A 57,671-nucleotide genomic window follows, 5' to 3' on the forward strand; every position below is an offset into this window, starting at 1 on the left:
ATTCATGCCTTTCATGTCAGCAAGCATGGAATGGCCCCTTTCCACAAGTTGTGAAGCGACCGGACATCTTCTTTGATAAACGGTTCATTCGCGGTTGTTATAATGAATTCACCGCTGTCGTTTACCGTACCGATCTGATGGGCATCCATTATAGCCGCTTCAAATTGTTCCCTTTTGTCCGGACTGACCGATATAAGAAAACGTGATGGTGTTTCACTGAACAGCGCAATCGTCGGGTCGCCAGAGATGTCTGCTTTGAGCCCTAACCCTTTGCCATTAAAAACACTCTCAGCAAGTGCAACACCCAGGCCGCCTTCAGCCAAGTCATGGGCTGACCGAACCAGCCCCTGCCGTATTGCTGTCAGCAGCTGATTTTGCCGATCAGCTTCCACCTGCAAATCAAGGAATGGTGCTTTCCCCTGATATGTACCTTCTATAACATTTTGCAATTCACTGCCGCCAAATTCCGCCTTCGTCTCGCCGATGACATAGATAAGATCCCCTGACTCCTGGAAAAAGGTCGGTGTCAAATAATCGAGCGATTCAAGCAGGCCAACCATGCCAACGACCGGTGTTGGGAAAATCGATTTGCCGTTTGATTGGTTGTATAACGATACATTTCCGCTGACAACTGGTGTCCCAAGCTTACGGGCGGCTTCACTCATGCCATCCACACTTTTTTCCATCTGCCAGAAAACTTCCGGATTCGTCGGATTGCCAAAATTCAACCCATCCGTTAAACCGAGCGGCCGGGCACCTGAACAGATAATATTCCGTGCTGCTTCAGCTACCGCAATTCTGCCACCCATTTCCGGATCCAGATAAATGTAGCGCGCATTACAATCGGTAGTAATCGCCAATGCTTTATCGGTCCCTTTTATCCGGATTACTGCCGAATCCGATCCTGGTGCAACAACCGTATTCGTCTGCACCATCGAATCGTACTGCCCATAAACCCATTCCTTGCTGGCGATTGTCGGCTGCTGCAAAAGCTGTTTTAGTAACGTTCCATGATCCGTTACATGGGGCACCGTATTTTCCATTTGCCTGAACGCCTTAACATACGCCGCTTCCTTTGACGGCATATGATAAACCGGTGCTTCTTCAGCCAGGGCATCAACCGGAATATCGGCAACAACCTCACCATGCTGTTTAAGCAAGAATGATTTTTCCTCAGTAACGTCTCCAACAGCCACTGCCTGCAACCCATACTTTTCAAAAACGTCCATGATTTCCTGTTCGCGCCCCTGTTTGACAACGAGCAGCATTCGCTCCTGCGATTCAGACAGCATTAATTCATAGGCACTCATATCTTGCTTGCGCTGGGGCACCAAATCCAGGTTCATCGTTATGCCTGTACCGGCTTTGCTCGCCATCTCACTTGCGGAAGATGTGAGGCCCGCCGCTCCCATATCCTGCATCCCAACAAGCGCATCGGAATCAATGATCTCGAGACAAGCTTCAATCAGCAGTTTTTCCATAAACGGGTCGCCCACCTGAACAGACGGCCGGTCCTGATCTGAATCATCGGCCAGGTCGTCCGATGCGAATGTCGCACCATGAATCCCGTCGCGGCCGGTTGGCGCACCTGCATAGATCACCGTGTTACCGACACCAGCTGCGATACCTTTTTGAATAGCATCATGGTCGATCAAGCCGACACACATCGCATTAACGAGCGGGTTGTCTTCATAACTGTCATCAAATTGCGTGTCACCGCCCACCGTCGGCACACCAACACAGTTTCCATAGCTGGCAATTCCGTGAACCACTTCCTGAAACAGGTATTTCGTCCGAGCAGTTGTCAGGTTTCCAAACCGCAATCCGTTCATTAAGGCAACCGGACGAGCTCCCATCGAAAACACATCACGGATGATGCCACCAACACCTGTTGCAGCCCCTTGATACGGTTCCACAGCTGATGGATGGTTATGGCTTTCCACTTTGAAAACAACCGCCTGACCATCACCAATATCAATAACACCTGCACCTTCACCCGGCCCCTGTAAAACACGCGGGCCATCTACTGGAAACTTTTTCAGAAGCGGTTTTGACGTTTTGTAACTGCAATGTTCTGACCACATGACTGAAAAGATTCCTGTCTCGGTAAAATTTGGACGCCGCTGCAGGATGCCTTTGACCTTTTCATATTCGTCATCACTTAACCCCATCTCAAGGTACAATTTTTCCTGTTCAACTTTTTCTGGACTGATATTAGACGTTAACGGCATAGGCGTCCCTCCAATTTTCGATCAGTGACTGAAAAAGCCTGACACCGTCGTCACTGCCGAGCAATTTTTCCATCGCACGTTCCGGATGCGGCATCATACCGAGTACATTTCCTTGTCGATTGACAATACCAGCAATCTCGGCAGTCGATCCGTTCGGGTTGCGCGCGTAGGTGAAGACAATCTGGTTGTTCGTTTTTAAGGCTGCCAGTGTTGCCTCATCACAGAAATAATTCCCTTCCCCATGGGCGATCGGCAAATGAATCGTTTCGCCTTTTTGATAGTTTGTCGTAAATCGTGTTTCATGGTTGGTAACAGTGAGTGCTTCCTGGTGACACATGAATGATAGATTATTGTTAGGCAGCATGGCACCGGGCAGCAAACCGGCTTCCAGCAAAATTTGAAAGCCATTGCAGACACCCAGTACCGGCTTGCCTTGTTCAGCTTGTGCTTTCACTTGCTCCATCATCTCTGATGTTGATGCAATGGCTCCCGAGCGCAAGTAATCACCATACGAAAACCCGCCCGGTAGCAAAATCGCGTCGTAGTTTTCAAGATTACCATATTCATACCAGACTAACTCAGCTTCCATCCCGAGCACATCTTTTACAGCATGTGACATATCATGATCACCATTCGATCCGGGGAACACAATGACAGCAAACTTCATGGACGGACAGCCTCCTCCACATCAACGTGATAGTCTTCCATGACCGGATTAACCAATAGTTTGTCGCACATTTCGCCGACACGTCTATCAATATCCGCATGCTCTTCCACGAACAGTTCAACCAGCTTACCTGTTTGGACAGCTTCCACTTCGGAAAATCCCAGCGCATTGAGAGATGTCTGAATGGCTTTGCCCTGCGGATCGAGCACGCCCTGCTTCGGCATAATATGGATGGTAACTTTTTTCATGTCCTGGCCTTCAGTCGATTCAATAGTTTTTGATAGACTTCCAGCAAATCGCCCGTTCCCTGGCGAAAGACATCCTTATCCAGGTTTTCGTTTGTCGTTATGTCCCAAAGTCTGCACGTATCAGGTGAAATTTCATCAGACAGCACGACATATCCGTTTGCCAGCCGCCCGAATTCGAGTTTGCAATCGACGACTTTAAGATTGATCGATTCAAATAGCTTGGATAGCTGCCGGTTGACTTCCAGGGCTTTCGTTTTGATTTCCCGCAGTTCTGATCTGGTGATGTCAATCAGAAATAATGCATGCTCATCATTAACCAGCGGATCCCCCAAACCATCATCTTTGTAAAACAACTCGACAAGCGCCGGATTGAACGATGTGTCCGTTTCGATTCCGAGCCTTCGTGTAATACTCCCTGCAGCCACGTTCCGCACGACAACTTCCAGCGGGATGATTTCCGTCTGATGGACAAGCTGCTCAATCCCGGAAAGCTTTTCGATAAAGTGTGTCTGGACACCTTTTTCATTTAAAAACTCGAAAATATGGGCGGCAATATCGTTATTCAACCGGCCTTTTCCGGTCAATATGGCTTTTTTATCACCATTAAATGCGGTGACATCATTTTTGTATTCCAACACGATATGTCCCGGCTTACCCTGTGCCTGGTAAACCCGTTTTGCTTTGCCTTCATATAACAGTTCAGCCTGCATCATTCCACCTCAAGTCCGATCCGACTAAATATCGCATCCACATTTTTCAAATGATACGTATAATCAAAGCAATCATCCATCTCGGCTTGTGTTAGTTTAGTACTAATCGCTTCATCAGCTTCGACCAATGCTCTGAAGTGCGTTCCGGTCTCCCATGCTTGCATCGCCTTTGGCTGGACCAGATCATAGGCTTCTTCACGGGCCATACCTTTATCAACGAGTGTGAGTAATACCCGCTGGGAAAATATAACACCATGCGTTTTATCAATATTGCGTTTCATATTTTCCGGGAACACGGTCAGTTTGCTGATAATATTGGAAAACCGGTTCAACATATAATTAAGGGCAATGGTTGCGTCGGGTAAAATAATCCGTTCCGCCGAAGAGTGGGAAATATCCCGTTCATGCCAAAGGGACACATTTTCATAAGCTGTCACCATGTGCCCTCTCAGTACGCGGGCAAGACCGGTCATGTTTTCTGAGCCGATTGGGTTACGTTTATGCGGCATAGCAGACGACCCTTTCTGCCCTTTCGCAAAATACTCTTCCACTTCTCGCGTTTCCGTTTTTTGCAGCCCGCGTATTTCGGTCGCGAACTTTTCAATTGATGTGGCGATCAGCGACAGCGCCGAAACATATGCAGCATGACGGTCGCGCTGCAATGTTTGGGTTGAAACAGGCGCAGGTGACAGGCCAAGGTGTTCACAAACATATTGTTCAACGAATGGATCAATGTTGGCATAGGTCCCGACCGCGCCCGACAGTTTGCCAAATTCGATGTCTTTTGCCGCCAGTTCAAAGCGCTCCAAATGGCGTTTCATTTCCTCGTACCAGAGCGCCATCTTCAGACCGAACGTTGTCGGCTCTGCATGAACACCATGCGTGCGCCCCATCATGACGGTATGTTTATGTTCGATAGCTTTATTTTTCAGGATAGCGATAAAGTTGTTTAAATCTGTGCGGATGATGTCGTTCGCCTGCTTCAGCAAATAGGATTGCGCTGTATCAACAACGTCTGTTGAGGTGAGCCCGTAATGGACCCACTTTCGCTCATCGCCCAATGATTCGGAAACCGCGCGGGTAAAGGCCACCACATCATGCCGTGTCTCCTGTTCAATTTGCTGAATCCGCTTCACCTGAAAAGAAGCCTTCCGGCGAATGAGTTCCGCATCATCTGCTGGGATAATGCCCAGTTCACGCCAAGCTTCACATGCGAGAATCTCCACCTCCAGCCATGCGTTGTATTTGTTTTCATCACGCCAGATGACACCCATTTCTTCCCGTGTATAGCGTTCAATCATTGCTTTGCCTCCTCATAGACTGCCAGTTGTTGTTTTGCTTCATCCAATGTTTCCGCGATAAACGTGATATGTCCCATTTTCCGTTTCGGTTTGATCATCTCTTTTCCGTACAAATGCAAGAAACCATGTTGTGTTGTCGGCAGCACATTCAAGGCGGTTTCCATGCCGTCACCCAGAATGTTCATCATCACAGCTGGCCTTAGCAGTTCAACCGGCATCAATGGTAAACCGCAAACAGCCCGGATATGTTGTTGAAACTGCGATACATTGCAGCCCTCAATCGTATAATGCCCTGAATTATGTGGTCTTGGTGCCATTTCGTTCAGATAAATAGCGTCTCCTCTGACGAACATTTCTATCGCAAACGTTCCGACTATACCCATTTCCACCGCAAGCTTTCCAGCTGCATCAAGCGCTTTTTGCTGGACTGTATCACTGATGGCAGCGGGGACTGTTGTCTTGTATAAAATGTGATCTCGATGCTCATTCTCAGCAATCGGGAAAAAGGTGACCTCACCTGAACGCCCGCGCGTGAACACGACGGATATTTCTTTATCGAATGGAATCCATTGTTCGATAATGCATGTGTTATCCTGATCGGCAAAATCACAGGCTGCCGGAATATCATCTTTTGTGTTTAATCTGAGCTGGCCTTTGCCATCGTATCCACCGCTGATGGTTTTTATGACCGCGGGGAGCGGCATGTCCTCAAGGGCCCACTCACACGTTTGACTGTCCCGGACAATCTTATAAATGGGTACCGGCAGCCCGGCATCCTGCATGACTGTTTTCTCTTTTTCCCGGTTCTGGGTAATCGCTAATGCATATGTACCCTGCGGAAGTTTCGCTTCATCTTCTATATAAGTCGCAGCATCAAGGTCAACATTTTCAAATTCATATGTCACAACGTCACTGATGGCCGTCAGCTTTTGAATCCCGTCCATATCATCATAAGCCGCTATGATGTGCTGATCGGTAACTTGTGCGGTTGGACAATTTGGTGTCGGGTCGAGAACCGCAACCCGATAGCCCATGTATTTGGCAGCGATGGCCATCATGCGCCCAAGCTGGCCGCCGCCGATAATCCCGATTGTTTCCGGCGGCATGATCATGTTATCGTTCCGCAAGCTCATCCCTCATTTCATTCACCGATTGTTTCATATTTTCACGGTAATCTTTCAATCTCTCGGCAACATCATCATCAAACATCCCAATCATCTGTGCAGCCAATAATCCGGCATTCCTGGCACCTGACTCTCCGATGGCCACCGTCGCAGTTGGCACACCGCCAGGCATTTGCACGATTGAAAGCAAGGAATCCAGGCCATTCAGCGCTTTTGACTGCACCGGCACCCCGATGACCGGCAGTGTTGTCTGCGCTGCAACCATCCCGGGCAAATGCGCCGCACCGCCTGCCCCGGCGACGATCGCCTTTAACCCGCGCTCACGTGCCGTTTTGGCATATGTAAACATATCATCGGGTGTCCGATGCGCGGACATCACATCTTTTTCGTACGGAATCTGCAGTTCATCCAATACGCCGCACGTATGCTGCATTGTTTCCCAGTCAGATATACTTCCCATAATGACGCCAACTTGTGCCATCATATCCCTCTTTTCGACCATTATCGTCAAAGCTTGAACATATCATGTCTTCATATGAAAATAAAATAAGTCTATTCGTCTCCCCCATATCTATGAGAGAAGATGAATAGACTTAGCACGACCAAACAGACCTATGCCCGGCTCAAACCGTGACAACAGCTACACGTGCAGCCACAACTAACGAAACATGTTGCCACAGTGTCCCATCCTCCCTCATAGTCCAGCATTTACGGTGCCGGGTAGAGACTTTCAGGCCATATCCCCGAAAATATATGAGGTTATCGTATTTAATTGTTAGTTTCAGCATAGCAGATATCGCTTGAACGCGTCAATAGAAATCGAACAATTAAATTAAATTTATACGGAACGTTCGGTTTTAACCAAGATATCGTCCGTCCAGAAACGTGCTCTGCAATGGTTTTAGACAACCGATATACCATTCGAATGTAAATGTGAGGTGCTGTTTCACAGTACTCATGCAACTAAACTACAATTTCTGATGGTTGTTTCCCGGCTTGGAAATCGATCGTTGCGCTGCTGACGGATTGGCTCCCCCATTCTTTTTACTGCTGTTAAACAGCCGGCCTTTCCGTACTTGTTTCACCCAGAAACCGCCATTAATCTGTTTCGGCTCATAGGAAATAATAAATGCTTTCGGGTCAATTGTCTTGATCGTTTCATACAATCGAAGTTCGTATTTTCTCGGCGTTAAAATTTGCATGGCGAGACGGTCGCCTTCCATTCCATAGGCAAACCAGCTTGTCACCCCGTACCCTTTTTCACGGAGCTGCCTCGTAAAATCGATATGAGGATCGGATGAAATGACATTGACGGTGATATACCCCAATGCCAGTTTTTCTTCAATCTTGGTTCCGACAATGACACCGAGTCCGAAACCAATCGCATAGGCGACAAGATTTTGGATTTCGTTTAAATTATCCAGCACAAGTCCGAGCCCCAAGACATAAACGACAATTTCAAACATGCTGACAAAGGCGGCCATGTAGCGTCGTCCCTTCAGCGTCAGGATCATCCGCATTGTGGACAGCGACACATACACAATATTAATAACCAGGATGATGGCCACCATGATGAATGCATTACCGAGCAATTGAATACCTCCCACTGGTCCCGCCAGAACTTTTTTGTGTCATAAAACCATGATATTCACCCAATATGTGGCCGATGCATAAACTAAAAAAGCATTCATTATCGAAAAGAGGTGTCATCATGGACCCATTCAAACAAATGACTGACTGGCGGAAAAACATGGATCATTTTTTTGGCGAGAATTTCTGGAACGAATTTGAAAACATTATAAAGCCAACCATTCCGCAAATCAATATTTATCAATATGACCATGAGCTGATTTGTATGGCCAGTATCCCGGGTTTAACCGATCTGAATAAAGTTGATATCTTTGTTGACCATGCAACCCTTGAACTGAAAGGGGTCATCGATATAGCCTATTCAGGCGGAACAGTTGTTAAAGAGGAAATCCTCCAGGGTGTGTTTGACCGGCGCATTACCTTGCCGTTTCCGGTACGTCAGGATAAAATTAATGCCACCTACCAGAATGGTTTGATCGTGATCCAGCTGCACCGGCTTATTTCTGATGAAAATAGCCGCAGCAAAGCCCATATCCGGCTGATGGCCGAATCTTAATCCTTGTTCGGCCCATAGACACGTTTAGCATCCGAGGACTTCTGCCCGCGCAGCCGTTTGTTCAATGACCGTTTCCAATTAGGTGCCAGCAATTCACGCGATGCCAGTTGCTCAGCAAGCTGAAGATCGCGCTTTTTCACATACATGACCTCATTACAGGCAGCAATCGTCCATTCAGGATATGGCCTGTCAACCAGTTCCATTTCCATGCCGCTCCCGGCGTTTCCTTCCTCCAGCACACGGAAGTACCAGCCTGTCCGGCCGCTGTTTTGGATCCGCAGTGCAAAGTCAATAACCCGAAAACGCCGGGCAGGCTTCCAGCATGGCCGGCGTGGCTGAGAAACTTGAACGATGCTGTCACCGAACCGGTATGTGTCGCCTAAACAAACCGTGGATTCATCAGCATGTTCCAACACCAGATTCTCCCCAAATGCCCCGATCCCAATGTCGTTCCTTTCCAGGTCTTCACGCCAATAGGCATAATGTTTTGCAGGATAGGCGAAAAGAGCTTTTTCCGGGCCGCCGTGACTTTTTTTATCGGCTACTTCATCATCGGCAAACCCTTCCGGCCCAACCCACAGATTGTCGTCTACTATGTTTTTGAAAATACCGCTTTCCCACGGTCTGTCCATCCGGTCTTCGGCGTTCGGATGGCCCATACGTTTCACTTTTCCCGTCAGAATTTTATGTACAAAAGGTTTCGTCACTTGAGCCACTCCCTTCCTTTCCATTGTATCGTTATTGGTCGGAAAACAAAAATCACATGTGTCCAGTCATTTACCATAAATTGATCGATGAGAGAAAATTTTGATTCAATGGTCACACAATTATGATAAAGTCATTATACAGGCAGGGGGATACAAAATGAAAAGACATTTATGTTGGATTTTGCCATCGATTATCACCGTGACAGGTATTATCCTCGCTGAAACTCACATCCTGATGCTCATCTCATTTTTGGCCCGTATTTCATTTAGTGCAGGTTCTTGTTCGAGGTCATCTGTTACCTGATATAACCGATTTTGTGGTATAGTGAATGAACAAACTTAACCATTCGGAGGAAACCAACATGACAAATCAGCTAAAAACAGCGACATTCGCCGGTGGCTGTTTCTGGTGTATGGTGAAACCATTCGATCAGTGGGATGGTATCCACGGTGTCATCTCCGGCTATACCGGCGGCCATACAGAGAACCCGACTTATGACGATGTGAAGAGCGGAAAAACCGGACATTATGAGGCAGTGGCGATTACGTATAACCCTGCTGTCATAACGTATGAGGACATTTTAACGATCTATTGGCAGCAAATCGACCCAACAGACGATGGCGGCCAGTTCCATGATCGCGGTGATTCTTACCGGACAGCCATTTTTTATCATGATGAAGGACAGAAAGAACTCGCAGAAAAATCGAGGCAGGCGATTGCGGAGAGTGGAAAATTCAGCGATCCGATTGTCACAAAGATTTTGCCGGCGCAGGTGTTTTATCCGGCCGAAGACCACCATCAGGACTACTACCAAAAGAACGAAGCCCATTATCAAAAGGACAGGGCAGCGTCCGGACGTGATGAATTCATCGCGAACGTGTGGGGGGAGTAAGTGTAGAAGCTTGCTCCCTTCTCTATTTAGTTTCTGATGCTATGTGCTGATGTTGCGCCTCTTCTTCTGATGGACCGGATGATTTAAGGTTCCATCTCCCCTTGTTATTCCTCACATACTCCCATATACTTATGTTTCAGGCTTTTTTTGTAACGTTTAACACCAATTCACCTTAGACACAGGAGCGGAGAACATGTCAAATGATCAATCACTGACACCATTAAAAATGTTGCTTTTCAGTTTTCATGCAACGAATACCATCATTCTCAGCTTTTTGCCGCTTTATCTGGAATATAAAGGGCTCGATGGCACGGAAATTGGCTGGGTGCTGGCGGTCGGACCACTGGCTGCCATTATTGCCCAGCCTTTTTGGGGCTATATGAGTGATAAGTATAAAACGGTGAAAAACATCCTGCTCATCTGTATCGCCGGTCTGCTCGTCAGCAGCGTGGTATTTTTTCAGATGAATGGTCTTATTGCCATTTTGTTGGCCGGTTTCGTCTTTTATTTTTTCACGTCACCGATCGGCGGTCTTGGGGACAGTCTTGGACAACGACGGGCTGATGAACTGAGGATATCATTCGGGTCCATCCGAACATGGGGATCAATCGGGTTTGCGGTGTCATCTCTGATTGTCGGCCAAGTTTTGACGACCATTGGCATTCAGTATATGATCTGGCCGTATTTGCTTTTTGGAACGATTGCGCTGATCGTAACGTTTCGCCTCACGGATGTCAACGTCGAATCCGACCCGGTCCAACTCAGTGATATCCAAAGACTTATTCGCAATAAACCGTTTATGCTGTTCCTGTTATTTATGATGTTCATCACGATGACCCACCGTGCCAGCGACAGTTTCATCGGATTATATATTGCGCAACTAGGCGGAAACGAAGGCCTTGTTGGTGTCGCATGGTTTGTCGGGGTTGCGAGCGAGGCACTGGTCTTTGCGCTTGCAGGAAGGTGGTACCGGAAATATCATACGCTCATTTTTGTCATTTTTGCCGGTATCGTCTACAGTCTGCGCTGGTTTCTTTATGCCGCAGCGGATGATCCGATGTACATTATTGCGCTGCAATTTCTACACGGTATCACGTTTGGTGTGTTCTATCTGGCAGCACTGGACTATGTCACCAGACTAATACCGTCACTGCTGCAGTCGACTGGTCATCTGATGTTTTATGCGGTATTTTTCGGCATATCTGGTATTATCGGCTCACTCCTCGGTGGGGCGTTAATCGATTCATATGGCGGCGGCGCACTCTATGCAGTGCTGGGATGCTCGGCAGCAGCAGGCGCACTGTTCCTCACCGTCTATCATACACTAACAACCAGACGACAAGTCCGGCAAATGTAAAAAGCGGAACCACTACAAGTGGCCCCGCTTTTTCTGACTAGCTCAGGAACATAAAGTATAACACGAATATAATAAACAGAACGTACATAACCGGATTAATCTCTTTGATACGGCCTTTCAGGATCATCGTGATGGGGTAGAAAATAAATCCGATAGCAATCCCGGTTGCGATGCTGTACGCCAGTGGCATGGAAACAATCGTCAAAAAGGCCGGTACAGCTATTTCAAACTGATCCCAGTCGATATCTTTTAACGATGCTGACATCATGACACCGACAATAATCAGAGCCGGTGCAGTTACTTCAGCTGTCACCACACTCAACAACGGCGAGAAAAACAATGCCAAAAGGAAAAACCCCGCGGTCACGACCGACGTAAACCCGGTCCGGCCGCCTGCTCCAACGCCTGCTGTTGACTCGATATAGGAAGTAGTCGTTGATGTGCCGATAACCGATCCGGCCACAGTTGCTGCAGAATCCGAGAACAGAGCCTTTCCGGCACGCGGCAATTTATTGTCTTTCATCAATCCTGCCTGGTTGGCAACTGCAACAAGGGTACCAGCCGTGTCAAAGAAATCAACGAATAAAAACGTTAAAATAACGACAAGCATTTCAATCGTGAAAATGTCACCAAACTGCATAATCGCCTGACCGAATGTCGGAGCCACACTCGGGACTTCCCCGACGATCCCACCGATCCCGGACGGCATGTCAATCAAACCGGAGAGCATGCCGACAATGGCTGTAGCGATCATCCCATAAAAGATGCCGCCTTTAATGTTCAAACTCAGTAAAATCACCGAAATGACAACGCCAAAAATAGCCAAAAGCACGGTCGGTGATGTCAAATCACCCAATGCCACAAGTGTCGCATCGTCCCCGACAATAATGCCGGCATTCTGAAAACCGATAAAGGCAATGTAAATACCAATTCCGGCCCCGACAGCCATTTTCAGATTGGGCGGAATCGCATTAATGACTTTTTCCCGCAATCCCGTTAATGTCAGCACAATAAAGATCAGCCCAGATGCTAGTACACCTGCGAGTGCGGTTTCCCATGGGATGCCAAAACCTAATACAACGGTATAGGAGAAAAACGCGTTCAGCCCCATCCCCGGTGCCAGCGCAATCGGATACTTAGCAAATACACCCATGATTAGTGTGCCCAAAGCAGCCGCAATTGCGGTGGCTGTGAAGACCGCCCCCTGATCGATCCGCGTCACCCCTTCAGGCAGCTCCTCCACACCGACCAATGCGAGCGTTGACGAATTGACAAATAAAATATAGGCCATGGCCAAAAAGGTTGTCAGCCCCGCTACAAATTCCCGTCTATAATTCGTACCATGTTCTTCAAACTGAAAGTATTTTTTCAATGTTTCTCCTCCCAACTTTTTCTTAAGGGGCATGTTTAAAAAGAAAACCTTTGAACATCCTCTAAAAATAAAAACACTCCTGTTCGTAACAAGAGTGCAATGCAAGAAAAAGCAATCAGAAGAGACATCAGGATGCTCATCATCATGACTTTAATCTTGCGTAGTCAGACCATTTACGGTGGTCCGGTAGAAACTCTTGGGCCGTATTCCCGAAATTATACGCAAATGATTCATTTATATTATCAGCCTACTATAATAATTCGACAACGTCAATATAAAATACGAATATTTAATGTTTAAAGTCTTTTCATTGTTCGTTATTCCCATTCGATTGTGGCCGGCGGCTTGCTGGTGACGTCATAGACGACCCGATTAATATGTTCAACGTCATTCACAATACGGGTCGAGATTTTTTCCAGAACATCCCACGGAATGCGCGCCCAGTCCGATGTCATACCATCAACCGATGTGACCGCCCGGATACCGATCGTGTAATCATAAGTGCGAGCATCCCCCATTACACCGACACTGCGGATATCAGGCAAAACGGTGAAATATTGCCAGATGTCCCGGTCCAGGCCGGCTGCGGCAATCTCTTCACGCAAAATGGCATCGGATTCCCGAACGATCGCCAATTTCTCTTCTGTCACCTCACCAAGCACGCGAATCGCCAGACCCGGTCCCGGGAATGGCTGCCGCCAGACAATATTTTCCGGTAGGCCGAGCTGCAAACCCAGCTCGCGGACTTCATCTTTAAATAATGTGTTCAGCGGCTCGATCAGGTCAAATTGCATGTCTTCCGGAAGCCCGCCGACATTGTGATGCGACTTGATGGTCTGGGCTGTTTCCGTCCCGCTTTCGATAACATCTGTATACAGGGTCCCCTGTGCCAGAAAATCAATATCTTTTAACTTATCTGCCTCATCATCAAAGACATAAATGAATTCATTACCGATAATCTTCCGCTTCTGTTCCGGGTCGTCCACCCCTTTTAATTTGGACAAGAACCGGTCGGCTGCATCGATTTTAATGAAATGCATATCAAAATCGTCGTCAAACGTTCTCGTAACTTCTTCCGCTTCATTTTTCCTTAGTAAGCCGTGATCGACAAAAATGCAGGTCAGCTGTTTACCGATTGCCTTATGGATCAGTGCGGCAACCACCGATGAGTCCACGCCGCCGCTCAGCGCGCACAACACTTTCCGGTCACCGACTTTGGAGCGGATGTTAGCCACTTCCATCTCGATAAAATTTTCAATCGTCCAGTCACCCTGACAGCCGCAGACATCATACACAAAGTGTCTCAACAGATCCTGACCATATTCCGAATGGCGAACTTCCGGGTGAAACTGTACGCCATATAATTGACGGTCCTGATCGCTCATAGCTGCAATTGGCGTCGATCGACTGGTGGCCTCGGTTTGAAAAGAATCCGGCGTTTGCATGACTTTATCACCATGACTCATCCAAACCGTTTGCATTTCGGGTGTACCCTTAAACAGTATCGGATCATGCTGCAGCTCAATGACTGCTTTGCCATATTCCCGGTTGGCATCTCTAGCGACTTCCCCGCCAAAATGCAGCGCCATCAGCTGCATCCCATAACAGATGCCCAGCACTGGAATGCCCAGTTCAAAAATATCCGGATCACAGCGGAAACTGTTGGCATCATAGACACTGTGCGGACCGCCTGAGAGGATAATCCCTTTTGGGTTCAGCTGCCTGACTTCATCAGCGGTGATCTGATGCGGGTGCAGTTCGCTGTAAACGCCATGTTCTCTGATCCGTCTGGTAATTAGCTGGTTATATTGACTACCAAAATCCAATACTAAAATCATTTCATTATGTTCCATTTTATTCGCTCCTATCACGTCGTCATTTTTCTTATGAAATGATTCTGAAATTCTTGCTTATTTGCGCGGTTACGTGCTTCTGTCGCTCGATTCGACACTTTCCTCGCGCGACTTCGGGCTGCGCTCGCCCGATTTTTTGCGTTATTTTCTCATTAAAATAACCTGAACCGCCGCCAATATGCAGCAAATAGCTACACGAAGGCAGAAATTCAGGTTAAATATACGTCAAACCATCGAATTCCGCCTTCATAGTCAGAGCATTTACGGTGCTCCGGTAGAAACTTTCGAACCCTATTATCGAGGATATATGAATGGCGACTCTATTAACGCTTTTAATACGTCACTATTCTACTAATCCATGACCATGGCGTCAAGTCAATAGTTGCTTCATTAAATTTTTCCATACATGGCCTAATGTAACGGTCTTCTGATCGTTTATTTCATCTTTATAAAGGATTTGTTCGTAATGCGCAGTGAGCTGACCCATTTGATTTGTGCTATATTGGGCGTCAACTCGTTTGGCGAACTCCCGCAATGTCTGATCTGGCTTTTTCGCGACACCCTTATGCGCGAGCAGATCCAGAAGACAGTGATACGCCTCCTGGAAAACTTTGGCATCGGGCCGGTTCTGCAATTTCCGGGATAAATAAGCCGTCCGCCAGCGGAACCTCGTTTTGTAGATGATTAAACCAACCAGCGCCATCAGGACTGCACCGGCCAGTACGTACCACCAATTGATCGAACCATTTCCGGACGAATGATCGTCTTGCGCTGCCGCAGGTACTGCTTCATCTTCCTCTGGCAGTTCTTCCGGTTGTGCCTCGGGTGTCTCCATGTCGGTGGTATCCCCGGTGTCGCTTTCCCCGGTGTCATCTATATTCGTATGAAAATCAGTCAAGTTGGAAAAGCCCTGTGTGGGTTCAAACGGTACCCAGCCTGATCCCGGGAAGTAAACCTCGACCCAGGAATGCGCATTCGCATTTGTCACCTCATAAATATCATAGTCAGCTGACGTGTCCCCGTTCTGAATCACTTCCCCACTGGTGAAACCTTTGGCCCAGCGTGCCGGGATATCGAGCGACCGCAGCATCACCACCATCGACGTGGAAAAGTTGTCACAGTAACCTCCCTGTGAATCAAACAGGAATTGATCCACGTAATCCTGATCCGCTTCAGGAACAGGGACATTGCTAATCTGGTACGTAAACCCGTTTTGGCCAAAATAGGATTCGATGGAACGCGCTTTATCATAACGATTATCATCCTCTTCCGTTACCTCTGCCGCCAGTTCGCCAACCCGGTCTGGCAACGAGTCCGGAAGCTGCGTATAACGCTGTTCCAAAGTCCCTGGATCTTCGGACGGTTTTTTTACTTCACGCAGCTTATCAACCGCAAAAGAGGGACTGTCGTACGTCATGGTATATTCGTCCAGATGCACACCATTCCCATGACGTTCTGGCCGTATCTCTTCAAACCCGCGATTTAATTGCAAATCAACATCCTGGTCGGTTTCTACCTGTGAGAGACCATACGGATAGACCAGTTTTTCCATATAGCTGTCGTCATGAAAGTCCAGCATCGCAGTGAATTCTTCTGTTTCCACATTATCTGTGAATGTCTGCAAATTTATACTGTCAGCATCTTGCAAATCATAATGCCAGTCCTCGGATTTTTCCCAGCCTTTCCCAGTGTAAATATCCTTTGTTTCAACACGCCAGTAGTGTTCATCTTTTGCAGCCGCCTGAAAAACCGGTGTATAGTCCTGTACGAACGAGCCACCCAAACTGCTGTCGTTTTCGCCGTAACCAACCTTTTGGATACCTGAGCCACCACCTGGGCCGCCGGCATTTTCCGCAGCACTTTGAATAAAGGGTACTGGGTCAGGCCATTGCGGATCAAACTTTGGGGCGGCATAACCGACTAAGGTCGAAAACAAAACAATTGAAATTAGTGGCACAACCCATACAGGCGCTTTTTTTACCCAGGCAAAACGTATCGATTCCCGATTCAACTCTTTGACGAAATTCAACACACCTAATGCGGCAAATGACACGATAAACGTCCGCACAATGGCAGTATCCGCATCATATGGTGTAAAGGTATCCAATAAACCCAAGTAGACGAATGTCAGCAATACAAACACAAACACACGTTTCATGATAATAAACCAATAATACAATAAATAACTCAGCATCCAAATCAGCAGCAAAAACAACACACTACGGAATAAGGGGGTCAATTCATACCATTGCTGGGAAAACAGGGCGTTTATATTGAAGCCGATTTCCACCAGTAATTGCTCAAGCCATCTTTTGCTCAACATGGACGGCGTCATAAACAGACTATCAATAATAAACACAAGACCAAATGCTTTCAGCGGCATCGAAAGCCACCATGTCACACCAAGCAGCGAAATAAAGAAACAGAACAAGGCATAAAGAATAAACACCGCCATATTGCTGACATCACCGATTTGGCTAACCGGATAAAGCCATTCCAAAAATAAAATAAATGCACAGCCATATAAAAGCAAGGTGTATGAAAATGGCATTTTTCTAGTCATACAATCGTCACCTCAATAATTTTCCGGGCCAGATCGTTTTCCGTCACGACATTGATCACGATCCCTTCAGAACGGAGGTGCCTGATCATGTTTTGCTCCTCTATGGAAATGAAGGCTGCAGCCTGCACGAAAATGACGACCAATTTTCGCGTATGCTGACTGACCTTCCTAACAACATCCTGGAAGTCATTTTCCAAATGGGTTGTTACAAGAATCAGATTGGCACCGGAAGCGATTTGCATCAGATTCTCCCGTAATTTTACCGAAAACGGAGCGGTTCCACCGGGCTGAACGTTGGTCAAATGTTGTCTGATCCGGTTCCTCTTAATTGGATCACGCTGGAGTGGAAAATAAACCGTGTTTGTTCCGATTGACAAAAAAGCTGCCTGTGATGTCTGTGTCTGGATCGACCCTAACAGTGACATTGTCAGCTCAATCCCTGTTTCAAATGCCAGCTCATTGATCCCTTTATAATAACAGGCGTCCAGTACTATCACCGTATCCGTACTTTTTTCCTGTTCGAATTCCTTTGTGATAATCGTGTTCTTTCGTGCCGTTTGTTTCCAGTCAATCCAGGAAAACTTGTCACCTGGCGTATACTCCCGGATACCCGTGGCGACATTTGTATTCTTTAAATTCATAGATTGCGAGGAGACTGAGCCCTGCTCATAGCTATTGATCGTTTCACCAAGCTTTACCGGGCGTTCATTCGGGAAAGCGGAAATCTGATCATTGACGTGAAAAATATGCTCTTTGGTAATAATCCCGAATACATCACCAGTCCGAACCCGCACCGCCTGAAGCGCATGTTCACCGCGCGGGATTTGCTCAATCACATATGGCAAGTCAACCACCCTGCGGAATCCCGGGAAAGTGATCTGTTTGATTCTCCGCGGTATGGGGCGTTTATCCGGCTGATCCAAATAACGGTACCGCTCATTATAGTCATCCATTTTTTGCAATGTATCCGGCAATAGTTCTTCACAAATACAATAGTATAAAGGAAATGGAAAGGATCGTTGCAGACGAAGGGTCACCTGTATACGATCACCGGCGCGGGTGACATGGCTGGAAAGTTGTCGGGTGACGCGCCAATTTTTTATTGGATAAAACAACAGCCCTAAGTGGTACAGGAAAATCGGCAGCACAGCAAAAAACAGAAACCAGCTGACAAAACCGCCCTGAAACATCGCATAGGAAAATAACAGCAATAATAGCACGACAACAAAACTCAATTTGCCGATGAAGCGGATCATACTGGTCATGAATCGAATTCCTTTCTGATAGGAATGTGCGTATCTTTGACGATCGTTTGGATTACCAAATCACTGGTCAGTCCGTCATACATCGCCTCGGCATTTAAAATGATACGGTGAGCCAGGATGAATGGTGCCAGATACTTGACGTCATCCGGCAAAACATAATCGCGCCCATGGATGAAAGCATAAGCCTTAGCCGCTTTCATCAAAGCGATCGAGCCACGCGGGCTGACACCAAGATAAATGGAACGATCATGTCGGGTGCCGTTTACTAGTTTAATAATGTATTGCCGGACATTCTGGTCAATATAAACGTTTTTAACCTCTTCCTGCAAAGCCACTAACGCGTCTTTATCCATCACAGCTGAAAGGCTTTCAATTGGATGGTTTTGCGATGTCCGTTCAAGCATCTGCATTTCCTGCTCAGCTGAAGGATAGCCCATTTTCATCTTTAAAATAAACCGGTCCAACTGTGCTTCAGGTAATGGATATGTTCCTTCATACTCAATCGGGTTCTGGGTCGCCATCACGAAGAATGGCTTCTTTAATTTAATCGTGTTGCCATCAACCGTGACATTACTTTCTTCCATCCCTTCAAGCAAAGCGGATTGTGTCTTTGGTGATGTGCGGTTGATTTCGTCCGCCAGCACGATATTGCCCAGAATCGGCCCCGAACGAAACTCAAATTCCAGTGTTTTCGGGTTGTAAATGGAGACACCTGTTACATCAGACGGCAGTAAATCAGGTGTGAACTGAATCCGTCTGAAATCACAATCCAGGGATTTGGCCAGAGCTCGGACAAGCATCGTTTTCCCGACACCAGGTACGTCTTCTAGAAGTACGTGCCCATTGGCCAAAAGAGCGACAAGGCTCAAAGTGGCCGCCTCCTCTTTGCCGATCATCACTTTATTTATATTGTCAATGACTCTCTCAATCTTCTGATTATAAACGGTAGTGTCCTGTATCATCCAGTGTACGCCTCCCAATGAACTATTACACTTTTAACTATACTAAAAATAGTTTGTGAAGTAAAAGTATCCCTAAAGTTTGTATGACGGTTCTTATTAAGTATACCCGGTTGCAAAACGTTTATACAACAAGAGAAGGAAGGAGAAAAATCCCCTTCCTTCTTGACTTGATATAAACCTTTAGTTATTTTCTAAATATTAGGTGTTTCTACTATTTTTTGATTGACGGGACCTGCTTTCCCCGCCTTTTTAGCTGAATTATTGTTTTCTATAAGTACGTGTTATTCCCGCCGTCCGGGATCGCTTCGGGCGGATGCTTTCCGCGGGCACGGCCTCAGCCTCCTCAGAAGCAAAGAACGCTTCTTCCGGGGTCTTCGGACACGTGCTATTCCCGCAGGAGTCACCGCCCTCCGCTCACCCGACTAGTTAAGTTGAGATGCGATTTACGATTACTGCCGTAAATCCAAAACTAGCGAAGGAAAAAGACGGAGACTCCTGTGGGAAAGCGCAGAGTAGACCTGAGCAGAAAAAAGCGAACTTCTTTTTTCGAGGAGGCTGAGCTCGGGGCCCACGGAAAGCGTCGTGTTTTTCCGTAGCGGTTGCCTCTATCAATTTAAATCCAGTTTGTCAAACATAGACTTTGGTGAAGAGCCAAAATTTAATTAAAACACTCTTGCTTCAGCTCCTATCTTACAATGAAGGGATTCCTCTTAAACCCTCCCATAAATCGGACTGTTCCATTTGGCCGGCAAGCTTCAATAGCATGTCCTCGTTTCCTTTCGCCGCCATCACCTGGACACCCAAAGGCAAACCGACCGTGGTCTTATGCACCGGAACAGACATGGCCGGCTGTCCTGTCAAATTAGCCAGCTGCGTAAATGGTGTATAGGTGAGACTCGGCAGAAACATCTCATAAATCAGTTCTTGCTGCCCCGACTTATCCAGCCCCTTTATTTTGTCACGGAACATTCCCTGCTGTTCTGTACTATATGTTAATTCGCCAACTTCCGGCGCTGGAAAAGCTGTTGCCGGTGTGATGTGAAAATCGTAAGTCCTGTGAAATGCTGCCATCTGAGCGGCCGCTTGATCCCAAGCAGCCAGACTGGCCGAATATTCCGCAGCCGATACCGATTTACCGGCTTCATTTAACAGCCATGTCTCAATCTCCAGATCGTCCGCTGTAACCGGCTTGCCGATTGCCTGCTCCAGCTGATTGACAACTGAGGCGATTTCGCCACTGTTCATGATATAGTAATGACGCATTAAATCAATACCATTGACATCATTCGCTTGTTCTTCAACGATATGACCCTGTGATTCAAGCCACTTCACCGCCTTGACGACCGCTTCCCGCGCATCCTCAGAAACCGGGGTGCCAACAGGGGAAGCTGTGGAAAAGGCAATGTGCATTGGCTTCGCGAAACCTTCTGTCATTGCTTCGGCATAGTTTCCATCAAACAGCGGCGTCTGGAAGGCTGCTTCCGGCTGGACGATTTGAAGAAGATCGAGTAGTGCCGCACTATCGCGGACACTTTTGCTTAAGGCAAAATCAATCGACGCACCCTGCCATTGCCGGCCAACTCCAGGCCCGACTGGTGTCCGGCCGCGTGTCGGCTTTAATCCGAACAGCCCCGTAAAGGAAGCGGGTATCCGAATCGAGCCGCCGCCATCACTAGCACCTGCTACCGGGACAACACCGGCAGCAATCGCCGCAGCCGCTCCGCCACTGGAACCTCCCGGTGAATGATTCGTAATCCACGGGTTCCGTGTCGGGCCATACAGCTCAGGCTCGGTAATATTTTTCAGGCCAAATTCCGGTGTGTTCGTATGCCCCATGAGCATAAAACCGGCCTCACGCAATTTGCCGACAAAATGCGAATCGCGTTGGCTGACTGTCTCTTTCATTATTTTTGCAGATGATGTGAGCATTTCCCCGGCGAGTGACTGGGAAAGGTTTTTCAATAACATCGGGACGCCTGGGAAAGGCCGATTGGTATCAATCGTCTCCGCCTCACTCATAACTCGGCTCTTACGGTCATGAACAACGGCGTTGAGCGCCGGATTAACTTCCTCCAGACGCTGAAAGGCCAGCTCCAAAAATTCAGGTGGTCGCATCTCGTTCATTTTGATCAGTTCAGCTATATCGGTTGCATCCAATTTTATGTATGTCTTTAAATCCATTTGTCTCCCCCCTTTATGTGTTACCATATATTGTATCATGTTATCCGACTATTGCTGACCTTTCTGACACCGTAAACCGTTTTCATGACTGATTATCACGTTTTTTCCAGGGAGGATCTCCTGCTTTATGGAGCTTTTTATTCACTCTATAAATCGTATAAGGTATAACAAATACGAACGCTGCACAAATCAGCACCCACATGTCAGGCAATCGTTCCAACAGGCTGCTCCACATACCACATCACGTCCTCCTCTAATTCTTTGTCTCATCTGCGGCACCCGATGATTGTATATTGACGTTTGCTGATACATTGATGTTTGCGTGGGAAAAATAATTTTTCCCACGGTCCCAATCATCCTCAATCGTTGTCCAAAAACCATAATGATACTGATGTAATACCCGGTTGATTCCCAGTATGTCAGCTTTTAACTCCTTTTGCACCTTTTCGATCGTCTGATTTATTAGCTGTTCCATTTTTGCTTCAGCCCGTTTCTCAAGATCTTTCATCTTTTCTTTTGTTCTGACTGTTTCTGAACCAAATGTTTCGGCAATTTGCATTTCTACGTCAATCGTGACGTCAACCCCGATAATCGCTTTTGTTTTGTCCGTTATTTTCATCGAGCTGTCGATATTCAATAGCTCCATCGTCACCGTCTCGTCATTCTTTTCAACTTCCACCTTACCGCCATCCTTCTCCCCGGTAAATAGAACGTAGCCTCTCGTTTCTTTTTGCGTTAGGGTTCCGACCATACGGTTATTGTCACCGTGAAAAACAGCTGTCCCCTCGTAATTTAATCTTTCGCCATTTTTGACCATCCGTGGCACAACATAGCTGCTCTCATTTAAAAGATGTTCATGAAGTTCGCCAATTCTCAGCGGCTGCATCACGCCTGCATTTTTAAAACTATTTTCCATAATCGATTGAATATGCATCACAGGCAATTGTTCGTTTTCAGCTGCTATATCCAGTATAGGCTTTGCCCTACCGTCAACAATTAGCACATTGACTTCCCTGCGCATCTCATGATCACGGATGAACAGATCCAATACATCGGAAAAAAGCGTTTCCTTTTGTGCCAACTCACTCGACACCACAATCATCTGTAAATGAGATAAAAATGGCGATCGGCTGGAAATGGTGGCCATTTCTCTCTCGATAGCGAACAGACTTTTCCCGGTTACCGTAAAATTGGTATAGGCCTGTTCATTACTGCTCCCCTGTGTAGGCGCTCCCAAACCGGATGGTACGACAAATTGATTCGTAACCGTTATGGCATTGTCATCCAAGCTGCTGTTTTCGGGCATATCAATGGCAATGCCGACAACAAATCCGCGGTCCTCAATTTCCACTCGATCCCAGCAGCCTGACAATACAAATACCATTAACACACAAGCGAATATGAGCGTCATTCGGAGAGTCATAGCTTTGTCACACCTCTCCATTTGGCGGTTATCAACAATAATACGGTAATACCAGCCGTTACAAACGTGCCATAATAGCCGACATACATCCCAAAGGCAGACACTTCAGCCGTATCGTTTGGCGTCATCCCAATGATGTATACCAGTGGCGCGAGAAGGAAAATCAGCTGCATTTTCCGGTCTTTCCGGAAAATGGCGTTAAGTGCAAACACGGAAACATCGAAGGCCATGGCAGTTGTATTGAATATAGCCATGATCCAAATGACAAAAAACAGCGATTCAAACCGTTCAAAAAAGCCACCCGGAATTTGGACATCTTTCGCTAACTCAATGGTCGGGTAAAGCAAATTACCAGCCACCAGATTGCCAAATACAGCAATGCACACCACGTAAACAAACGCATACAACATGATCACGATCAGCATACCGAGACAAGCCTTTTTAGGAACATTATCGGGTTTTTTGACCAGTGCTGTATAAAATAACAGCGTCCCCACTCCTATGTAAGAATAAATGCTTTGTTTAAGGGCATCCCAATGGCCGCTGATATCCGTTTTCAACACAGGAAGCAAGTTACCCCCTTCAAACATCCCGGTGGTAAACAACATGACCAGTACTGAAATGAACAGTATAATTGGCAGGAACATCATATTCAGCCGAAACAGCCCTGCCCGCGTACCTGAAACAGCATATATGACGACTAATAAAAACGACAAACCAATCACGCCATTTGGTGTCTGATCAAACAAATATTGCTTTGCCACATCAGCAATGACACGCGTTTCAAAAGCCGCTAACAATAGTCCCTGGACTGCCAATAATGAGGTGAACACGATAGCAAGCGGCCTTGATGTAAGCAAGGATGCATAATCAATAAAGTTTTGCTGCGGAAATACCGATGCCAGTTTTGCGATCAGCCACGTCAACAGGATGACCAGCACCCCTCCGGTAACAATCGCGATGAGACCGTCAGCTGCCACCGTCGGGCTGGCTATTTGTCTTGGCAATGACAGCATGCCAACACCGATAACCATCGACGGAACTGACACGAGAATTTCCCTCTCACCTATGAAATTATCAGCGTACTCAAACCTTTCCATAATCTATGTGTCCCCTTTATTAACAGATTTACTGTCATCTGATTTCAGAAAAGATGGCCGCCTTGTTTGCATGGTGAGCGGTGCCCGTAATACAAGATCCTTCCAGTCCCTAAAAAAACTTGGAGAAAACGGTGTCGAATAAGGAACACCGATACTCTTTAAATTAACGATATGAATATTGATCATAATATAAACAAGGATGATCCCGTATAGCCCCAGTAAGGCAGCGGCCATCATGAAACCAAATCGCAGCAGCCGAAAGGAGATGGCCACACTGTAGGAAGGTATGGAAAATGAGGCAATAGCCGTAACGGCTACCACAATCACCATAATCGGGCTTACGATCCCAGCCTGTACGGCCGCATCGCCTATGACCAGCCCCCCGACAATCCCGATAGTCTGTCCAATTGTTTTTGGCAGCCTTGCGCCGGCTTCACGAAGCAATTCCATGGTAAAAGCCATAATTGCCGCTTCAATGGCAGCCGGAAATGGCACACCTTCCCGTGTTGCAGCAATTGAGAAAGCAAGTTTGGAAGGCACCATCCCCTGGTGATAGGACAACAGCGCGATATATAATGCAGGTAAAAACATGGCAAGAAACGCCGCGCCATAACGCAATGCTCTTAAAAAACTTCCGATCATCCAGCGCTCATAGTAATCTTCCGGCGATTGCAATGTGTTCCCCAATGTCAACGGGGCAGTCAGAGCAAAAGGCGTCCCGTCCAGGATGATGCCCACCTTCCCCTGCAGGAGGGCAGCAGACACTTTATCAGGTCTTTCGGTATTCATCAGCTGTGGGAAAGGTGATAGAAAGCTGTCTTCAATCCATTGCTCAATAAACCCTGATTCCGGTGCGTCGTCCATGTCGATCGATTCAATTCTTCGGTTCACTTCTTTGATCAGATCCGGATGAATAATCCCTTCGATGTAGGCTACAACCAACTTTTTTTTGGATCGACGCCCGATGTCATATGTCTGAAACCGTAAATTAGGATCGCGAATATGCCGGCGAATCAGCATTGTGTTCGTCCGTAAATTTTCAGTAAACCCTTCACGCGGACCACGGATTAATGATTCACTTACCGGCTCAGCGATGGCACGTGATTCCCATCCATTGGCGTCGATGATCAGTGCTTGATTGATGCCATCCAGATAAACCAGCGCGCTGCCGTATAAAAGACGATTGGTAACGTCGTCCAGATGATGGCCTTTACCGATATCAGCAACTGAAATGAGTGCGTTCTCCATTTCAAGCAAAACATGATCTTCCCTATAAGGCATATTGTCTTTTTCAGAAAACAGCTGAAGGTTTTTCATCACATGATTGTTGATTTGCCGCTTATCTGCTAGACCGTCAATATAGACAATGGCACAGCGATGGCTTGTCTGACCGAGCGAAAACTCCCGGATCACCAGATCATTTGGCTCTTCCAGCATCTGTTTTAATATAGCCATATTTTGATCAAGCGACTTTGTTAGCTCGGTCGGAAATGTATGTTCCTGGTCATCATGCTTTTGTCTATTTTTAAAAAAAGATTTGAATCTCATCTTATGACCTCATCTATTTCTGTCATCTTCCTTTGGTTTCCCCAAAACTTATGATTTATACGGTATAAGACGTTTCATACCAGCCAAACTAATGACAGTCCGGGATTGCTTGTCTGTGACCGTGAAAGGAGAAAGCATTGATGAGAAAACAACAGTCCATGATCCATTATCATCGTAACAGGGCAGCCATTATAAGCAGCAAGGCCCGCGTGACCATACGAAGCGGTCAAAGGTAAAACGAATGGCCAAAAAATATGGAAAAAATCGAGACAAACTTGAAATGCTGCTGTGGAGCGTTGCCCTACCCGGATTTGGACAGCTGTTAAACCGCAAATATTTAAAAGGCTTTTTACTAATTGCATTGGAATTTATTATTAATGTATTTGGGAACTTCAATAAAATCATTATTTTAAGCTTCCATGGTGAGATTCAGGAGGCCATCAATCAGACGAATTATGGATGGCTGATGTTTTATCCGTGTCTTTATTTTTTCGCCATGTGGGATGCTTATAAAGATGCTGAAGGGGAAAGTAAGCCTTACGCATTTGTGCCATTCGTATTTTCAGCCTATTTCGTCACAGTGGGGCTGATTTTTTCCCCCACATTCACTATATTCGGGATATTAATTGGCCCGATGTGGCTGCCGATGCTGGGAGGGCTTCCAACCGGTTTACTTGTTGGCGGTATCATTCGCTGGCTGCTGCTGAAACGACTGGAAAAAAACAAAAGCACTGCAACATAGCACTTCAAGCTTTAACAGCCCTGACTGACAGGAGCATGTTTAGAAAAAGGATCGTACCTTCAGGCTACATAAAGATCCTTTTTTTCTGTTCGGCTGTTCCCGCATCGTTGTGGCTTCTGTTAGCATGTTGATCACGGTGAATAAAAGCGACTTGAAAGACCGTCGGCATCGAAATATTATGTTTTGGCATTTATAATGGACAGGAGACAGTATTATAAGCGTGCACCTATTGTTGGTTGAAAAGGACGTGACAGATTTGACAGTTGAAAAAAACGCCGTAACCTTCGAAAAGGTGGATTATTCCGTTGAAGGCATACATATTTTACAGCAAATCACAGGGGAAGTCGCTGCAGGCAACATTACAACCGTCGTTGGTCCATCAGGTGCCGGAAAAACAACCTTGTTCAAATTATGCAACGGCCTGCAATCACCCAATTCAGGCAGCATTTATATCCAGAACCACCATATCGACAGTTATGACCCCATCGACTTACGCCGCAAAGTCGGTATTGCCCTGCAAAACGCCACGATGATCAACGGGACTATCTGGACAAACCTCGAGCTTCCGCTGAAATTGCAAAGTAAAGAATTGTCAGAGGACCGTGCTAGTGAATTACTGAACCTAGTTGGTCTGGAAGAAGCAGCCTTTCAAAAGAAAACAAAGGATTTATCCGGTGGGCAGCAGCAGAAGTTGTCGATCGCCCGCACGCTGGTGAACCAGCCGGACATTTTACTGCTTGATGAGATTACCTCATCACTGGATAGTGTCTCCCGCCAGGATATCGAAGAACTGATCGCCAATATTAATCAAGAGTATGGTACAACGATTTTATGGATTACCCATAATTTACAGCAGGCACTCGACATCGGGGATGACACGTGGGTCATGATGGACGGCGAAGTGGTGGAAACCGGGCCAAGCCATTTCCTGAAAAACCCGAAAAATGACCGGGTAAAACAGTTTGTGCGAGGTGAAATCGAATGAGCATTCTAACGTTGTCTCTCTCGCTATTATTCGTGATTATACCGCTTGTTTTATCCAAAGTCCTAAACCTTGGCCTGGAAAAGGATACACTTATTGCCTCCGTTCGGTCGATCATTCAGCTGTTGGCCGTCGGGTATGTTCTGCAATTTGTATTCGACTCGGGAAACATGCTTTATATCATGCTGATGGTCGTGCTCATGATTGCGGCCGCCACTCATAACGCTCAGAAAAAAGGGGCTGCCATCAAAGGGATTATTTGGAAACTTATCGTTACATTTATTTTTGTGGAAGTTTTGACTCAGGGTATTTTACTTGGTTTGAACATTACACCACCGACCGCGCAATACATTATCCCGATCAGCGGCATGGTTGTAGGCAACTCCATGGTACTGGCCATTTTGTTCCTTAATCGTTTCACGTCGGAAATTGAGACGCATCAGGACGAAACCGAACTGGTTTTATCACTCGGCGGGACACCGAAGCAGGCGATTCATTCGCAGCTGATCACGTCGATTCAGGCGAGTACGATTCCGACGATTGAAAGCCAGAAAACGATTGGTCTCGTCCAGCTCCCAGGAATGATGAGCGGGCAAATTATTGCCGGGGCTGACCCTGTCCAGGCAGTGCTTTTCCAGCTGCTTGTTCTTTTCCTATTATTGACGACGGCTGTGGTCACCAGCATCATGCTCGGCTATTTATCCTACCCGACGCTGTTCAATCAACGAATGCAGCTGTTAAGAAGTACAGATGACAATACGGAGTGAAATGGAGGGTCGAGGTTTAATAATAGGTATTTAAATGGCAAGAGAGGTTTCCCAATGAAAGGAAACCTCTCTTTACATCGCTACTTTTTCCGCCGGATGCCGATAACACGCCCGGCTTCTTTTGGTTTTTCAGTCGGTGTGTGATTTTTTGCAAGTTCCGTCAGCTGCGCGAAAATGTTATCCGGGAATGGTGCCGCCTTGCCGGCCGACTGGTCAATCCCCATCAGCATCTGTTCACTGGTGGCGGCACGTTTGCCGTTTTCGCCGAACAGTTCATAAAACACATGCGCCCGTTTGGCGTCATAATCAAGGATTTGCATGTGAACTTCAAGTGGTTCACCGAGCTTCATTTCATCCAAATAACAAACGTGCGTCTCCATTGTGTAGATTGTATATTGATACGCCTTGCGAAAGTCATCTGTGATGCCAATCAATGTCATAAAACGATCGACACCCCAGCTGAATGCCCGGACATATTCAGCATCGTTCATATGACCGTTATAGTCTATCCAGGCTTCAGGCACCGTGTCCTGAATAATCACTTTTGCTTCACCCATACCGGGCACGCCCCTTTCTAATTAAAATTTGATCTTACAATCGGCCTGACAAGTTAGCACCAGGCCAATATTTTTCCAGCAGCTGTTGTAGTTCAATCAAAAACTGGTCACGCCGCTCTTCCAGTTTTCCCATCTCCACATCACCGGTCTGTTCTTCCGCACCGGTCACAACTTTCTCGGATAGTTCATCCGTTAATTCAGGCGCTTCCAGTTTTGTCCACGGTAGCTTCAATGCCGGACCGAACTGTTCCAGCAAATGGCGCATGCCTTGCTTGCCGCCGCCCATATGCAGTGTCATGAATGGCCCCATCAATGCCCAGCGAAGTCCCGGGCCGTATATGATGGAAGCATCCACTTCTTCAGTTGTGGCCACACCATCATTCACGATGTGCAGAGATTCACGCCAAATCGCCTCCATCAGACGATCGGCGATATGCCCTTCAATTTCCTGCCGGACAATGAGCGGCTTCATATGCAAATGATCATAGAAATCCTTTGCTTTCTCAACGTAAGATGTTTCGGTTTTATCACCGCCGACAAGCTCAACCAGCGGGACGAGATAGACCGGGTTGAACGGGTGAGCGACAATCACACGCTCCGGATGATGCTCACAGTCTGATTGCAAACTGCTCGGCAGGATCCCCGATGTGCTTGAAGCGATGACGGCTTCTGCCGGCGCATACTGATCAATCGTCGCGATAACGCTTCGTTTCAATTCTTCCCGCTCCGGAACGTTTTCCTGAACAAAGTCTGCCTGTGCCAGGGCTTTTGGCAAATCTTGTTCAAAAAATAAATTGGCCTGTGAGGCGCCTTCTGCTAGGCCCATTTCTTCCATCTTCGGCCATGCCTGCTGAACTGCTTCACGCGTACGCGCTTCGGCTGCCGGATCGGGATCCGCAGCCGTGACATGGTAGCCGTTCGCTAAAAATCGTGTGATCCACCCGTTTCCGATGACGCCTGTCCCGACAACGGTGATGTGTTTGATTGATCCTTCTATTGCTGTCATGCTAGTCTTCCTTTCCATATGGGTTAAGCAAATTTAATTCTTTCCGTGCTTCAGCCGGTGTCATAATATCCGAGCCAAGGCTTTGCACAATGCCGACTGCTTTATCGACGAGCTGCTCATTGGTTGCCAGCTGGCCTTTTTTCAGATAAAGGTTATCTTCCAGGCCTACGCGGACGTTGCCGCCTTGAAGAACGGATTCTGCCACCATCGGCATCTGCATCCGGCCGATTCCGAAAGCTGCCCATCTGCCATTTTCCGGGATGCGACTCTTCATGTAGGACATCGTTTCAGCGTCTGCTGCCGCGCCCCACGGGATACCAAGGCAAAACTGATACAATGGATCACCATCAATCAAGCCCTCCTGAATCAGTTGATTGGCAAAACGGACGTGTCCTGTATCGAAACATTCCAGTTCAGGCTTCACACCGCTTTCCTGTACCATTTTCGCCTGATTCCGCAGCCAGTCAGTCGGGCTGACATACAGCATATTGCCAAAGTTGGTACTGCCGCAGTCCAGCGTGCACATTTCCGGCAGCAGCTTGCCAACCGGTTCATGGCGTTCTTCAGGTGTCTGGATGTCGGTTCCTTCACCGCCCCGTGTCGGGTCATCCTCACTTGGCACCCAGTCACCCCCGCCGCCTGAAGTAATGTTAATAATCACATCTGTTTCTGATTCGCGGATACGCTCCACAGCTTCCTGAAATAAATTGGCATCATGGCTCAACCCACCTGTTTTCGGATCACGGGCATGGATATGAGCAATCGTCGCCCCCGCCCTGGCCGCTGCAATCGCCGAATCGGCAATCTCTTTCGGGGTTACCGGTACGTGCGGGCTTTTGGCTGTTGTGTCACCTGCTCCCGTCAATGCACACGATAGAATCACTTTTTTATTCATTGCTTAACTCCTCCTGTCTATTTTCTATGAGATACCGAAATCGCCTAAATCGCCGATTTCTTCCAATCTGACTTCTAACCTCTGGCATCTGAAAAGACGCGTCAGCGTTTATTCTTAGGAACATGCTTGAAAATTTCACCGCTCTCAAAAAAGTCGGTTACCCGGCGGATCCAGTCATAGTATTCTTTCCAATCATGGAGCTCAGCCAGCAGTTCATCAATGGCCTGTTCATTTTCCTTCGTCAATTCCTGGTTCTGCCGCAATTCATCCATTTTTTTCGTGAGCCGTTGTTCAAAATTGCGGCTGCGGTTGATCGCTCGCTGCCATGTTGATGTAAAAAGTGAGATAAACGTCTGATAATAATCTTCTTCAACCTGATATAAGTCTTTCCGGACGCCTTTTTTAAATACACGTTCAGCAATATTCATATCAATCATTTCCCGGACAATCTGGCTCATCCGGGTTTTGCTCATCCCGGTTTCGGCAGCCAGTTCATCCAGCGTCATGGGTTCTCTGTTCATATAAATGATGCCAAGAACACGGCCGACGCTTGTCGGAGCGCCAAAAGCATTCATGTTGTCGGTTATTTTTTCAACAAATTGCGTTTTGACATCTTCTATTTTTTCGTTTTGATTTGCCATGTCAATCTCCCTTTTTCGGCATGTTTGCATCAACATTATCACATCATCACCATCGACCCCGCAACGTGTGATCAGGATGCCTGGCCGGGCTGCAATCTGCGCTCAATCCATCCCAGAACCAAATCAGCGATAATGGCCATCAGGGCTGTCGGAATGGCGCCTGCCAGAATAATGGCAGTTCCATCTGTGGCGTTAGTTCCCGTCACAATAATCGCACCAAGCCCTCCAGCGCCAATAAACGCGCCGATGGCTACAATCCCAATGCCAATTACAAGTGCTGTCCTGAGGCCAGCCATGATCACACTGACAGCAAGCGGCAGTTCAACCATCCGCAATAGCTGGAATCGGGTCATGCCCGAAGCGTATCCTGCTTCTGTGACCGTCTTGTCAACGTCTTTCATGCCAACGTACGTGTTTTGGGTAATCGGCAAAATGGAATAAAGCACTAGTGTCACAATGGCTGTATTTGTCCCGAGTCCCATGACAATCATGATAACTGCCATCGCCCCAAGTGCCGGGATGGTCTGTATAATGCTCCCAATGGCCAGCACCCAGCTGCTCAATTGACCATACCTGGCAATCAGGATACCGAGCGGGATCGATATGATGGCCGCAAATAATACACCGTACACCGCCATCAGAAAATGCCTGTAAAACTCTGTCCAGATATAGCCGCCATTGGCACTGACATACTGAATGAATTCCTGTATGGTATCCATATCAATTCCCTCCTTCTCCGGTATCTTCAAAGTAGTTATTTGCCTGCAGGAATTGCTTGGCAACTTTCCGCGGGTTGATACGTTCAACATCTGCCTTGTAATTCAATTCCTGCATTTGTTCGGTGGTAATCTGATTTCCAAGACGTTTTGTGATCTCTTTGATTGCCGGATATTTTTCCAGAAGTTCATTATTGATGACCGGTGAGGCGTCATATGGCGGGAAGAATTGCTTGTCATCCTCCAGCACCTTTAAATCAAATTCTTTGATCTGGCCGTCTGTTGAATAGGCCAGGACAACATCCATATTGCCGGTTGCCGCTGCCTGATAGACGAGTCCAAGATTCATTGGGTAAACATCACCAAAGTCGAAATAAGTCTCTTTGAACCCGTCGTAACCATCACCTTCCCGGTTAACCCAGGCATTATCAACGCCAAAACGCAGATCGTCAGCAAACGGCTTGAGATCGGATACCGTTTCAATATTATTCTCGTCGGCAAATTCTTCCGTAACCGCAATGGAATAACTGTTCTCGAAGCCATATGTTTCTGCCCACGTTTGATTGAATCGGTCCTGAAATTCATGTTCCACCGTTCCCAGCGCCTTTTCCGGATCCTTGATCGGCGCCATATCAAGCGCACCAGCTATATCTGTCCCGGTATAGCGTGTGCTGGATATGTCAATATCCCCGCGTTCCATACCTTGATGCTGCACAATCGATGACCCGAGTTTTGTCACAAGATCAGTTTTGGCATCTGTTTCCCGTTCAATCATAATGGCCAGTATTTGCGCCATGATTTCCGATTCCGATTGTGTGAGCGAACCAATTTTAACCGTATTTTGTGATGTACCTGCCAGACCAGGTAATGAACAGCCGGTGAGCATCACCAACAAAACCAATATCATACTCACCCTATATAACGTTTTTATCATCTTGTTCACCTCCACCATTATGCCGTCTCATAAGAATCTTTCACCCCATCAGGTGTGAGTTTACTTTCCATTACAGCAAGCGATCGATCCGCAATGACAGCCAATATCGTGGCTGGAATGGTCCCTGCCAGAATCAATGATGGTTGATAGAGATTCAGTCCATCAAAAATGAAATCACCAAGACCGCCACCACCGATGAATGCCGCCAGCGCAGCCCATCCGATCAAGTAAACCGTTGACAGGCGGATGCCGGCCATAATCACCGGAAGGGACAAAGGCAGTTCCATTTTGATGATGGCCTGCCAACTGTTCATGCCCATGCCTTTGCCTGCTTCAACGACACCTCTATCAACGTCACGAACACCGATATAGGTATTACGTAAGATTGGCAATAATGAATAGAAAAACAACGCCAGAATCGCAGGGATTTTGCCGATCCCGATCAGCGGAATGAAAAAAGCGAGAATCGCCAAACTAGGAATGGTTTGTAAAATGCCAATAAATGATATCAACCGATCCGCAACATTCGGAATTCGTGACAGCAAAATGCCAAGTGGTACAGCTACAATGACACCAAGCAGAATGGCTGCCAGCGAAATATAAAAGTGCTCCCAAGTTTTAATGAGAAGTTCGTTTCCATGTTCTGCAAAAAATTCCATCATAGTCACCCACCTCCTATTCTGCTGCAGCTGCTATTCCATCCAGCTCCATCCCGTCGCCCCAAATCGTATCATAAACGAGATTCGCCAGTGTCGCGCGTGTCACAATGCCTGCCAGTTTATCCCGCTCATCGACAACAGGCACATATGTCGCACCACGGCGCAGGATTTTGTGGACCGTATCCCGCAACAGGCTATCCTGGTACACTGAAAAGATATTGTTCGCCATAATGGCATCAACATAATCGGCTTTTTTATAGTTCAGGTTAATGGCTTCAATATCAATAAATCCTTTTAAGACATTATCGGCATCAACGACAAGCAACGAATCAACATGCCTGTCACGCATCGTGGAAATGGCGGATCTTAATGTTGTGCCGGTTTGGACGGTAACCGGATAACTCGCCATAATCTGACCAACCGTTGTAACGTCCGGGCGCCCTTGAATTAGTCGATCTTTGCCAAGGAACTCTTCTACAAATTCATTTGCCGGGTTCCGGACAATTTCATCCGGTGTGTCCGCTTGAACGACTTCCCCGTCACGCATAATAACAACACGGTCGGCAAGCTTTAATGCTTCATCCATGTCGTGTGTGACGAAAACAATCGTCTTATCCAGTTCTTTTTGCAGCTTTTTGAATTCCTCTTGCAGTGAATCTCGCGTAATCGGGTCAAGGGCCCCGAATGGCTCGTCCATTAAAATCAATGGGGGATTCGCCGCAAGCGCACGTAATACGCCAATACGTTGCTGCTGGCCACCACTTAATTCATGAGGGTACCTGTCAAGATAATCTTCAGGCATATCAACCAGTTTCAGCAGTTCACGCGCCCGTGCGTCTTTCTGCTCTTTTGTCCATTTCAGCAACGTCCCGACCAATACGATATTTTCCTTAATCGTCATATGCGGCATCAGACCTATCTGCTGGATAACATAACCGATCGATCGGCGCAGCTCAACCGCATTCTGCTCCTTGATATCTTTACCGTCAACAAGAATGCTGCCATCTGTAATATCAATCAACCGGTTAACCATCTTCATCGTTGTTGTTTTACCACAGCCACTCGGGCCGATAAAACAGACAAATTCACCTTTTTCGATTTTCAAATTCAAATGACTGACGGCTGGTTTACCGTCACCGTATCGTTTTGTCACATGATTAAACTCTAGCAATGTATTACACCTCCGTTATTACTTTCGCCGAAATCACTTTTTCAAGTATACGGAAAATGACTGCTTGAAGAAAACAAGCAAATAAGTCCATAAACTTTTAAAAATGTATACAATATTAATTGTATAAAGTTCACAAAGTTTATATCGTAAAATTCCTCTAGATTTCGACAGATTCCTCATCTATCTGATTCCTAAAAAATTCAAATTGCCTCTTACGGCAACAATCGAAAGCCAAAATAAAAAAGGGGCATGATGAAAAAAATTTCTCTCATCATGCCCCTTTTTTGGGGTTTTATTCGATTGTAGGGGTGAAGGCGACATCCATCATTGAAAGAAAGTTACATGACGTATCTCGTTTTTCGTCCATGATGCCTGCCTGTTTATGATTCAAGTGCCACACAATTTATGCTAAACGCTGGTTATTAGTCGCGAATGTATCTTGCCCAAAATAAGCTAATCAAATGCTAATGGTTTTGTTCTCATCCAAACACACGCCTTAGACGGTCAGCATTCTCATTGTCAGCAGACGTATTTTCGACAATCCTGTATTTTTTATGACTGATCACCGTGTTCGGATATCCGTAGTTAATCGTTTCATAGTCTTTCATATCGGATATATCAACAATAATACTGTTCTTCGTTTTCGATGGCAAGACCTTTCCTTTGACCATCTTGCCACCTTGTTCAAACGCGATAATGTCACCAGGTTCAGCCTTTTTTCTATCCGGTACAAACATTTCGTATCTCCTTTGGAATGCGTCATGCCAGTCCATTCGCTTTTGTTACCTTTATAAACAATCTGGTTGTCAGATTGTACGTTCATTCTAAATGACGATAATGGCAAGAGTTTGGTGAATTTGTGGCATAAGTTTGTAATTTATCAATCCAAACGGCTATCTAATCATGATGTTCGCACAACATGATTAAAAACATGAAAAAGGTTTCCACTAAGCGCAGGTACTCAATGGAAACCTCCTATACCGCAACATTGTCAGGTTTTGCACCTGCATCCACGCTGAATTTCAATAACCGGTCCTTGACTCATTAAATTTTTCCCTGTCTGTTAACGAATGATTTAAACTACTGCTATACTGTGATAGCAAAACGTTTATCACTCACGCATACTCTATCAAAATTGTTTGCCAAATATTTTCAAATACCCCAGATAATACGATAATACAAACACTGTTATTAACGTTCCGATCATCAGTGCAAAGAACAGCCAGTCACGCTTTCCGACAGTCAGTTTATGATAATGCGTGCGGTCAGGATCACCGGTAAAGCCTTTGGATTCCATCGCGATGGAAACACGCTCGGCCTTCCGAATGCCGTTAGCCAGAAGCGGAATGGCATAACGGCGGAATTGATTAACTCTACCTTTGATTCCGCGCGCTCGGCTGACGCCACGGATGCGGTGTGCCTGCCTGAGTATCTGCAACTCATGCTGGAAGACGGGCAGAAAGCGGTAACCGGCCAGGATACCGTATGTGATCTTCGGAGGCAACTTACATTGCTGCATGAAACTGAGCATCAATTTGGTCGAATCTGTCGTCAGAATGAACATCAGCGACAGCGCGCCGAAACAAAGGGACCTGAGTGCCAGGCTGATCCCGGTCTCGATACTGCCCGTCGTGATCGCCAGATTCCACAGCGTGAAAACCACTTCCCCCGTAGAGAAGGTCTGATTGGCATACAGAACAGTCATCCAGGCAAAACTCAAAGCAAGGATAAGAAACGGGGTGAAAAGTTTCAGCCAACGGAGAATCGGAATGTCTGTCATGGTACATGTGACAGCTAGAATAAACATAAAATACAATAACGGTGTCAACACATCATAGGTAAGACCGAGCAGTACGCCTGGAATCAATACCGCAAATGCTTTGATGGATGGATTAATGGATGAGATCATACAACTCACCTTCCTCCACGCTTTTCCGAAGTCTTGCCGGCAGTCTTAGCCTCGCTGCCTGAAGAAGTTCCCCTTCCTTCCATAGAGAAGCCGGCCTGTCAGAGAATGCCACTTTCCCTTGTTTCAGAACCACGACACGGTCGGCAGCATCAACGATATCCATATCATGGGTGACAAACACAATGGCTATCCCCTTGGCTTTCAACGCCATAACATAATCCATCAGCTCCAACGTTGTGGCAGCATCCTGTCCGAATGTCGGTTCATCGAACAGCAGAATATCCGGCGTCTCCTCCAGAACGGTCGCCACACTGAGCCTTCGTTTCTGCCCGCCGCTTAAAGCAAATGGATTGTTGTTTCGGTACGCTTTTAAATGGAATTGCTCCATCAGATGATCCGCAGCGCTTTCCATCCCCTCGTCGGCATAGCCGTTGAGCTTCATCCCGAAGGTTAACTCCTCATAGACGGTATCCGTGATGAACTGATGCTCTGGATTCTGAAAAACAAAACCCATGCGCTTTCGCAGGTCTTTCTCCTGCCATGTCCCCAGCGGGCGGTCAAACAGGGAGATAGTTCCAGCACACGGGTCTAGGAGGCCCGCCATCAGCTGAAGCAGGGTGGACTTCCCTGCTCCATTTTCCCCAACGATAACCACAAGCTCCCCGCCACAGACATTCATGCTCACATTCTTCAGTACCTCTTGTTTACGGCGGGAAAAGGACAGACCGCGGACAGAAAGAACGTTTTTCTCTGACGGCACAATCCGCGCCCACTTTTCCCGAAATGCGGGGCTATCGGAATACGCATCTGGCAAAAAAATCCCTTCTTGTTCCAAAATCTGTTTTTTCTCTGTGAACAACCGCTCCGGCCTATCATCTGCCAGCAGTTGTCCATCCCGGCCGATTACTAGTACCCGGCTGATAAGATCAAGCCAGTCATCAGCTTGATGTTCGATGATCAGAACAGATAGTTGCCGCTCTTTCTGGATTTTCCCCACCAATTTGATGAATTCCAGACTTGATACCGGATCGAGGTTTGCCGTCGGTTCATCAAGGATCAGCATTTCCGGCTCAAGCAGGAGGACGGCAGCGAGGGCAACCTTTTGCTTCTGTCCGCCCGACAGTTCATGGATTTTATTGTTTTCAAAACCTTCCATTCCGACTGCTTTCAGTACAGCTTTGATTCTCCCGCGGATCGCAGGAGCGGGAATCTTCCTGTTTTCCAGGGTGAATGCCAGCTCATCCTCCACCGTCATCATGCAGAACTGGCTTTCCGGGTCCTGAAAGACAATGCCGATTTCCTGTGTCAGCTCTCCCCTCTCAAATTCCGAAATATTTTTTCCATAGAAAAGGATATCCCCGGAAGCCGTTCCCTCGATGGCTTCCGGATACAACCCATTTAGACAGAGGGCGAGACTGCTTTTCCCGGCACCGCTTGCGCCCATCAAGAGGGTTACGTCATTCCGGTTCAACGTGAAACGGAGCCCATCGAACAATGGCTGTTCATCGATTTCCCCATAGGAAAAGGAAAAGTCACGCACCTCAAGTATCGGCTGCTGCCGTCCCTCAAGCACTTTCATATTGCCGCTTCCTTTGCAATGCTTTCCCTAAAGCATATCCGCGGAGCACCCCGGTTTTGGCAAGCTGATCACTGAGCCATTTACCAAGAACCCCTGTAATCAACGCACTGCTGATGATGCGTACGATCAGTGTCGAGCCGATCAGCCATGGCGCGAGTGCAATCATGCCAGCCGAGTAGAGATGCCAGGCAAAACTGAACACGGCGGCAGATATACCGGCAAGAACAAGAACACGCAGACGATAATCGTTCCACCTGGTAAGCGCGAAGACAAACTCTGCCCCTGCCCCCTGGATGGCGGCAGAAAGAAGCAGACCGGGGCCTGCCGCTGAACCGAGTAGGATCTCGATCACCCCTGCAATCACTTCAGCAGTGAAGGCGACCCCGGGTTTTCGCAGGATGTAAGCCGCCATGATTGAGACAATAAACCAGACACCATAGATGATCTCGTAGCCAAATGGTGCAAGGCCGAATGGTGCAAGGATATTACGAATCCCTTCCCCAACTAGGAAAAATAGGAGATAAATAATCCCGAAGACGACTCCTAAAATGGACATCAGGACAATTTCTTTTAGTTTCCATTGCTTCGTCATAAAATCGCTCCCCCTTATGTCTTATTGGACGGGCTGTTTGCTGAAATGGTAAACGTCATGGTTACATGGGAAACCTTCTCCTGCACACTGTCAAAGGACTGATGTAGCGCCTCAAAGATGGCCTTCACATCTCCATCCAATCTTGTTGCATAATGGGAAGCGCTCACCTCCACATTGCGGTGTTTGGAAAGGTCAATCTGTTCATAGATAGTATCCATATAATCCTCTCTACCCATTGGATATAGAGAAAATTTGCAGCCCGCTTGCTGAGAAATCTGTTTGGATGTCGCTTCATTCAGCGGTGTCTCAGCCCCATCCATATAGGCATCTGCCTCCGTATCCCCCGGGCAGCCGATGGAAAACGTGCCGCTCATCGCCACATGCTCCCCCGTATTTGCCGCATGCAGGAAAAGCGCTTGCGTCACATCGAAAACATGCTCCATCTTTCCACGCACACAGGTGCTCACATCATCCGTTTTTTTCCAGATGTTTGACGTATCCACCTCATCCAGCGCTCCCATAATAATGTCAACGAACTTGTCACTCATTGGGAGCAGCGTAAACTGGCACCCCGCAATTCTACTTGTTCCGCAGCTGTTGTTTTGCATGTTTCTCCTCCTTCTTGATTGTTACTACAAAAAAACTGCACTCCCGAGGGAATGCAGTTTACACGTATATACATAATCACGTTTATTTATTATACAGTGAACTGCACTTCCCCACGCTGGTATTATCCAGTTCGGGTTCAAAGGGTCAGACGAAGAATCCTCTCAGCCACCAATTCCGGCAGCTCCCCTAGTGCTTGTCGGTTATGCAGTTTTCCATGTATCTTCATGATAAATAGTTTTGTGAATTTTGTAAAGGGGTTAGTTATTACGCCTATAAGACCACAGGCTCTGCTACCTGTTTAATGATGCGCGGATATGCAAACCAACTATCAAGTTGTGTCTATGCCTGGCACCCTATTTTTGAATTGAACAGGTGATTCAATTTGTGAAAGAAAGATATCCCGAGCTTAAGATGAAATCCGCACATTTAACGATCAATCACCTGTCAAGCTTCCCGTGAGGATTCTTTTGTGCAGCTCGTTCAAAACACGGTAAAGCTTGAGGTATGTTCCGGGTTTTGCTCATGTATCAAGCAGCTGGTTTGCCTATCCATTATTCGCTTTATATTCCATCTTTTATTTACAAATATCCTCACTCTTTATTGAAGAAAAACTTATAATCTTGACGATGTCCCCATGTACTTGGAAAAAGAAACGCACTTTTATGACACAGCGTTTCTTATTTGAGACGACGCGCCTGTCCCACTGCCTCCTTTTCAGCCAATGAACAATAGCGTCCTCCATAGAAAATAAGAGGATCTTTTTCTTCAACGTTAATGTCGTTCACCTTCCCAAAAAACAATGTATGATCCCCTTCCACATGTTCCGTTACGACTTCACAAGAGATCTGTGCTAATACGCCAGGTAAAACTGGCTTACCATCAAGCCAATCAAACTCAATTTCCGTTTCACATTTCAGGTTCCCGGAAAAAATTCTTGATAATTCCTCTTGATTGGACGCTAGTATATTCACGGTGAACGCACCACTTCTCTTCAATTTACTAAGCATATGGACTTTTTCTCCAATTGAAATCGTCACTAACTTTGGACTAAGCGATACAGACATAAACGCATTGGCCGTCATGCCATGAACGTCGTCCCCATCCACCTCAGTCAAAATAACCGTAACACCTGTTGCAAACTTCCCCATCGCATTTCTGAATTGGTCAATATCCATTTATTTTATCCCTCCATTTTTTCAACAGTAACACCACTTGATTTAAGTCCACATATTTTTCGAATGTATTTAAATCATTTTACAAACTACGATAGATATATAGTAATATATGCTAAAACATATTATTCTGATTTGTCAACTTGGTATAAAAATAAAATGAACTATTGAAATTTTTGATAAACCATGAAATAATAATCCTTATAATTCACATAATTTTTATATGTTTTATTAAAAATGATGATCATCAAGCGGAGGTGTACACATGAATTTATTGGGACAAAGCACTATAGACGAACGAATTAATTTATTCTCTAAAACAGTCGAACCTTTTACAGAACGTGCCATAAAACATGATGAAAATGGAACTTTCCCTTTTGAAAACTTTGAGGATTTAAAAGCCATCGGTTATCCGGCAGTGACCTTACCGAAAGAACACGGAGGATTGGGAGCCTCTCTCCACGAAATGCTGCGCTACCAAGAAATAATTGGGAAGGCAGATGGATCGACCGCGCTTTCTATTGGATGGCATATGGGAATCATGAAACATCTTGGCGAAAATGACATTTGGAAGAAAGATAAATACGCATCTGTCGCACATGACGTAAAAGAAACTGGTGCATTACTCAACAATGCTGCATCAGAACCGGCTACAGGGAGTCCTACCCGCGGGGGCAAACCGGAAACCTTTGTAAAAGAAGATAGTACGGGTTGGGTGATTAATGGCAGAAAAACATTTACCACACTCGCCCCTATTCTTAGTTACTTTGTGGTAAGTGCTTCCATAGATGGCACCGATGATGTAGGGAATTTCCTGGTTAAACGTGATAGCGAAGGCGTCAGGATAGAAGAAACGTGGGATTCCATTGCGATGCGTGGAACTGGCAGCCATGACCTCGTATTAGAAAATGTCCATGTTGAAAAAGATGATCTTGTTGAAATGCCGTCATCAGGTAAACAGAAACCGGCTGGCTGGCTTTTACACATACCTGCTTGCTATTTAGGAATTGCTCAAGCCGCCCAACAGGCTGCAATCGATTTTGCAACAACTTATTCACCGAATAGCATTAAAGGAACGATTTCTGAATTGCCAAATGTGAAACAAAAAATCGGTGAAATCGAACTAGGCATATTAGAAGCAAAACATTTTCTTTATTCCGTTGCTAAGAAATGGGACGAAAGCGATGAAACCATTCGGAGCACAATGGGTCCTGAGCTTGGAGCCGTTAAATTATCCGTCGTAAATAAAGCGGTTGAAGCAGTTGATTTGGCCATGAGAATTGTTGGTGCACGCAGCTTGTCCAAGAAAAACAAACTGCAACTCTACTACCGTGATGTTCGGGCAGGATTGCACAACCCACCAATGGATGACATGACAATTATTAACCTTGCCGGTAAATCGATAAGTGATCATCAGTAGGGACAGAATACTTATCCCTGCAAATTACCATAAGATTTGGGACAGAGGGAACCTGTCCCCTTATTTGACAATTATTCAAACTAAAATTATAGGGATAATATGCTATATGATTCAATTTCAAGGGGGAAGAGACATGAAAAAAGGGAAATTTCTTAAAGGAATCGTAACAGGCGTAGCTTTCGTTACCCTCTTAGCGGGATGTGGGTCAGATACTGCCTCTGGTTCAGAAGGCGAAAGTGACTCAGATGTCAGAACAGTAAAAATTGCATTTGACCAAGGATCAAAGCCGATTACTTACGTAGACGATAATGGAAATCCAACCGGATATGATGTTGAAGTGATGAAATTGGTAGATGAATTACTGCCGGAATATGAATTTGAATACGTTGGAACAACAAATGAAGACTTGCTAATCGGTGTTCAACAAGGGAAGTTTCAGGCAGGCGTTAAAAATGCGTTCTGGACAGAGGAAAGAACGGAGAACTTCCTCTATCCTGAAGAATTTCTTGGTTTGAGCAGTATCGGTCTTGTGTTAACGAAAGAAAATGCGCATATCAAAACGTTAGAAGACTTTGCCTCAGAAGGGATGACGCTAGCGCCCATAGCAGCAAATAATGCACAATACACAGTAATTGATGAATATAATCAGGAAAATCCAGACAACCCGGTCAAACTAAAGTCTGGCGATCAATTTTCCGTTGACGTTGTTCAATGGGTAAATGAAGGCCGTGTCGATGGCGGTGTGTCGATAGAGGGAACGTTTGAAAAGCAAGTTGCAGCAGAAGATGGTCCATATCATAACTTAGTAAACGACGTTGTCTATAATGAATTCGATGTGATTAAAACATGGCCATTATTTAATTTGAATGAGGAAGAACTTGCAGCTGCCTATGACGAAGCAATTAAGCAGCTTAAGGAAGAAAATAAATTAAGTGAACTTAGTGAAGAATTTTATGGCAGAGACTTATTTAAAGTTTTGGATTCGGTGGACAGATAATCAACAAACAGAGGTGCAAAAATGGAGAAATATTTTGATGTAACCTATATATGGGAATCCATTCCAACCCTTCTGCCTTTTTTAAAAGTGACATTTTTCGTAGCAGGCCTTTCCGTTCTGTTCGGAAGCCTGCTCGGATTAATCTTAGCTATCATGAAACTTGGGAAAAACAAAATTGTCCAAAAAACCGCTCATGGTTATACAACCATATTACGCTGTACACCATCTATTGTTCTGCTATTTTTGATTTATTATGGCGTTCCCGCTGTCGTCATGAACTTTGGTATCAATCTCACCGATATGAGCCCGGCCTTTTTTGTCGTGATTACGTTCACCCTCCAATTTGGTGCATTGATGTCCGAGGTCATCCGTTCAGCCTATGAATCTGTTGACAAAGGGCAATATGAAGCAGGCGTATCTGTCGGGTTAAGTAACATACAAGCTTACCGGAGAATTATTTTTCCGCAAGCATTTGTTGCTGCATTGCCTAACTTTGGCAATGCGCTGCTGGAATTAATGAAAGAAGGAGCTCTGGCCTATACCATTGGGCTGATCGATGTGATGGGCAAGGCAAACCTCATCATTGCGAGTAATTACAATTCCCATGCCTTGGAAATCTATATCGGCCTATCCATCATTTACTGGGTGCTTTCCATCATCATCGAACAATTTTTCTTAAAACTGGAAAAGATCTTTAGCAAAGGTAAGAAAAACTTAAAAACAGCTTAGGGGGTGACAGTGTGTCAGGTGGATTGGATTTTGAGTTTTTAATAGACACCTTTTTTGTCGCATTATCAGGGGTTCCTGTTGCGATGATCATTACCGTTGTTTCATTGACCATCGCATTGCCATTAGGTTTTGTACTGGCATTAACGCGATTAAATAAAATACCGATATTAAATCAGTTTTCCCGGGTTTATGTTTCCTTTATAAGAGGGACACCTGTCATCGTGCAAATTTTTATCATTTATAATAGTGTCCCTATACTGCTCGCATCTATCTTTGAAACGTATAACATCCAAATGAATGTTTATGATGTCAATCCAATTTGGTACGCACTTATTGTTTTCTCATTAAATGCAACAGCAACATTAATCGAAGTATTCCGTTCTGCCATCAATACAGTAAGTAAAGGGCAACTGGAAGCCGCCTATTCTGTTGGGTTAACAACGGTTCAGGGGTTTAGACGAATTATCATTCCTCAAACACTGGTTGTCGCATTACCAAACATTTGTAATGCAACCGTTAACCTGATTAAAGCAACGTCACTCGGCTATGCGATGTCTTTACCAGAAATTACGTTAAAAGCGCAAGTTGCAGCGAATGCTAGCTACAACTATATCGAGGCATACCTTGACATCTTTATTATTTATCTCATTATTTGCAGTTTAGTCGAATATGCATTTAAACAATTTGAAAAACGCTTAAGAAAATATCAATTAGCACCTGCTGCCTAGACTAAATTCGGAGGTGACATCATGTTAGAGATTAACAATATACACAAGTCATTCGGGGAAAATACTGTTTTGGATGGCGTAGATTTAGAGATTGAAAAAGGAGATGTGGTTGTCGTCCTTGGACCAAGCGGATCTGGAAAAACTACCCTGCTTAGGTGCATCAACTTTTTGGAAAAAGCAGATCAGGGAGAAGCTATATTTGGGGATCTTCACGTGAACCTTAATAAAGCATCGAAAAAAGCGATTCATACCATTAGAAAACGAACGGCCTTTGTATTTCAAAATTATAACCTATTCAATAATAAAACCGCACTTGAAAATGTCACGGAAGGACTTATCATTGGCAGAGGGATGCCAAAAGAAAAAGCCAATAACATTGCAAGGAATGCACTGGATAAAGTAGGATTGTCTGAAAAATACAGTGCCTATCCAGTGGAATTATCCGGCGGCCAGGAGCAACGGGTTGGTATTGCAAGAGCAGTGGCCTTGAATCCTGACATTATACTTTTTGATGAACCTACATCGGCATTGGATCCGGAATTGGTAGGTGAAGTGTTAGAAGTCATGAAAACTATCGCTAAAGAAGGAACGACCATGTTAGTCGTAACCCATGAAATGTCTTTTGCAAAAGACGTCGCTAATCGCGTCATCTTTATGGATGGCGGGGTTGTAGTCGAGGAAGGTCCACCAAAGGAGTTTTTCCAGCATCCTAAGGAAGAACGAACACAGCGTTTTCTTAAGCGAGTGCTGCCTGAAGATTATATTTATAATATTTAGAAACAGGTTGCTTTATTAAGGGAGAATTTGTCGAGCAACACCAGAAGTTATTAAGCTTTTTGAAGATGCTGTAAAAGGACCAATCACAAATTCAAAGAATGAATCAAAAGTCGATTACATCAATGGTTTTCCGCCTTGCTCACTTATATAAAGGCATATCTGCCCACTGAATTTGCTTATCTTAAGAAAGATAAGAAGACGATTGAGCAGTTGGAAGAAAAAGAAGTTCCAAAGTACCTTAAAAAGAAGAACTAGCTCTGTTTTTAAAGGATCACCAAAAGGACGTACTTTCCTAATAACTACAGTATACAGTACGTCCCATTCATTCAGAATCAGTGTTGCACAGGAATATTTCCCTTCTATCTCAAAACCCCTTCAGCCAAGGACAGCCCGGTCATCTTCAAACTGTGACCCGCGGATACGCTTAAACTCATGCAATAAATCCTTTACAGTCAGTTCCTGTTTCTTTTCCCCGCTTGCTTCAAAAATAATCTGTCCTTTATCCATCATGATTAGCCTATTCCCCAAATCAAGTGCCTGCTGCATGTTATGGGTTACCATTAATGTCGTCAACCCGGCATTCCGGACAACTTCCCCGGTCAATTCCGTAATCAGTTCCGCACGGGATGGATCCAATGCGGCCGTATGTTCATCAAGGAGTAGAATATCCGGCTCAGTAAAGGTGGTCATCAATAGTGATAAGGCTTGCCTTTCTCCGCCCGACAACAGGCCGACCTTAGCTGTCAGCCGGTCCTCCAGCCCAATATTAAGCGATGCTAAGTGATCTCGGAACATCTTTCGTCGCTTCTTATTCACCCCGAGCCGAAGTTTCCGTTTTTTATTCCTTGAATAGGCCATCGCCAAATTTTCCTCAATGGTCATGGAAGGAGCTGTACCCGCCATCGGATCCTGGAACACTCTTCCGATTAATGATGACCGTTTATATTCAGGCAGATGGACGACTTGCTTATTACTGATTAAAACATCGCCCACATCCGGAATCAAGGAACCGGAGATGATATTCATCAGGGTCGATTTCCCTGCCCCATTACTCCCAATGACAGTCACAAAGTCACCGCTTTCCAAGCTTAGATTTACATCATTCAGTGCTTTTTTCTCATCTGGTGTATTTTCATTAAAGGTAAGCGACATATTGTGCAGCTCCAGCATCAGGACACCTCCTTCACTTGTCTGCCAAGCTGATGACGTTTTGCCAGGCGTCGTTTTTTCTCTTTTCTGGCCTGTATCAGCTTAGGGGCCACCAATGCGCCAATAACAATCACCGCTGTAATGACTTTCATATCCCCTGTCTCCAGAAAATCCACCCGAAGTGCCAGGATGACGATTATCCGGTAAATAATGGCTCCTAATATCACCGCCAGCGTCGCCCGAGCAACCGTCTTTGTTCCAAATAGAGCTTCACCAATAATCACAGAAGCCAGACCAATCACAATCATACCGATCCCCATATTCACATCGGCAAAGCCGCCATGCTGGGCTATGAACCCACCAGAAAGCGCAACCAGGCCATTCGACAAACCGACACCCATAATTGTCAGGGAATCGGTATTGGCTGATAGGCTCCGGATCATCCGTTTATTATCCCCGATGGCCCGCAGTGCAAGTCCGACTTCCGTCTTCAAGTAATAATCTGTTACCAGCTTGATGAGCAGTGTCACGACCGTCATCGCCACAACGATCGCCCAGGTTGCTGGCATTTGCTCCAACCCAATTAAAGCGAGCATGTTATTCATGAACGAATCCAGGCCTGTTCCCTTCCACAAGGACTGCAGCTGTGTAAATAATGTACTTTCCCCAAGCATAGATAAGGTAGGTTGTCCGAGTATTCTCAAATTAATTGAATACAATGCCGTCATCATCAGAATCCCAGATAGTAACGCATTGATATTCCCCTTCGTATGCAAAACACCCGTGACACACCCGGCTATAAAACCGGCTATCGCTGCAAACAACGTTGACAGAATGGGAGGGACACCATGCATGATTGAAATACCAGCGACGGCTGCACCTGTTACAAAACTTCCATCCACCGTCAAATCAGGAAAATCCAGCACACGAAAAGTCAAATATACTCCCAAAGCCATTAAGGCATAAATGACGCCCGATTCTACTGCTCCAAATAATGATAAAAACATTTTCTCCCTCCCAAGCTATTCATGACGTCAAACAGACGGGAGCCAGGTATCACCCGGCTCCTGAATGATTAACACATTATTCGCTTCCCACCAGCTGGGCTTCCTCGTCCCATTTATCTTGCCATTCCACACCCTGGTCCTCTGCCGCTTGTTGATTGATGAACAATTCGATTTCCGGCGGATATTCGGGCGGAATCTCATTTGGTTCTTTTTCGCCGGTCAATATATCAGCAGCCATTTCACCCGTACGGTAGCCAATGGTGTGGTAGTCTATCCCAAAGGTGGCAAACCCACCCTCTGCAAGGGAATCCGGTTCACCAACAATCAACGGGATATCCTGGTCATTCGCTATCCCTACCACACTATCCAAGGCGGAGACTACGGTATTATCTGTAATGATATAAAAGACGTCAGCATCCTCAACAAGTGACGTGGCAGCTTGCTGCACCTCAGAGGAGTTGGCTACGGTTCGCTCTACAATGGACAAACCGGTTCCCTCAGCCGCTGTTTTGACACTTTCCACCTGATTAACGGAGTTCTGTTCCCCCGCATTGTAGACCATCCCAACATTGGCATCGGCAAAGTTATCTTCAAGAAATGCCACCGTTTCTTCAATTTGTTCCGGATGAAGATCCACCACACCGGTAATGTTTTCGCCGGCTTCATCCATGGAAGGGACTAACTCGGCATCGACCGCATCCGTAACCGATGTAAAGACGATTGGAATATCACTGGTCGCCTGTAATGCCCCAAGCGCACTTGGCGTCGAATTGGCAAAGATCAAATCCACATCATCAGCCACGAAGCCATCCGAAATGGGCTGCACATTATTCTGGTCATTCTGTGCACTTTGAAAATCGTATTCCACTTCCAACCCTGCATCTTTCAATGCTTCCTGAAATCCATTATAGGCTTCATCCAGGGAAGGATGCTCAACAATTTGGGTAGCACCAACTGTATAGGTCTCCCCGCTTACCTCCGATTCAGCAGAAGTATCGCTTGATGCCTCGTCATCAGAACCGCAAGCAGCTAATAGAAGGATCGATATAACTGCAAAAAGACTTAAAAACTTTTTCACCTGCTCTTCCCCCTTGTTTTTTATATTGTGTAAATAGTTAAACGTGATTATAGCATACTTTCAAACCGGTTTCGATAATATTCCGAAAAAACTTTTATATTCTATTACATACACGCTTTAAAGTATTAAAGTTTTCATCATTAACTCGGAATTATATGTTATTCTTGCAATCTTATAAAGTATGAAACGACGCTTCCGTTATTATACGGAAACGTCGTTTTATAACCCAGTTGTTCTTGTATTTCAGCAGCTATTTTCAGTGGGTTACTTCTTTTTTTCTAAAAAGAATGAGAGAATCAATCCCGTCATGGCAAATAAAAACGCAACGAAAAAGGCGGTTTTCACGCCGTTCAGGTAAGCAAACGGGTTCAATGTTTCAGTTTCGGTAGCAGTCCTGCTAATAAAGGAGATAATAAATGTTAATCCCAACGATCCCCCAAATTGGCGGGCAGTATTGATCACCGCCGTTCCATGAGGAATCAAAGCATCAGGCAAAGCATTGATACCAGCGGTCATGATTGGCATATTAATCAATGCAACACCAGCCATGGGAACCATAAATAAGACCATTGTCAGAACGAAAGGCGTATCAAGATCAAGCATAAAATGAAAACCGAGTGTGCTCAAACAAAGCATAACAAAACCAATAATCGCAATGGTTTTACCACCGTATTTATCGAACAATCTTCCTGCAAAAAGGGACATCACGGCAAGTGTCAAGGCGCCAGGCATAACAATCAAGCCACCGTAATAAGCCGAAAACTGCTGCGCGTTCTGCACATACATCGGTAAAATCGTCTCGATGGATATCAACAAACTAAACGAGAGGATGGAAATAAACGCAACAAGCGCAAACACAGGTACCTTAAGCACACGAAGTTCCAAAATAGGCGTCGAGAGCCGCAGCTGCCGAAATACAAATAAACCCAATGCCAAAGCGCCTGCGATCAGACTGCCAAGCGTACTTGCATCCGTTATTCCCGCCTCCTCTATTTTGTTGAATCCGTAAAGCATGCCACCAAAACCAATGGTTGATAATAAAATGGATAGGACGTCAATTTCTGTTTTCCGTTGCTCTGTAATGTTACGCATAAACAAAAAAACCAAAAGCAGAATGCATGCTGCAACCGGAAGTGTTAAGAGAAACAAAGCACGCCATTCGAAATATTTGATCAACAGGCCGGATATCGGAGGGCCAACCGCAGGCGCAACGTTAATCACGAGCCCGGCTAACCCCATCGCAAACCCTCTTTTTTCTTTTGGGTAACTAAGAAACATGACGGTTTGCATTAATGGTATCATGATCCCAGAGCCCATCCCTTGAACAATGCGTCCCGCAATTAAGATGGAAAAGGAAGGTGCAACGAAGCCAATCAATGTACCTGTAAAAAACAAGGTCATCGCGCTCAGCATTAATGTCCTTGTTTTAAACCTATCAATTAAATAAGCCGTGATCGGGATAAGAATGGCTACTGTTAACATAAAGCTGGTCGTCAGCCATTGAACGTCACTCGAGTTAATCTCAAATTCAATCATGATTTTTGGAAAAGCCGTGATCAGCAGAAACTGTGTAAGAACAGATAAAAAAGATGCAGACAATGTCGTTGCAACAATTAAACGTCTATGTAAAGGTGATAGATTCGTCGACGTCATATTCTGACCCTCCTTTGTCTTCCAGTAGCTGAAAAGGTATGATGGTTTTAGCAACTGTTGAGGCCTCAATTTCCTTCCATAAAGGACGACACGACTAAATCCAGACCCTGCAAGAGACCTCAAATATCTATCACATAGTCGATAGCCATTTTAGGATTTTAAATGGATCACTGTGTAATCAAATATACTTTTTATTAAGAGAGAGACCGCTAATTGGTTCTCTTTTAACGCCAAGCAGAACTTTTATAATAAAAAATATGACCCTGTTAATAAAGAGCGTCATCTTACTCTTAAGTGCCCCTTGTTTAGACACGTCTAAAAGGGGGACAGTTCCAGATTACGCTCTATTATTGAAAAATTATTATTTAGCTGTAAGCGTCAATTCATCCCCACCTGTTTTCAGGGTGGGGATTAAGCAGTAGATCAAAGTGGGATCACTCACATCGACATGGGTGCGGACATGCTGAACGCCGTGTTTTAATTGCATCTGGATTGCCTGCAATGCACGTTTCTTTATATCGTCTTTCGTTTCGTTTACATCCTCAGCCGGAGATACGTTGGATTCGGCCAGAATGAAGCGTCAAATCCTTTAAACCTTCTTCTTTATACAATTTTGCATTCTTTAATAACAATTAACCATCTCTCCTTTTAACGTAGCACATCTATCATATCAAATAAGTCGTGTAAATGATAACTTGGCTCACAAGGGGCACTGTGTCTTTGTCAGTAACCCGCCAAAAACGGCGGCTACTAACCTTAAATCCCCGATTCTGTTCGGGCCTGCACAACGCAGGTCACAAAGGCGTTGCAACACGACAAAGAAAACGTCGACAGCGATACATCGCACGAAGAAAAAGAAAAAGTGCTTTCCTTTTTCAAGGACACTGCGAACTTAGCCCATTCGGTGAAAAGGAACGTCACTGAGGAAAACTGTATCATGACCATATTGGATGCCGGGGTAGTCTCCATTTAAAACGCACTGAACACATTCTTAATGTAACAATGGTGACAAAAAGAATACCTGTTGTCCAAGCACCACTGATTAAATCAAGACCAATTACTAAACCACCCAGTGTCGCCCAAAGTGCGTAAATCTCCTCGCGAAAAATCATCGGCTTACGTCCTGCAAGAACATCCCTTATCATCCCTCCGCCTGATCCAGTCAAGGTAGCTGCCACCAATACTGCGCTTAACGGGGCACCGACCTGAACGGCACTTAAAGCCCCTTGAATGGCAAATGACGCCAAACCAATCGCATCAAAAAGAATTCCCCATTTATTCCAATACTGAATCCAAGGATTCGGTAATAGAAAAACAACAGTAATCACCAAAAAGACGACAACAAATAAATCACCTTGCGTCCAAATGGATTCAATCGGTATACCAATCAATAAGTTACGGATCGTACTACCTCCGAATGCCGTCACAAACCCTAGAACATAAACACCTAAAATGTCATAATCCTCTTGCATCGCAATAATGGCGCCACTGACTGCAAACGCAATGGTACCGACAACATTAAGTACTTCCCATATCAATGTTTTCATTCCTTTTTGTGTTATTCTCATTCTATGCTTCCCCATTTATACAAACCCTGCAGATTACATTATAGCTTTACCAGGTGGAAGTTTCATTGAGAACGGCGACCACTCAAATGCCATCGCCAACATGGATAATCATGACTGATTTGCAGGAAGATAAAGGGTAAATTAATATAGAGGTGAAAAAAAGTGGATCAGGAACAAGCCAAATCATTTTTAAAAGATATCATTAACGTCAACAGTGTCAATCCTCCCGGAAATGAAACAGAGGTCGCAAATAAGTTAAAAGCCCTTTTCGATGAACATGACATCGAGACGGAACTGGTTGAATACGACGAGAACCGAACAAACCTCATTGCTCATTTACGAGGGGACAAGGATGGGCCGGTACTGGGGCTCACCGGTCATATGGATGTTGTGCCCCCAGGAGAAAATGAATGGGAACATAACCCATTCGGAGCTGAAGAAGAAGACGGAAAAATCTATGGCCGCGGGGCTTGTGATATGAAAAGCGGTCTTGTTGGCTGCGTGATGGCCATGGTTTCGTTGAAAGAAGAAGGTCTTCCACAGAGCGGTGAAATCACCCTTTTGGCAACAGTCGGTGAAGAAGCAGGTGCCGTGGGAGCCCATCAGCTAACTGAAAAAGGTTATGCCGATCAATTGGATGCTCTCATCATCGCAGAACCGACGTATAATCAAATGAAAATTTCCCATAAAGGAGCGTTGTGGCCACAAATTATCACATATGGTAAAACCGCTCATGGCTCAATGCCGGAGAATGGCATTAATGCCGTCCGCCATATGAATGAAATTATCCATCAGATTTTGGGCGAATCATTCGAATTAAGCTATGAAGAAGACGATCTGCTGGGAGGCCCTACATACAGTGTTGGTGTCATCAAAGGCGGATCGAATACAAACGTTGTCCCTGACCAATGTTTTGCGACTATCGATATTCGGACGGTTCCTTCTCAGGACCATCAGCAAATTATCGAGCAAATTGAGCAGGTCATCGAAACCGTGAGAAAGAAGTACCCTGATCTTAAAGCTGAAATCCGCAGCTTGAACGATCAGTCACCGGTCAAGACTTCCAGTGAAGATCCGTTTGTCCAGTTAGTTCAAGATGTGGTAAAAGAATCAAATGGCCAGGCGGAACTTGGCGGCATGACAGGTTACACAGATGGTTCTCAATTTATACATGCTAATAAAAAATTCCCCATCGTTGTACTAGGACCAGGCGAAACGTCAATTGCCCATCAGCCCGATGAGTATGTTGAGATTGACAAATACCTTGACAGTATTAACCTTTATAAGGAGATTGCCAAGAAATTTTTAGCATAGGTCCAGTTTGTTTTGGGGGGACACTACTCGTGCAAACAAGAACCTTATCTAAAATGCGCCCCCCTGCTTCCTCTTAAATGATACCAATAAATACCGCAATGATTAATAGTACAATGCTCAACCCCCATAACCACGGGAGGGAATATTTGATGTGGCGACCCATTTCCAAACCTGATAAACCAAGCGCCAGCCATACCGCTGGTGCTAACGGGCTGACAAATGTCCCGACGATATTACCAATAATCATCGCATAGGCTGTCGTTAACATACCTGTGCCAAAACCTGATGCAATCTGTTCAACGACTGGAAGCAATGCAAAATAGTATGCATCCGTGCTTAGCAGTAAGTCAAAGAGCACTCCCAGGACGCCAATAATCAGATGTAAATATGGTCCAACAGCTTCAGGCATAACAGCAACGCCATCTTCTGCTATTGCATTCAGCATCCCTGTCCCTGTCAGGATCCCCAAAAATGAGCCGGCAGCGAGAATGATCGCAATAAAAATAAAACTATAAGGGGATCACTAGGGAACAAATGGAGCATAACCACATGCAACAAAATTGAGGCGACAAGAGGTAACGAAAAAGAACACCGGGGACGATGTTCACGCTTCTTGATTCCTCCAACCCCAAAAGCTTGGTGGCGTAAGATGATAGCTCACATCCTTTTGATACCAAGTATTGAGGCCTATTTATCATGTCCGAAACATGCGTTAGCTAAACTGTAATTGTTTACTATCTCTGTTATATGTTGCATCGTTTTGTTCGTTGCTTCTTCCGCATTCAAATGACGCCGATTATTTATGATAGTGATTAGCATACCTTGCCATATTAATACAGTTCTTTCATTAATAATGGCAACGGCTTCTTTTGTCAAATAACCTTCCTGAACCGACTTATCCAGTTCCTTTCTGCTTCTTGTTGACAAGTTATATTCTGTAATAAGTATCTTTATGTCTTCTGTAAAATCCTGGAACACATCGGATTGATAGACACTATAGTAATATGTTAATAATTCCTCAGGTCTGTCGCCTAAATCAGCTAAAAAGATAGCATAGTATACTTCGGGCTCTTCAAAGGAATGTTTACAAAAGCATTCCCAACTCAACAAGTACCTGTCTAAAGCATGATCACCCTTGTCCATGTATGTTGGAAGCTCTTCAATAAATTTATTTAAATAATTTAACGCTGCAAAAAAGATTAAGTGAGAAACTTCCTGGAAATAGTTATATATCGTAGCACTATTGTATCCTGCTTTATTGGCGATCTCCCGTATTGTTACATTTTCAATTCCCTTTTGATCGATTATCTCAACTGTAGCGTCAACAAAATATTGCCACATCCGTTGCATTTGTATTTCTTTATTATTCAATGACGAGCCCCCTCATTTTTACAATCTTTCAACGTACCCTTCCATTACTATAAAGGAATTTTTATATGTAATCAAGATTACAAAAACATGAGGGGGGCTTCAAACGGTATGGCTTTCTTTAAAATAACCAAATATAAAAAATACAGCATTCATCTCGTCTTTCCAGCGAATGCTGTAGAATCTCTACATTTTTAATACGATAAACTCAACTTTCGCAGATTAAAAATACGCTTTAATTGAACTGCAGCACCATCCATTGGCACCTGCATTATGTTCCTTGACAACACATCACAATAAAAGAAAAACACCTCGACTTTTGGTATAGTTTAATTAACCAGAAAAAACTACCAATAGCGAGGTGCCTACTACTATGATAGCGAATAATGACATGAATAATCAACTGCCAAAAGCATTAAAAACCGTATTTGATGAACTGGGTATTTTAAAACACTTACGGAAAGCCGGTATTACAAAGGGTTTGGGCTTTACGTGCGCCTATATATTCAAGCTGATATTCAGCCTGATTTTCGAAGGGAAAAACTGGTACATGCTTCTGGAAGGCAAAAAATCCGATGACTTGCCCGAAAAGAACGCCATATACCGGTTTTTAAACAACTCCAAGTATAATTGGCGCCGTTTCCTGCTTTCTTTGAGTGCAGCTACAATCAGTAAAGTGAGCACGTTAACCGGAAACAAACGCCCAAAAGTTCTGATCGTGGATGATTCTTCTTATGAGCGAAATCGCAGTAAAAAGGTTGAACTGCTCGCACGCTGCTTTGACCATGCTTCACAAAAAATGCGTTACTACAAAGGATTCCGCATGCTGACGCTTGGATGGTCTGATGGGACAACATTTATGCCGATTGACTTTTCATTATTAAGTTCCATGAAGGCTAAATTAAACGGCATCAACGAAAAAATAGACAAACGCACATCCGGTTATAAACGGCGCCGGGAAGCATTACAAAAAGCTCCGGAGCAATTACCGGATATGATTAAACGTGCCCTGTCAAAAGGTATTGACGCATCTTATGTTTTAATGGATTCATGGTTTACACAGCCACCATTGATAAAAGACATCGTGAATCAGGGACTCGATGTCATTGGCATGGTAAAAGCAACAAACCAGCGATATCTGGTTAACAATAAGCGGGTTGGTTTGAAAGAACTTTATCGTTTGGCTGCACCGACAAAGCATCACAAAAGCATTTTACGTTCAATTCACACAACCATGGCTAATGGCGTTGATGTCAAGGTTGTATTTGTTCGCAACCGAAACAAGAAACGTGAATGGCTCGCGATATTGAGCACCGATTGCACCTTAACAGAACAGGAAATCATACGCATCTATGGGATGCGCTGGGACATTGAAGTCTTCTTTAAAACAACCAAGTCCCTTTTGAAACTGCAGAAAGAATTTCAGGGCCGATCCTATGATTCCATGATTGCGCATACTACCATCGTGTTCACGAGGTATATTGTATTATCCTGGCAACATCGATGTAGTACCGACGAGCGCACACTTGGCGGTATGTTTTATGAACTCTGTGACGAAATAAATGAACTCGATTGGGCTGTGGCACTGCAGCAGTTAATCGAGCTTTTTGAAGATGTTTTAAAAAAGACCAATCAAAAGTTAAAAAAACTAATCAAAAGTCAATTACATCAATGGTTTTCTGCCTTGCCCAGTTATATCAAGGCATATCTGCCTAATTTGTGCTGCGAAAGTTGAGCGATAAATTAATAGGAAACCTTATCTTCATTCGCTCGTAAATGCACTTTTTTTAAACTCATATCTGGATTGGATAGCAGATCAGTGTGAACTGGATGTTGTTGTTTAACCAAACGACGGACTGCTAGTGCATTTTTTGGTTGATTTACAAGTAAAGCTGCCTCTACAATGTCACTTTCATTTAAATAAAAATACGTAAATTGTTGGTCTTCTATATTTCCTCGCAATACAGTGGACTTCCAATCTTTTGTGTGGCCAAAATATTGCAAACGATGGTCATATTGATCAGACCAAAAATAAGGAATTGCAGAATAGGGAGCTGATTTTTCATTGATCATATTTTTGGCAACACATTTGCCATGATTAACGGCGTGGTCCCAATGCTCTATGTGAATATTCGCTCCTCGATATGGCCACATTGCACAATCCCCTGCAGCATATACATTAGGCAACGATGTTTCGCCAAATTCGTTTACAACATACCCACGATCAACATCGAGTTTTTCATCAGACAATAGGGTATTTGGTATAACGCCAATTCCAACAATGACAGCCTGACACGAAATGACTCGCCCATTCTCGGTTAAAACCTTTTCAACTTGAGATGTTCCATCAAATTGAACAACCGAATCTCCCGTTATAACATTTACGCCTTTAGATTGATGTAAATGAAGAAAATACTCTCCCATCTCCTCGCCAAGAATGTGGGCTAACGGCAACGGCATACGTTCTAATATTGTCACTTCTTTCCCCAGTTTTTTAAGTGATGAAGCAAGCTCCGCACCAATAAACCCCGCTCCAACAATGACAACCTGCTGGACATTATCCAATTTGCTGCGAATATTATTCGCGTCAGACAATGTTTTCAAATAATGAACTTCCTCAAGATCTGAACCCTTAACTTGTAACTGTCTTAGACGGGATCCTGTTGTGAATAGAAGTTTTTCCCATTCAATAATCGTGCCATCTGATGTAATGGCGATTTGTTTTTCAGCATCAATCGAGACAATCTCAACACCTAGCTTTAACTCAATACGCAACGTATTAAAACTTTCATGACTACGCAAGTATATATTCGATTCCGATGATTCGCCCAACATATACTCTTTAGACAGAGGCGGACGATCATAAGGTAATTGTGTATCACGGTCAATTAGCACTATTCGACCTTCATATCCTTCGTTACGAAGCGACTCAGCGGCATGAACGCCTGCTATTCCAGCTCCAATTATCACAAAAGGTTTGGTAGTCGTCATAAAATTTCTCTCCAATCATCCTAACTCCCGGATCATTCCAGGTTTCTGCTGTGACTTCATATGATGGTGAATGGTACAAATCTTTAGTTATCCATTTAGATTTTGATCCAAATGGAACCATCTTGTTCTACCACGTTATACACAGGCAAAGATTCATCAGCCGGACCTTCCAATACGGAACCATCTCGGATATCAAAACAGGCGAAGTGAAGTGGACAATATAGACAATGGTCCTCCAGCTCACCATCCACTAACTCGGAATAAGCATGCGTACATATGCCATCTACCGCAAATAAAGATCCATTTACAC

At 45.3% G+C, this 57,671-nt stretch carries 54 protein-coding genes, 1 pseudogene and 4 riboswitches (2 of these 59 running past the window's edge); of the genes and pseudogenes, 13 read left to right on the top strand and 42 right to left on the bottom strand.

Annotated features, from left to right (window positions below; translation table 11 throughout):
* From purF to ACFQ4A_RS04130, 9 genes are all read right to left on the bottom strand, one after another.
* Positions 1 to 27, bottom strand: partial view of an amidophosphoribosyltransferase gene (purF, locus tag ACFQ4A_RS04090; protein ID WP_382397848.1) — the 5' portion only. The gene continues 1,380 nt to the left of window position 1, outside the view; 27 of the gene's 1,407 nt are visible here — the first part of the coding sequence; the start codon lies at positions 25 to 27; its stop codon lies beyond the left edge, outside the window.
* Positions 12 to 2,231: a phosphoribosylformylglycinamidine synthase subunit PurL gene (gene purL, locus ACFQ4A_RS04095; protein ID WP_382397850.1), complete on the bottom strand. Its 2,220-nt coding sequence runs from the start codon at positions 2,229 to 2,231 to the stop codon at positions 12 to 14. Before purL ends, purF begins: the two co-directional genes overlap by 16 nt.
* A complete protein-coding gene (purQ, locus tag ACFQ4A_RS04100) occupies positions 2,215 to 2,898 on the bottom strand; it encodes a phosphoribosylformylglycinamidine synthase subunit PurQ (RefSeq protein WP_382397852.1) in 684 nt (227 codons plus the stop codon). Before purQ ends, purL begins: the two co-directional genes overlap by 17 nt.
* On the bottom strand, positions 2,895 to 3,146 hold the full coding sequence (gene purS, locus ACFQ4A_RS04105; RefSeq protein WP_382397854.1) for a phosphoribosylformylglycinamidine synthase subunit PurS: 252 nt from the start codon (positions 3,144 to 3,146) through the stop codon (positions 2,895 to 2,897). The genes purQ and purS overlap by 4 nt, the downstream gene beginning before the upstream one ends.
* Positions 3,143 to 3,856: a phosphoribosylaminoimidazolesuccinocarboxamide synthase gene (gene purC / locus ACFQ4A_RS04110; RefSeq protein ID WP_382397856.1), complete on the bottom strand. Its 714-nt coding sequence runs from the start codon at positions 3,854 to 3,856 to the stop codon at positions 3,143 to 3,145. Before purC ends, purS begins: the two co-directional genes overlap by 4 nt.
* Positions 3,856 to 5,157, bottom strand: coding sequence for an adenylosuccinate lyase (purB, locus tag ACFQ4A_RS04115; RefSeq protein WP_382397858.1), 1,302 nt, complete (start codon positions 5,155 to 5,157; stop codon positions 3,856 to 3,858). The genes purC and purB overlap by 1 nt, the downstream gene beginning before the upstream one ends.
* On the bottom strand, positions 5,154 to 6,284 hold the full coding sequence (gene purK, locus ACFQ4A_RS04120; RefSeq protein ID WP_382397860.1) for a 5-(carboxyamino)imidazole ribonucleotide synthase: 1,131 nt from the start codon (positions 6,282 to 6,284) through the stop codon (positions 5,154 to 5,156). The genes purB and purK overlap by 4 nt, the downstream gene beginning before the upstream one ends.
* Positions 6,271 to 6,762 (bottom strand): 5-(carboxyamino)imidazole ribonucleotide mutase, encoded by a 492-nt coding sequence (gene purE, locus ACFQ4A_RS04125; RefSeq protein WP_382397862.1) that lies wholly within the window; start codon positions 6,760 to 6,762, stop codon positions 6,271 to 6,273. The genes purK and purE overlap by 14 nt, the downstream gene beginning before the upstream one ends.
* A gap of 196 nt (positions 6,763 to 6,958) precedes the next feature.
* Positions 6,959 to 7,058: riboswitch (purine riboswitch) on the bottom strand.
* A gap of 191 nt (positions 7,059 to 7,249) precedes the next feature.
* On the bottom strand, positions 7,250 to 7,873 hold the full coding sequence (locus ACFQ4A_RS04130) for a DUF2179 domain-containing protein (protein ID WP_382397864.1): 624 nt from the start codon (positions 7,871 to 7,873) through the stop codon (positions 7,250 to 7,252).
* 119 nt (positions 7,874 to 7,992) lie between these two features.
* Between ACFQ4A_RS04130 and ACFQ4A_RS04135 the strand changes: the two genes are divergently transcribed.
* Positions 7,993 to 8,427 (top strand): Hsp20/alpha crystallin family protein, encoded by a 435-nt coding sequence (locus ACFQ4A_RS04135; protein WP_382397866.1) that lies wholly within the window; start codon positions 7,993 to 7,995, stop codon positions 8,425 to 8,427.
* Here ACFQ4A_RS04135 and ACFQ4A_RS04140 read toward each other — a convergent pair.
* Complete coding sequence (locus tag ACFQ4A_RS04140; protein WP_382397868.1) at positions 8,424 to 9,134, bottom strand: MOSC domain-containing protein; 711 nt, start codon at positions 9,132 to 9,134, stop codon at positions 8,424 to 8,426. The genes ACFQ4A_RS04135 and ACFQ4A_RS04140 overlap by 4 nt on opposite strands.
* A gap of 362 nt (positions 9,135 to 9,496) precedes the next feature.
* On the opposite strand from ACFQ4A_RS04140, the gene msrA reads away from it, so the two are divergent.
* Both msrA and ACFQ4A_RS04150 read left to right on the top strand, forming a co-directional pair.
* Entirely contained in the window at positions 9,497 to 10,027 is a 531-nt protein-coding gene (gene msrA / locus ACFQ4A_RS04145) for a peptide-methionine (S)-S-oxide reductase MsrA (protein ID WP_382397870.1), read from the top strand.
* Positions 10,028 to 10,220: 193 nt separating this feature from the next.
* A complete protein-coding gene (locus ACFQ4A_RS04150; protein ID WP_382397872.1) occupies positions 10,221 to 11,384 on the top strand; it encodes an MFS transporter in 1,164 nt (387 codons plus the stop codon).
* 37 nt (positions 11,385 to 11,421) lie between these two features.
* On the opposite strand, the gene ACFQ4A_RS04155 is transcribed toward ACFQ4A_RS04150, so the two are convergent.
* From ACFQ4A_RS04155 to ACFQ4A_RS04195, 9 genes are all read right to left on the bottom strand, one after another.
* Positions 11,422 to 12,756 carry an NCS2 family permease gene (locus ACFQ4A_RS04155; protein WP_382397874.1) on the bottom strand — a complete coding sequence of 445 codons (1,335 nt, stop codon included), beginning with the start codon at positions 12,754 to 12,756 and terminating at the stop codon, positions 11,422 to 11,424.
* A 141-nt stretch (positions 12,757 to 12,897) separates the two neighbouring features.
* Positions 12,898 to 12,999: riboswitch (purine riboswitch) on the bottom strand.
* Positions 13,000 to 13,073: 74 nt separating this feature from the next.
* The gene (gene guaA / locus ACFQ4A_RS04160; RefSeq protein ID WP_382397876.1) at positions 13,074 to 14,609 is read right to left on the bottom strand and encodes a glutamine-hydrolyzing GMP synthase; all 1,536 of its coding nucleotides are present in this window, start codon (positions 14,607 to 14,609) and stop codon (positions 13,074 to 13,076) included.
* A gap of 229 nt (positions 14,610 to 14,838) precedes the next feature.
* Positions 14,839 to 14,940, bottom strand: a riboswitch (purine riboswitch).
* A gap of 39 nt (positions 14,941 to 14,979) precedes the next feature.
* On the bottom strand, positions 14,980 to 17,172 hold the full coding sequence (locus tag ACFQ4A_RS04165; protein WP_382397878.1) for a transglutaminase domain-containing protein: 2,193 nt from the start codon (positions 17,170 to 17,172) through the stop codon (positions 14,980 to 14,982).
* Positions 17,169 to 18,437, bottom strand: a complete 1,269-nt coding sequence (locus ACFQ4A_RS04170; RefSeq protein WP_382397880.1) for a DUF58 domain-containing protein — start codon at positions 18,435 to 18,437, stop codon at positions 17,169 to 17,171. Before ACFQ4A_RS04170 ends, ACFQ4A_RS04165 begins: the two co-directional genes overlap by 4 nt.
* The gene (locus tag ACFQ4A_RS04175) at positions 18,434 to 19,399 is read right to left on the bottom strand and encodes an AAA family ATPase (RefSeq protein ID WP_382397882.1); all 966 of its coding nucleotides are present in this window, start codon (positions 19,397 to 19,399) and stop codon (positions 18,434 to 18,436) included. Before ACFQ4A_RS04175 ends, ACFQ4A_RS04170 begins: the two co-directional genes overlap by 4 nt.
* 690 nt (positions 19,400 to 20,089) lie before the next feature.
* Positions 20,090 to 21,580 (bottom strand): amidase, encoded by a 1,491-nt coding sequence (locus ACFQ4A_RS04180; RefSeq protein WP_382397884.1) that lies wholly within the window; start codon positions 21,578 to 21,580, stop codon positions 20,090 to 20,092.
* Positions 21,581 to 21,833: 253 nt separating this feature from the next.
* The gene (locus tag ACFQ4A_RS04185) at positions 21,834 to 23,003 is read right to left on the bottom strand and encodes a Ger(x)C family spore germination protein (protein WP_382397886.1); all 1,170 of its coding nucleotides are present in this window, start codon (positions 23,001 to 23,003) and stop codon (positions 21,834 to 21,836) included.
* Positions 23,000 to 24,103 (bottom strand): GerAB/ArcD/ProY family transporter, encoded by a 1,104-nt coding sequence (locus ACFQ4A_RS04190; RefSeq protein WP_382397888.1) that lies wholly within the window; start codon positions 24,101 to 24,103, stop codon positions 23,000 to 23,002. Before ACFQ4A_RS04190 ends, ACFQ4A_RS04185 begins: the two co-directional genes overlap by 4 nt.
* Positions 24,104 to 24,106: 3 nt before the next feature.
* Positions 24,107 to 25,651 carry a spore germination protein gene (locus tag ACFQ4A_RS04195; RefSeq protein WP_382397890.1) on the bottom strand — a complete coding sequence of 515 codons (1,545 nt, stop codon included), beginning with the start codon at positions 25,649 to 25,651 and terminating at the stop codon, positions 24,107 to 24,109.
* A 241-nt stretch (positions 25,652 to 25,892) separates the two neighbouring features.
* Between ACFQ4A_RS04195 and ACFQ4A_RS04200 the strand changes: the two genes are divergently transcribed.
* The 3 genes from ACFQ4A_RS04200 (at position 25,893) to ACFQ4A_RS04210 (ending at position 28,142) form a co-directional block, all read left to right on the top strand.
* The gene (locus tag ACFQ4A_RS04200) at positions 25,893 to 26,393 is read left to right on the top strand and encodes a hypothetical protein (protein WP_382397892.1); all 501 of its coding nucleotides are present in this window, start codon (positions 25,893 to 25,895) and stop codon (positions 26,391 to 26,393) included.
* A gap of 256 nt (positions 26,394 to 26,649) precedes the next feature.
* Positions 26,650 to 27,378, top strand: a complete 729-nt coding sequence (locus tag ACFQ4A_RS04205) for an ABC transporter ATP-binding protein (protein WP_382397894.1) — start codon at positions 26,650 to 26,652, stop codon at positions 27,376 to 27,378.
* Positions 27,375 to 28,142, top strand: a complete 768-nt coding sequence (locus tag ACFQ4A_RS04210; protein ID WP_382397896.1) for an ABC transporter permease — start codon at positions 27,375 to 27,377, stop codon at positions 28,140 to 28,142. Before ACFQ4A_RS04205 ends, ACFQ4A_RS04210 begins: the two co-directional genes overlap by 4 nt.
* Before the next feature lie 80 nt (positions 28,143 to 28,222).
* On the opposite strand, the gene ACFQ4A_RS04215 is transcribed toward ACFQ4A_RS04210, so the two are convergent.
* The 14 genes from ACFQ4A_RS04215 to ACFQ4A_RS04280 all read right to left on the bottom strand — a co-directional run bounded on the left by ACFQ4A_RS04215 (position 28,223) and on the right by ACFQ4A_RS04280 (position 40,585).
* Positions 28,223 to 28,699, bottom strand: a complete 477-nt coding sequence (locus tag ACFQ4A_RS04215; RefSeq protein WP_382397898.1) for a thioesterase family protein — start codon at positions 28,697 to 28,699, stop codon at positions 28,223 to 28,225.
* 34 nt (positions 28,700 to 28,733) lie between these two features.
* The gene (locus tag ACFQ4A_RS04220; protein WP_382397900.1) at positions 28,734 to 29,705 is read right to left on the bottom strand and encodes a 3-hydroxyacyl-CoA dehydrogenase NAD-binding domain-containing protein; all 972 of its coding nucleotides are present in this window, start codon (positions 29,703 to 29,705) and stop codon (positions 28,734 to 28,736) included.
* 1 nt (position 29,706) lies between these two features.
* Entirely contained in the window at positions 29,707 to 30,600 is an 894-nt protein-coding gene (locus ACFQ4A_RS04225) for a BKACE family enzyme (RefSeq protein WP_382397902.1), read from the bottom strand.
* Between the two features lie 101 nt (positions 30,601 to 30,701).
* Complete coding sequence (locus ACFQ4A_RS04230) at positions 30,702 to 31,241, bottom strand: GbsR/MarR family transcriptional regulator (protein WP_382397904.1); 540 nt, start codon at positions 31,239 to 31,241, stop codon at positions 30,702 to 30,704.
* Positions 31,242 to 31,312: 71 nt separating this feature from the next.
* Positions 31,313 to 31,960, bottom strand: a complete 648-nt coding sequence (locus ACFQ4A_RS04235; RefSeq protein ID WP_382397906.1) for an ABC transporter permease — start codon at positions 31,958 to 31,960, stop codon at positions 31,313 to 31,315.
* Position 31,961: 1 nt separating this feature from the next.
* The gene (locus tag ACFQ4A_RS04240) at positions 31,962 to 32,891 is read right to left on the bottom strand and encodes an osmoprotectant ABC transporter substrate-binding protein (protein ID WP_382397908.1); all 930 of its coding nucleotides are present in this window, start codon (positions 32,889 to 32,891) and stop codon (positions 31,962 to 31,964) included.
* A 17-nt stretch (positions 32,892 to 32,908) separates the two neighbouring features.
* On the bottom strand, positions 32,909 to 33,553 hold the full coding sequence (locus tag ACFQ4A_RS04245) for an ABC transporter permease (RefSeq protein ID WP_382397910.1): 645 nt from the start codon (positions 33,551 to 33,553) through the stop codon (positions 32,909 to 32,911).
* A gap of 13 nt (positions 33,554 to 33,566) precedes the next feature.
* Entirely contained in the window at positions 33,567 to 34,721 is a 1,155-nt protein-coding gene (locus ACFQ4A_RS04250; protein ID WP_382397912.1) for a betaine/proline/choline family ABC transporter ATP-binding protein, read from the bottom strand.
* Positions 34,722 to 35,200: 479 nt separating this feature from the next.
* Positions 35,201 to 35,458: a YkvS family protein gene (locus ACFQ4A_RS04255; protein WP_382397914.1), complete on the bottom strand. Its 258-nt coding sequence runs from the start codon at positions 35,456 to 35,458 to the stop codon at positions 35,201 to 35,203.
* A 392-nt stretch (positions 35,459 to 35,850) separates the two neighbouring features.
* Complete coding sequence (locus ACFQ4A_RS04260) at positions 35,851 to 36,630, bottom strand: energy-coupling factor transporter transmembrane component T family protein (protein ID WP_382397916.1); 780 nt, start codon at positions 36,628 to 36,630, stop codon at positions 35,851 to 35,853.
* Positions 36,614 to 38,209, bottom strand: a complete 1,596-nt coding sequence (locus tag ACFQ4A_RS04265) for an ABC transporter ATP-binding protein (protein WP_382397918.1) — start codon at positions 38,207 to 38,209, stop codon at positions 36,614 to 36,616. Before ACFQ4A_RS04265 ends, ACFQ4A_RS04260 begins: the two co-directional genes overlap by 17 nt.
* A complete protein-coding gene (locus ACFQ4A_RS04270) occupies positions 38,196 to 38,801 on the bottom strand; it encodes an ECF transporter S component (protein WP_382397920.1) in 606 nt (201 codons plus the stop codon). The genes ACFQ4A_RS04265 and ACFQ4A_RS04270 overlap by 14 nt, the downstream gene beginning before the upstream one ends.
* 14 nt (positions 38,802 to 38,815) lie before the next feature.
* The gene (locus tag ACFQ4A_RS04275; RefSeq protein ID WP_382397922.1) at positions 38,816 to 39,409 is read right to left on the bottom strand and encodes a YkoF family thiamine/hydroxymethylpyrimidine-binding protein; all 594 of its coding nucleotides are present in this window, start codon (positions 39,407 to 39,409) and stop codon (positions 38,816 to 38,818) included.
* A 91-nt stretch (positions 39,410 to 39,500) separates the two neighbouring features.
* Positions 39,501 to 39,608: riboswitch (TPP riboswitch) on the bottom strand.
* A 479-nt stretch (positions 39,609 to 40,087) separates the two neighbouring features.
* Positions 40,088 to 40,585, bottom strand: coding sequence for a flavin reductase family protein (locus ACFQ4A_RS04280; RefSeq protein ID WP_382397924.1), 498 nt, complete (start codon positions 40,583 to 40,585; stop codon positions 40,088 to 40,090).
* Positions 40,586 to 40,847: 262 nt separating this feature from the next.
* Between ACFQ4A_RS04280 and ACFQ4A_RS04285 the strand changes: the two genes are divergently transcribed.
* From ACFQ4A_RS04285 to ACFQ4A_RS04305, 5 genes are all read left to right on the top strand, one after another.
* The gene (locus ACFQ4A_RS04285) at positions 40,848 to 42,002 is read left to right on the top strand and encodes an acyl-CoA dehydrogenase family protein (RefSeq protein WP_382397926.1); all 1,155 of its coding nucleotides are present in this window, start codon (positions 40,848 to 40,850) and stop codon (positions 42,000 to 42,002) included.
* Positions 42,003 to 42,135: 133 nt separating this feature from the next.
* Complete coding sequence (locus tag ACFQ4A_RS04290) at positions 42,136 to 42,999, top strand: transporter substrate-binding domain-containing protein (RefSeq protein WP_382397928.1); 864 nt, start codon at positions 42,136 to 42,138, stop codon at positions 42,997 to 42,999.
* Positions 43,000 to 43,020: 21 nt separating this feature from the next.
* Complete coding sequence (locus ACFQ4A_RS04295; RefSeq protein WP_382397930.1) at positions 43,021 to 43,728, top strand: amino acid ABC transporter permease; 708 nt, start codon at positions 43,021 to 43,023, stop codon at positions 43,726 to 43,728.
* An 11-nt stretch (positions 43,729 to 43,739) separates the two neighbouring features.
* Positions 43,740 to 44,456 carry an amino acid ABC transporter permease gene (locus ACFQ4A_RS04300; RefSeq protein ID WP_382397932.1) on the top strand — a complete coding sequence of 239 codons (717 nt, stop codon included), beginning with the start codon at positions 43,740 to 43,742 and terminating at the stop codon, positions 44,454 to 44,456.
* Positions 44,457 to 44,477: 21 nt separating this feature from the next.
* Positions 44,478 to 45,233 (top strand): amino acid ABC transporter ATP-binding protein, encoded by a 756-nt coding sequence (locus tag ACFQ4A_RS04305; RefSeq protein ID WP_382397934.1) that lies wholly within the window; start codon positions 44,478 to 44,480, stop codon positions 45,231 to 45,233.
* A gap of 375 nt (positions 45,234 to 45,608) precedes the next feature.
* Here the strand turns inward: ACFQ4A_RS04305 and ACFQ4A_RS04310 are convergent, their stop codons facing one another.
* The 5 genes from ACFQ4A_RS04310 to ACFQ4A_RS04330 all read right to left on the bottom strand — a co-directional run bounded on the left by ACFQ4A_RS04310 (position 45,609) and on the right by ACFQ4A_RS04330 (position 51,658).
* Positions 45,609 to 46,403 (bottom strand): ABC transporter ATP-binding protein, encoded by a 795-nt coding sequence (locus ACFQ4A_RS04310; protein ID WP_382397936.1) that lies wholly within the window; start codon positions 46,401 to 46,403, stop codon positions 45,609 to 45,611.
* A complete protein-coding gene (locus ACFQ4A_RS04315; protein WP_382397938.1) occupies positions 46,403 to 47,389 on the bottom strand; it encodes an ABC transporter permease in 987 nt (328 codons plus the stop codon). Before ACFQ4A_RS04315 ends, ACFQ4A_RS04310 begins: the two co-directional genes overlap by 1 nt.
* Before the next feature lie 76 nt (positions 47,390 to 47,465).
* Entirely contained in the window at positions 47,466 to 48,467 is a 1,002-nt protein-coding gene (locus tag ACFQ4A_RS04320) for an ABC transporter substrate binding protein (protein ID WP_382397940.1), read from the bottom strand.
* A 264-nt stretch (positions 48,468 to 48,731) separates the two neighbouring features.
* On the bottom strand, positions 48,732 to 50,120 hold the full coding sequence (locus tag ACFQ4A_RS04325) for an MDR family MFS transporter (RefSeq protein WP_382397942.1): 1,389 nt from the start codon (positions 50,118 to 50,120) through the stop codon (positions 48,732 to 48,734).
* Between the two features lie 935 nt (positions 50,121 to 51,055).
* Positions 51,056 to 51,658: a trimeric intracellular cation channel family protein gene (locus tag ACFQ4A_RS04330; RefSeq protein ID WP_382397980.1), complete on the bottom strand. Its 603-nt coding sequence runs from the start codon at positions 51,656 to 51,658 to the stop codon at positions 51,056 to 51,058.
* Between the two features lie 192 nt (positions 51,659 to 51,850).
* Between ACFQ4A_RS04330 and ACFQ4A_RS04335 the strand changes: the two genes are divergently transcribed.
* Entirely contained in the window at positions 51,851 to 53,002 is a 1,152-nt protein-coding gene (locus ACFQ4A_RS04335; RefSeq protein WP_382397944.1) for an ArgE/DapE family deacylase, read from the top strand.
* A 73-nt stretch (positions 53,003 to 53,075) separates the two neighbouring features.
* On the opposite strand, the pseudogene ACFQ4A_RS04340 reads toward ACFQ4A_RS04335, so the two are convergent.
* Together ACFQ4A_RS04340 and ACFQ4A_RS04345 are read right to left on the bottom strand one after the other, a co-directional pair.
* A pseudogene (locus tag ACFQ4A_RS04340) lies at positions 53,076 to 53,498 on the bottom strand (citrate transporter); the annotation flags it as partial.
* A 191-nt stretch (positions 53,499 to 53,689) separates the two neighbouring features.
* The gene (locus ACFQ4A_RS04345; RefSeq protein ID WP_382397946.1) at positions 53,690 to 54,373 is read right to left on the bottom strand and encodes a TetR/AcrR family transcriptional regulator; all 684 of its coding nucleotides are present in this window, start codon (positions 54,371 to 54,373) and stop codon (positions 53,690 to 53,692) included.
* 370 nt (positions 54,374 to 54,743) lie between these two features.
* Between ACFQ4A_RS04345 and ACFQ4A_RS04350 the strand changes: the two genes are divergently transcribed.
* On the top strand, positions 54,744 to 56,105 hold the full coding sequence (locus ACFQ4A_RS04350; RefSeq protein ID WP_382397948.1) for an IS4 family transposase: 1,362 nt from the start codon (positions 54,744 to 54,746) through the stop codon (positions 56,103 to 56,105).
* A gap of 8 nt (positions 56,106 to 56,113) precedes the next feature.
* Here the strand turns inward: ACFQ4A_RS04350 and ACFQ4A_RS04355 are convergent, their stop codons facing one another.
* Complete coding sequence (locus ACFQ4A_RS04355) at positions 56,114 to 57,376, bottom strand: NAD(P)/FAD-dependent oxidoreductase (protein ID WP_382397950.1); 1,263 nt, start codon at positions 57,374 to 57,376, stop codon at positions 56,114 to 56,116.
* Between the two features lie 80 nt (positions 57,377 to 57,456).
* Positions 57,457 to 57,671, bottom strand: the 3' portion of a protein-coding gene (locus ACFQ4A_RS04360; RefSeq protein ID WP_382397952.1) for a Rieske (2Fe-2S) protein. The gene runs 124 nt beyond the window's last position; only the last 215 of its 339 coding nucleotides appear in the window; the start codon falls outside the window, past its right edge; the stop codon is at positions 57,457 to 57,459.

The sequence above is a fragment of the Lentibacillus salinarum genome, assembly GCF_042679865.1.
Classification (GTDB): Bacteria; Bacillota; Bacilli; order Bacillales; family Amphibacillaceae; genus Lentibacillus; species Lentibacillus salinarum.

What these genes read in the sequence shown, in the direction of transcription:
- purL (WP_382397850.1), bottom strand. Translation starts at nt 2,231, where the DNA reads ATGCCGTTAACGTCTAATATCAGTCCAGAAAAAGTTGAACAGGAAAAA.
- purQ (WP_382397852.1), bottom strand. Translation starts at nt 2,898, where the DNA reads ATGAAGTTTGCTGTCATTGTGTTCCCCGGATCGAATGGTGATCATGAT.
- purS (WP_382397854.1), bottom strand. Translation starts at nt 3,146, where the DNA reads ATGAAAAAAGTTACCATCCATATTATGCCGAAGCAGGGCGTGCTCGAT.
- purC (WP_382397856.1), bottom strand. Translation starts at nt 3,856, where the DNA reads ATGCAGGCTGAACTGTTATATGAAGGCAAAGCAAAACGGGTTTACCAG.
- purB (WP_382397858.1), bottom strand. Translation starts at nt 5,157, where the DNA reads ATGATTGAACGCTATACACGGGAAGAAATGGGTGTCATCTGGCGTGAT.
- purE (WP_382397862.1), bottom strand. Translation starts at nt 6,762, where the DNA reads ATGGCACAAGTTGGCGTCATTATGGGAAGTATATCTGACTGGGAAACA.
- ACFQ4A_RS04135 (WP_382397866.1), top strand. Translation starts at nt 7,993, where the DNA reads ATGGACCCATTCAAACAAATGACTGACTGGCGGAAAAACATGGATCAT.
- msrA (WP_382397870.1), top strand. Translation starts at nt 9,497, where the DNA reads ATGACAAATCAGCTAAAAACAGCGACATTCGCCGGTGGCTGTTTCTGG.
- ACFQ4A_RS04150 (WP_382397872.1), top strand. Translation starts at nt 10,221, where the DNA reads ATGTCAAATGATCAATCACTGACACCATTAAAAATGTTGCTTTTCAGT.
- guaA (WP_382397876.1), bottom strand. Translation starts at nt 14,609, where the DNA reads ATGGAACATAATGAAATGATTTTAGTATTGGATTTTGGTAGTCAATAT.
- ACFQ4A_RS04165 (WP_382397878.1), bottom strand. Translation starts at nt 17,172, where the DNA reads ATGACTAGAAAAATGCCATTTTCATACACCTTGCTTTTATATGGCTGT.
- ACFQ4A_RS04170 (WP_382397880.1), bottom strand. Translation starts at nt 18,437, where the DNA reads ATGACCAGTATGATCCGCTTCATCGGCAAATTGAGTTTTGTTGTCGTG.
- ACFQ4A_RS04175 (WP_382397882.1), bottom strand. Translation starts at nt 19,399, where the DNA reads ATGATACAGGACACTACCGTTTATAATCAGAAGATTGAGAGAGTCATT.
- ACFQ4A_RS04180 (WP_382397884.1), bottom strand. Translation starts at nt 21,580, where the DNA reads ATGGATTTAAAGACATACATAAAATTGGATGCAACCGATATAGCTGAA.
- ACFQ4A_RS04185 (WP_382397886.1), bottom strand. Translation starts at nt 23,003, where the DNA reads ATGACTCTCCGAATGACGCTCATATTCGCTTGTGTGTTAATGGTATTT.
- ACFQ4A_RS04190 (WP_382397888.1), bottom strand. Translation starts at nt 24,103, where the DNA reads ATGGAAAGGTTTGAGTACGCTGATAATTTCATAGGTGAGAGGGAAATT.
- ACFQ4A_RS04195 (WP_382397890.1), bottom strand. Translation starts at nt 25,651, where the DNA reads ATGAGATTCAAATCTTTTTTTAAAAATAGACAAAAGCATGATGACCAG.
- ACFQ4A_RS04200 (WP_382397892.1), top strand. Translation starts at nt 25,893, where the DNA reads ATGGCCAAAAAATATGGAAAAAATCGAGACAAACTTGAAATGCTGCTG.
- ACFQ4A_RS04210 (WP_382397896.1), top strand. Translation starts at nt 27,375, where the DNA reads ATGAGCATTCTAACGTTGTCTCTCTCGCTATTATTCGTGATTATACCG.
- ACFQ4A_RS04215 (WP_382397898.1), bottom strand. Translation starts at nt 28,699, where the DNA reads ATGGGTGAAGCAAAAGTGATTATTCAGGACACGGTGCCTGAAGCCTGG.
- ACFQ4A_RS04220 (WP_382397900.1), bottom strand. Translation starts at nt 29,705, where the DNA reads ATGACAGCAATAGAAGGATCAATCAAACACATCACCGTTGTCGGGACA.
- ACFQ4A_RS04225 (WP_382397902.1), bottom strand. Translation starts at nt 30,600, where the DNA reads ATGAATAAAAAAGTGATTCTATCGTGTGCATTGACGGGAGCAGGTGAC.
- ACFQ4A_RS04230 (WP_382397904.1), bottom strand. Translation starts at nt 31,241, where the DNA reads ATGGCAAATCAAAACGAAAAAATAGAAGATGTCAAAACGCAATTTGTT.
- ACFQ4A_RS04235 (WP_382397906.1), bottom strand. Translation starts at nt 31,960, where the DNA reads ATGGATACCATACAGGAATTCATTCAGTATGTCAGTGCCAATGGCGGC.
- ACFQ4A_RS04240 (WP_382397908.1), bottom strand. Translation starts at nt 32,891, where the DNA reads ATGATAAAAACGTTATATAGGGTGAGTATGATATTGGTTTTGTTGGTG.
- ACFQ4A_RS04245 (WP_382397910.1), bottom strand. Translation starts at nt 33,553, where the DNA reads ATGATGGAATTTTTTGCAGAACATGGAAACGAACTTCTCATTAAAACT.
- ACFQ4A_RS04255 (WP_382397914.1), bottom strand. Translation starts at nt 35,458, where the DNA reads ATGTTTGTACCGGATAGAAAAAAGGCTGAACCTGGTGACATTATCGCG.
- ACFQ4A_RS04260 (WP_382397916.1), bottom strand. Translation starts at nt 36,630, where the DNA reads ATGATCTCATCCATTAATCCATCCATCAAAGCATTTGCGGTATTGATT.
- ACFQ4A_RS04265 (WP_382397918.1), bottom strand. Translation starts at nt 38,209, where the DNA reads ATGAAAGTGCTTGAGGGACGGCAGCAGCCGATACTTGAGGTGCGTGAC.
- ACFQ4A_RS04270 (WP_382397920.1), bottom strand. Translation starts at nt 38,801, where the DNA reads ATGACGAAGCAATGGAAACTAAAAGAAATTGTCCTGATGTCCATTTTA.
- ACFQ4A_RS04275 (WP_382397922.1), bottom strand. Translation starts at nt 39,409, where the DNA reads ATGCAAAACAACAGCTGCGGAACAAGTAGAATTGCGGGGTGCCAGTTT.
- ACFQ4A_RS04280 (WP_382397924.1), bottom strand. Translation starts at nt 40,585, where the DNA reads ATGGATATTGACCAATTCAGAAATGCGATGGGGAAGTTTGCAACAGGT.
- ACFQ4A_RS04285 (WP_382397926.1), top strand. Translation starts at nt 40,848, where the DNA reads ATGAATTTATTGGGACAAAGCACTATAGACGAACGAATTAATTTATTC.
- ACFQ4A_RS04290 (WP_382397928.1), top strand. Translation starts at nt 42,136, where the DNA reads ATGAAAAAAGGGAAATTTCTTAAAGGAATCGTAACAGGCGTAGCTTTC.
- ACFQ4A_RS04295 (WP_382397930.1), top strand. Translation starts at nt 43,021, where the DNA reads ATGGAGAAATATTTTGATGTAACCTATATATGGGAATCCATTCCAACC.
- ACFQ4A_RS04305 (WP_382397934.1), top strand. Translation starts at nt 44,478, where the DNA reads ATGTTAGAGATTAACAATATACACAAGTCATTCGGGGAAAATACTGTT.
- ACFQ4A_RS04310 (WP_382397936.1), bottom strand. Translation starts at nt 46,403, where the DNA reads ATGCTGGAGCTGCACAATATGTCGCTTACCTTTAATGAAAATACACCA.
- ACFQ4A_RS04315 (WP_382397938.1), bottom strand. Translation starts at nt 47,389, where the DNA reads ATGTTTTTATCATTATTTGGAGCAGTAGAATCGGGCGTCATTTATGCC.
- ACFQ4A_RS04325 (WP_382397942.1), bottom strand. Translation starts at nt 50,120, where the DNA reads ATGACGTCGACGAATCTATCACCTTTACATAGACGTTTAATTGTTGCA.
- ACFQ4A_RS04350 (WP_382397948.1), top strand. Translation starts at nt 54,744, where the DNA reads ATGATAGCGAATAATGACATGAATAATCAACTGCCAAAAGCATTAAAA.